The sequence below is a fragment of the Streptomyces sp. NPDC059092 genome, from assembly GCF_042756365.1.
GTDB lineage: Bacteria > Actinomycetota > Actinomycetes > Streptomycetales > Streptomycetaceae > Streptomyces.
This window is the reverse complement of the sequence record NZ_JBHZEJ010000032.1, coordinates 1-57,671: the sequence shown is the minus strand read 5'-3', so window position 1 is coordinate 57,671 and position 57,671 is coordinate 1. Positions and strand designations below refer to the sequence as shown.

Annotated in this window: 51 protein-coding genes and 1 riboswitch (1 of these 52 running past the window's edge); of the genes, 21 read left to right on the top strand and 30 right to left on the bottom strand. The window is 71.6% G+C overall.

The window, feature by feature from the left end; translation table 11 throughout:
* Both ACFXPL_RS19980 and ACFXPL_RS19975 read right to left on the bottom strand, forming a co-directional pair.
* On the bottom strand, positions 1–79 hold the 5' portion of the coding sequence (locus ACFXPL_RS19980; protein WP_384920868.1) for an SRPBCC family protein. The gene continues 368 nt to the left of window position 1, outside the view; only the first 79 of its 447 coding nucleotides appear in the window; the start codon lies at positions 77–79; the stop codon falls past the left edge of the window.
* Between the two features lie 73 nt (positions 80–152).
* A complete protein-coding gene (locus ACFXPL_RS19975) occupies positions 153–920 on the bottom strand; it encodes a metallophosphoesterase (RefSeq protein WP_384920944.1) in 768 nt (255 codons plus the stop codon).
* Positions 921–1,238: 318 nt separating this feature from the next.
* Between ACFXPL_RS19975 and ACFXPL_RS19970 the strand changes: the two genes are divergently transcribed.
* Positions 1,239–3,050, top strand: a complete 1,812-nt coding sequence (locus tag ACFXPL_RS19970) for an AMP-dependent synthetase/ligase (protein WP_384920864.1) — start codon at positions 1,239–1,241, stop codon at positions 3,048–3,050.
* A 46-nt stretch (positions 3,051–3,096) separates the two neighbouring features.
* Here the strand turns inward: ACFXPL_RS19970 and ACFXPL_RS19965 are convergent, their stop codons facing one another.
* The gene (locus tag ACFXPL_RS19965) at positions 3,097–4,251 is read right to left on the bottom strand and encodes a glycosyltransferase family 4 protein (RefSeq protein ID WP_384920861.1); all 1,155 of its coding nucleotides are present in this window, start codon (positions 4,249–4,251) and stop codon (positions 3,097–3,099) included.
* A gap of 145 nt (positions 4,252–4,396) precedes the next feature.
* Between ACFXPL_RS19965 and ACFXPL_RS19960 the strand changes: the two genes are divergently transcribed.
* Positions 4,397–5,644 (top strand): glycosyltransferase 87 family protein, encoded by a 1,248-nt coding sequence (locus ACFXPL_RS19960; RefSeq protein WP_384920858.1) that lies wholly within the window; start codon positions 4,397–4,399, stop codon positions 5,642–5,644.
* Here the strand turns inward: ACFXPL_RS19960 and ACFXPL_RS19955 are convergent.
* The 5 genes from ACFXPL_RS19955 to ACFXPL_RS19935 form a co-directional block, all read right to left on the bottom strand.
* Entirely contained in the window at positions 5,601–6,860 is a 1,260-nt protein-coding gene (locus tag ACFXPL_RS19955; RefSeq protein ID WP_384920855.1) for a hypothetical protein, read from the bottom strand. The two genes, ACFXPL_RS19960 and ACFXPL_RS19955, sit on opposite strands and share 44 nt — an antisense overlap.
* Positions 6,861–6,892: 32 nt before the next feature.
* Positions 6,893–7,945, bottom strand: coding sequence for an NlpC/P60 family protein (locus ACFXPL_RS19950; RefSeq protein WP_384920852.1), 1,053 nt, complete (start codon positions 7,943–7,945; stop codon positions 6,893–6,895).
* A gap of 275 nt (positions 7,946–8,220) precedes the next feature.
* Positions 8,221–9,273 (bottom strand): NlpC/P60 family protein, encoded by a 1,053-nt coding sequence (locus ACFXPL_RS19945; RefSeq protein ID WP_384920849.1) that lies wholly within the window; start codon positions 9,271–9,273, stop codon positions 8,221–8,223.
* A gap of 450 nt (positions 9,274–9,723) precedes the next feature.
* Positions 9,724–11,088 (bottom strand): NYN domain-containing protein, encoded by a 1,365-nt coding sequence (locus tag ACFXPL_RS19940; protein WP_384920846.1) that lies wholly within the window; start codon positions 11,086–11,088, stop codon positions 9,724–9,726.
* 37 nt (positions 11,089–11,125) lie between these two features.
* The gene (locus ACFXPL_RS19935; protein ID WP_384920843.1) at positions 11,126–11,377 is read right to left on the bottom strand and encodes a hypothetical protein; all 252 of its coding nucleotides are present in this window, start codon (positions 11,375–11,377) and stop codon (positions 11,126–11,128) included.
* Positions 11,378–11,564: 187 nt separating this feature from the next.
* Between ACFXPL_RS19935 and ACFXPL_RS19930 the strand changes: the two genes are divergently transcribed.
* Positions 11,565–12,239, top strand: coding sequence for a rhomboid family intramembrane serine protease (locus tag ACFXPL_RS19930; RefSeq protein WP_384920941.1), 675 nt, complete (start codon positions 11,565–11,567; stop codon positions 12,237–12,239).
* Positions 12,236–12,517 carry an Lrp/AsnC family transcriptional regulator gene (locus ACFXPL_RS19925; protein WP_384920840.1) on the top strand — a complete coding sequence of 94 codons (282 nt, stop codon included), beginning with the start codon at positions 12,236–12,238 and terminating at the stop codon, positions 12,515–12,517. Before ACFXPL_RS19930 ends, ACFXPL_RS19925 begins: the two co-directional genes overlap by 4 nt.
* Positions 12,518–12,609: 92 nt before the next feature.
* Here ACFXPL_RS19925 and ACFXPL_RS19920 read toward each other — a convergent pair whose 3' ends face one another.
* The 6 genes from ACFXPL_RS19920 to ACFXPL_RS19895 form a co-directional block, all read right to left on the bottom strand.
* Positions 12,610–14,010: an aminotransferase class V-fold PLP-dependent enzyme gene (locus ACFXPL_RS19920; RefSeq protein ID WP_384920837.1), complete on the bottom strand. Its 1,401-nt coding sequence runs from the start codon at positions 14,008–14,010 to the stop codon at positions 12,610–12,612.
* A 228-nt stretch (positions 14,011–14,238) separates the two neighbouring features.
* Positions 14,239–14,356: riboswitch (SAM riboswitch) on the bottom strand.
* Positions 14,357–14,488: 132 nt separating this feature from the next.
* On the bottom strand, positions 14,489–15,553 hold the full coding sequence (gene trpD / locus ACFXPL_RS19915; protein ID WP_384920834.1) for an anthranilate phosphoribosyltransferase: 1,065 nt from the start codon (positions 15,551–15,553) through the stop codon (positions 14,489–14,491).
* 256 nt (positions 15,554–15,809) lie between these two features.
* Positions 15,810–17,453 (bottom strand): cytochrome bc complex cytochrome b subunit, encoded by a 1,644-nt coding sequence (locus tag ACFXPL_RS19910; protein ID WP_384920831.1) that lies wholly within the window; start codon positions 17,451–17,453, stop codon positions 15,810–15,812.
* Entirely contained in the window at positions 17,450–18,505 is a 1,056-nt protein-coding gene (locus tag ACFXPL_RS19905) for a Rieske 2Fe-2S domain-containing protein (RefSeq protein ID WP_384920828.1), read from the bottom strand. Before ACFXPL_RS19905 ends, ACFXPL_RS19910 begins: the two co-directional genes overlap by 4 nt.
* Complete coding sequence (locus ACFXPL_RS19900; protein ID WP_384920825.1) at positions 18,502–19,311, bottom strand: c-type cytochrome; 810 nt, start codon at positions 19,309–19,311, stop codon at positions 18,502–18,504. The genes ACFXPL_RS19905 and ACFXPL_RS19900 overlap by 4 nt, the downstream gene beginning before the upstream one ends.
* Before the next feature lie 83 nt (positions 19,312–19,394).
* A complete protein-coding gene (locus ACFXPL_RS19895; protein WP_384920822.1) occupies positions 19,395–20,015 on the bottom strand; it encodes a heme-copper oxidase subunit III in 621 nt (206 codons plus the stop codon).
* Between the two features lie 195 nt (positions 20,016–20,210).
* Between ACFXPL_RS19895 and ACFXPL_RS19890 the strand changes: the two genes are divergently transcribed.
* On the top strand, positions 20,211–20,612 hold the full coding sequence (locus tag ACFXPL_RS19890; RefSeq protein ID WP_384920819.1) for a hypothetical protein: 402 nt from the start codon (positions 20,211–20,213) through the stop codon (positions 20,610–20,612).
* A gap of 188 nt (positions 20,613–20,800) precedes the next feature.
* On the opposite strand, the gene ACFXPL_RS19885 is transcribed toward ACFXPL_RS19890, so the two are convergent.
* From ACFXPL_RS19885 to coxB, 4 genes are all read right to left on the bottom strand, one after another.
* Positions 20,801–22,051, bottom strand: coding sequence for an Ig-like domain-containing protein (locus tag ACFXPL_RS19885; protein ID WP_384920816.1), 1,251 nt, complete (start codon positions 22,049–22,051; stop codon positions 20,801–20,803).
* A gap of 108 nt (positions 22,052–22,159) precedes the next feature.
* Complete coding sequence (locus tag ACFXPL_RS19880; RefSeq protein WP_384920814.1) at positions 22,160–22,558, bottom strand: cytochrome c oxidase subunit 4; 399 nt, start codon at positions 22,556–22,558, stop codon at positions 22,160–22,162.
* On the bottom strand, positions 22,555–24,300 hold the full coding sequence (gene ctaD / locus ACFXPL_RS19875; protein ID WP_384920811.1) for a cytochrome c oxidase subunit I: 1,746 nt from the start codon (positions 24,298–24,300) through the stop codon (positions 22,555–22,557). Before ctaD ends, ACFXPL_RS19880 begins: the two co-directional genes overlap by 4 nt.
* On the bottom strand, positions 24,297–25,259 hold the full coding sequence (gene coxB / locus ACFXPL_RS19870; RefSeq protein WP_384920808.1) for a cytochrome c oxidase subunit II: 963 nt from the start codon (positions 25,257–25,259) through the stop codon (positions 24,297–24,299). The genes ctaD and coxB overlap by 4 nt, the downstream gene beginning before the upstream one ends.
* Before the next feature lie 266 nt (positions 25,260–25,525).
* On the opposite strand from coxB, the gene ACFXPL_RS19865 reads away from it, so the two are divergent.
* Positions 25,526–26,986, top strand: a complete 1,461-nt coding sequence (locus ACFXPL_RS19865; RefSeq protein WP_384920805.1) for a cysteine desulfurase/sulfurtransferase TusA family protein — start codon at positions 25,526–25,528, stop codon at positions 26,984–26,986.
* Between the two features lie 43 nt (positions 26,987–27,029).
* On the opposite strand, the gene ACFXPL_RS19860 is transcribed toward ACFXPL_RS19865, so the two are convergent.
* Positions 27,030–28,004, bottom strand: a complete 975-nt coding sequence (locus tag ACFXPL_RS19860; RefSeq protein ID WP_384920802.1) for a carbohydrate kinase family protein — start codon at positions 28,002–28,004, stop codon at positions 27,030–27,032.
* Between the two features lie 258 nt (positions 28,005–28,262).
* Here ACFXPL_RS19860 and ACFXPL_RS19855 point away from each other — a divergent pair, with 258 nt between their 5' ends.
* Positions 28,263–29,855 (top strand): hypothetical protein, encoded by a 1,593-nt coding sequence (locus ACFXPL_RS19855; RefSeq protein ID WP_384920799.1) that lies wholly within the window; start codon positions 28,263–28,265, stop codon positions 29,853–29,855.
* Between the two features lie 131 nt (positions 29,856–29,986).
* Here ACFXPL_RS19855 and ACFXPL_RS19850 read toward each other — a convergent pair whose 3' ends face one another.
* A complete protein-coding gene (locus ACFXPL_RS19850) occupies positions 29,987–30,343 on the bottom strand; it encodes an iron-sulfur cluster assembly accessory protein (protein ID WP_329826308.1) in 357 nt (118 codons plus the stop codon).
* A gap of 225 nt (positions 30,344–30,568) precedes the next feature.
* On the opposite strand from ACFXPL_RS19850, the gene nadA reads away from it, so the two are divergent.
* A complete protein-coding gene (gene nadA, locus ACFXPL_RS19845; protein ID WP_384920796.1) occupies positions 30,569–31,780 on the top strand; it encodes a quinolinate synthase NadA in 1,212 nt (403 codons plus the stop codon).
* A 250-nt stretch (positions 31,781–32,030) separates the two neighbouring features.
* Positions 32,031–33,203, top strand: a complete 1,173-nt coding sequence (locus tag ACFXPL_RS19840; RefSeq protein ID WP_384920793.1) for a Bcr/CflA family efflux MFS transporter — start codon at positions 32,031–32,033, stop codon at positions 33,201–33,203.
* A gap of 8 nt (positions 33,204–33,211) precedes the next feature.
* Here the strand turns inward: ACFXPL_RS19840 and ACFXPL_RS19835 are convergent, their stop codons facing one another.
* The 8 genes from ACFXPL_RS19835 to ACFXPL_RS19800 all read right to left on the bottom strand — a co-directional run bounded on the left by ACFXPL_RS19835 (position 33,212) and on the right by ACFXPL_RS19800 (position 41,460).
* On the bottom strand, positions 33,212–33,721 hold the full coding sequence (locus ACFXPL_RS19835; protein WP_384920790.1) for a hypothetical protein: 510 nt from the start codon (positions 33,719–33,721) through the stop codon (positions 33,212–33,214).
* Positions 33,722–33,953: 232 nt separating this feature from the next.
* A complete protein-coding gene (locus tag ACFXPL_RS19830) occupies positions 33,954–34,262 on the bottom strand; it encodes a GntR family transcriptional regulator (protein ID WP_384920787.1) in 309 nt (102 codons plus the stop codon).
* A gap of 133 nt (positions 34,263–34,395) precedes the next feature.
* A complete protein-coding gene (locus ACFXPL_RS19825) occupies positions 34,396–37,566 on the bottom strand; it encodes an efflux RND transporter permease subunit (RefSeq protein WP_384920784.1) in 3,171 nt (1,056 codons plus the stop codon).
* A gap of 192 nt (positions 37,567–37,758) precedes the next feature.
* Entirely contained in the window at positions 37,759–38,448 is a 690-nt protein-coding gene (locus ACFXPL_RS19820; RefSeq protein WP_384920781.1) for a response regulator, read from the bottom strand.
* The gene (locus ACFXPL_RS19815; RefSeq protein WP_384920778.1) at positions 38,445–39,698 is read right to left on the bottom strand and encodes a sensor histidine kinase; all 1,254 of its coding nucleotides are present in this window, start codon (positions 39,696–39,698) and stop codon (positions 38,445–38,447) included. The genes ACFXPL_RS19820 and ACFXPL_RS19815 overlap by 4 nt, the downstream gene beginning before the upstream one ends.
* 57 nt (positions 39,699–39,755) lie before the next feature.
* Complete coding sequence (locus ACFXPL_RS19810) at positions 39,756–40,004, bottom strand: SCO4226 family nickel-binding protein (protein WP_384920775.1); 249 nt, start codon at positions 40,002–40,004, stop codon at positions 39,756–39,758.
* A gap of 385 nt (positions 40,005–40,389) precedes the next feature.
* On the bottom strand, positions 40,390–40,674 hold the full coding sequence (locus tag ACFXPL_RS19805) for a hypothetical protein (protein ID WP_384920772.1): 285 nt from the start codon (positions 40,672–40,674) through the stop codon (positions 40,390–40,392).
* Positions 40,675–40,683: 9 nt separating this feature from the next.
* The gene (locus tag ACFXPL_RS19800; protein WP_384920769.1) at positions 40,684–41,460 is read right to left on the bottom strand and encodes a PspA/IM30 family protein; all 777 of its coding nucleotides are present in this window, start codon (positions 41,458–41,460) and stop codon (positions 40,684–40,686) included.
* A gap of 283 nt (positions 41,461–41,743) precedes the next feature.
* Between ACFXPL_RS19800 and ACFXPL_RS19795 the strand changes: the two genes are divergently transcribed.
* The 4 genes from ACFXPL_RS19795 (at position 41,744) to ACFXPL_RS19780 (ending at position 46,176) form a co-directional block, all read left to right on the top strand.
* Entirely contained in the window at positions 41,744–42,337 is a 594-nt protein-coding gene (locus ACFXPL_RS19795) for a DUF3043 domain-containing protein (protein ID WP_384920766.1), read from the top strand.
* Between the two features lie 68 nt (positions 42,338–42,405).
* Positions 42,406–43,131 (top strand): class I SAM-dependent methyltransferase, encoded by a 726-nt coding sequence (locus tag ACFXPL_RS19790; RefSeq protein WP_384920763.1) that lies wholly within the window; start codon positions 42,406–42,408, stop codon positions 43,129–43,131.
* Between the two features lie 142 nt (positions 43,132–43,273).
* On the top strand, positions 43,274–45,013 hold the full coding sequence (locus ACFXPL_RS19785) for an ABC transporter ATP-binding protein (protein ID WP_384920936.1): 1,740 nt from the start codon (positions 43,274–43,276) through the stop codon (positions 45,011–45,013).
* Between the two features lie 50 nt (positions 45,014–45,063).
* Entirely contained in the window at positions 45,064–46,176 is a 1,113-nt protein-coding gene (locus tag ACFXPL_RS19780; RefSeq protein WP_384920759.1) for a S1C family serine protease, read from the top strand.
* A gap of 262 nt (positions 46,177–46,438) precedes the next feature.
* On the opposite strand, the gene ACFXPL_RS19775 is transcribed toward ACFXPL_RS19780, so the two are convergent.
* A complete protein-coding gene (locus tag ACFXPL_RS19775; protein ID WP_384920756.1) occupies positions 46,439–46,648 on the bottom strand; it encodes a hypothetical protein in 210 nt (69 codons plus the stop codon).
* 94 nt (positions 46,649–46,742) lie between these two features.
* Here ACFXPL_RS19775 and ACFXPL_RS19770 point away from each other — a divergent pair, with 94 nt between their 5' ends.
* The 4 genes from ACFXPL_RS19770 (at position 46,743) to ACFXPL_RS19755 (ending at position 51,805) form a co-directional block, all read left to right on the top strand.
* Positions 46,743–47,960: a bifunctional adenosylcobinamide kinase/adenosylcobinamide-phosphate guanylyltransferase gene (locus ACFXPL_RS19770; protein ID WP_384920753.1), complete on the top strand. Its 1,218-nt coding sequence runs from the start codon at positions 46,743–46,745 to the stop codon at positions 47,958–47,960.
* 110 nt (positions 47,961–48,070) lie between these two features.
* A complete protein-coding gene (gene cobT / locus ACFXPL_RS19765; RefSeq protein ID WP_384920750.1) occupies positions 48,071–49,189 on the top strand; it encodes a nicotinate-nucleotide--dimethylbenzimidazole phosphoribosyltransferase in 1,119 nt (372 codons plus the stop codon).
* 76 nt (positions 49,190–49,265) lie between these two features.
* A complete protein-coding gene (locus ACFXPL_RS19760) occupies positions 49,266–51,104 on the top strand; it encodes a phosphatidylglycerol lysyltransferase domain-containing protein (protein WP_384920747.1) in 1,839 nt (612 codons plus the stop codon).
* On the top strand, positions 51,101–51,805 hold the full coding sequence (locus tag ACFXPL_RS19755; protein ID WP_384920744.1) for a hypothetical protein: 705 nt from the start codon (positions 51,101–51,103) through the stop codon (positions 51,803–51,805). Before ACFXPL_RS19760 ends, ACFXPL_RS19755 begins: the two co-directional genes overlap by 4 nt.
* 52 nt (positions 51,806–51,857) lie before the next feature.
* Here the strand turns inward: ACFXPL_RS19755 and ACFXPL_RS19750 are convergent, their stop codons facing one another.
* Complete coding sequence (locus ACFXPL_RS19750; RefSeq protein WP_384920933.1) at positions 51,858–52,613, bottom strand: hypothetical protein; 756 nt, start codon at positions 52,611–52,613, stop codon at positions 51,858–51,860.
* 130 nt (positions 52,614–52,743) lie between these two features.
* Between ACFXPL_RS19750 and ACFXPL_RS19745 the strand changes: the two genes are divergently transcribed.
* The 4 genes from ACFXPL_RS19745 to ACFXPL_RS19730 form a co-directional block, all read left to right on the top strand.
* Positions 52,744–53,538 (top strand): adenosylcobinamide-GDP ribazoletransferase, encoded by a 795-nt coding sequence (locus tag ACFXPL_RS19745; RefSeq protein ID WP_384920741.1) that lies wholly within the window; start codon positions 52,744–52,746, stop codon positions 53,536–53,538.
* Positions 53,539–53,777: 239 nt separating this feature from the next.
* Positions 53,778–55,307: a leucyl aminopeptidase gene (locus ACFXPL_RS19740; protein ID WP_384920738.1), complete on the top strand. Its 1,530-nt coding sequence runs from the start codon at positions 53,778–53,780 to the stop codon at positions 55,305–55,307.
* A gap of 213 nt (positions 55,308–55,520) precedes the next feature.
* Positions 55,521–56,909, top strand: coding sequence for a dihydrolipoyl dehydrogenase (lpdA, locus tag ACFXPL_RS19735; RefSeq protein ID WP_384920736.1), 1,389 nt, complete (start codon positions 55,521–55,523; stop codon positions 56,907–56,909).
* A 96-nt stretch (positions 56,910–57,005) separates the two neighbouring features.
* Positions 57,006–57,671, top strand: a 666-nt coding sequence (locus ACFXPL_RS19730) for a biotin/lipoyl-containing protein (protein ID WP_384920733.1), incomplete at its 3' end; no start/stop codon positions are given.

Below are 57,671 nucleotides of genomic sequence, written 5' to 3'. Positions count from 1 at the left end.
GGGCGAAGTCGGCGATCACGCCCATGACGTCGGCCGGTGCCGCCTCGATCGTGATGCTCGAACTGGTGTGTTCCGCCATCGCCGTGTCCTCCGGTGCCGGTGCTGTTCCGGCTTCTGGGTCTGTGGTGTGCAGGCTATCGCGAGTGCGACGGTCACCATTCCATGGTCCACGGCCGCCCGGCCGAGGCGAAGTGCCCGACGTTCACGCACTCCGTGGCCCCCACACGCATCCGCTGTGCGAACGGCTGGTGGACATGGCCGAAGAGCGCGTACCGGGGCCGGGTCCTGCGGATGGCGTCCAGCAGGGCGCGGCTGCCGCGTTCGAAGCGGCGGGCGACGGTGTCGTACGTCAGCTCGGGCACCTCGGGCGGGATGTGCGAGCAGAGCACGTCGACCTCGCCGAGCGCCTCGACCTTGGCGGCGTACTCCTCGTCGGAGATCTCGTACGGCGTGCGCATGGGGGTGCGCAGCCCGCCGCCGACGAAGCCGAAGACCCGGCCGCCCAGTTCGACCCGGTCGCCGTCGAGCACGGTGATGCCCGGCCGTACGTACTCGGGCCAGAGGGACGGGATATCGACATTGCCGTAGGTGGCGTACGTCGGATCGGGCAGAACGGCGAAGAGTTCGGCGTACTGGCGTCGTACGGCCTGCTGGATCGCGGTCTCCTGGTCGAGATCGAGCGAGGCCCACAGCGCGCGGCCGAACTCCCTGGCCTCGTCGAAGCGGCGGGCGGTGCGCAGCTCCACGAGCCGGTCGGCGTTCGCGACGCCGAAGAGGTCGGGGAAGATCCCGCGCGAGTGGTCGGCGTAGTCCAGGAAGAGCACGAGATCGCCGAGCACGACGAGCGCGTCGGCGCCGTCCCCCGCCCGCGCGAGGTCCCTCGCGTTTCCGTGTACGTCGCTCACCACGTTGACCCGCATCCCCATACCCGCCATGGCGATCACCCTAGGGCCTCGCGTCCGCCGTCCCCCACGGCGGTGGAGGGTTCCCCGCGTAGACGGTGCCGGACCTGCGGTTACTTTCGCGGTGCGAAAGGAGTGGACTACTGTGCGCGAAGTACGTCAAAGGCGATGTGACGCAAGGAACATCTGGCCGGAAAACCCTATCGGTGGCAAGTACCGATGGGTAACGTCCGGGCAGTCCGGTCGTGCTCGTTCCCGTCGAGCACCTGCCTGATCTTGGACCGCAGCCGGCACGCACAACGCCGTGGCGCCGGCGCCCGATGAGGAGCAGCAGTCTTGCGCGAGTTCGGCCTTCCGGCCCTGTACGAGGTCCCCTCGGACGGCAATCTGACGGATCTCATCCGCCGCAATGCCGCTCAGCACCCCGATGTCGCGGTCCTGGGCCGCAAGGTGGCCGGGGCGTGGACCGATGTCACCGCCACACAGTTCCTCGCGGAGGTGCGGACCGTCGCGAAGGGGCTGATCGCGGCGGGGATCCGGCCGGGCGACCGGGTCGCGCTGATGTCGCGCACCCGCTTCGAGTGGGTGCAGTTCGACTTCGCGATCTGGAGCGCGGGGGCGGTCACCGTCCCGGTGTACGAGACCAGTTCGGCCGAGCAGGTGCAGTGGATCCTCGGTGACTCGGGCGCGGTCGCGGCGATCGTGGAGAGCGACGAGCACGCCGCGACGGTCGAGTCCGTGCGGGGCGCGCTGCCCGCGCTGCGCGACGTCTGGCAGCTCGACGCGGGCGCGCCCGGCCAGGGCGCGGTGGCGAAGCTGACGGCCGCCGGCGCGGAGGTCCCCGAGGCGACGGTCGACGAGCGGGCCGCGACGGCGAAGGCCGACGACCCGGCGACGATCGTGTACACCTCGGGCACCACCGGACGCCCCAAGGGGTGTGTGCTGACGCACCGCAGCTTCTTCGCGGAGTGCGGCAACGCGGTGGAACGCCTCAAACCCCTCTTCCGTACCGGCGAATGCTCCGTCCTCCTCTTCCTCCCCGCCGCGCATGTCTTCGGGCGGCTGGTCGAGGTGGCGGCCGTGATGGCGCCGATCAAGCTCGGCTGCGTACCGGACATCAAGAACCTGACCGAGGAACTGGCCACCTTCCGGCCGACGCTGATCCTCGGGGTGCCGCGCGTCTTCGAGAAGGTCTACAACGGGGCGCGCGCCAAGGCGCGGGCGGACGGGAAGGGCCGGATCTTCGACAAGGCGGCGCACACGGCGATCGCGTACAGCCGGGCGCTCCCCACCCCGCAGGGCCCGTCCCTGGGGCTCAGGATCCGCCACGCGGTCTTCGACCGGCTCGTCTACCGCAAGCTGCGCGCGGTACTCGGCGGGCGCGGCGAGTACGCGATCTCCGGCGGCGCCCCGCTGGGCGAGCGGCTGGGCCACTTCTACCGGGGCATCGGCTTCACGGTGCTGGAGGGGTACGGCCTGACGGAGTCCTGCGGGGCCAGCTCGTTCAACCCGTGGGACCGGCAGAAGATCGGCACGGTCGGCCAGCCCCTGCCGGGCTCGGTCGTCCGGATCGCCGACGACGGCGAGGTGCTGCTGCACGGCGAGCACCTGTTCACCGGGTACTGGAACAACGAGGCGGCGACGGCGGAGGCGCTGGCCGACGGCTGGTTCCACACCGGCGACATCGGCACGCTCGACGAGGACGGTTACCTCTCGATCACGGGCCGGAAGAAGGAGATCCTGGTCACGGCGGGCGGCAAGAACGTCGCGCCCGCGGTGATCGAGGACCGCATCAGGGCGCACGCCCTGGTGGCCGAGTGCATGGTCGTCGGCGACGGCCGCCCGTTCGTGGGCGCGCTGGTCACCCTGGACGAGGAGTTCCTCGCGCGCTGGGCGAAGGACCACGGCAAACCGGCCGACGCGACCGCGGCGACGCTGCGGCTCGACCCGGAGCTGCTGGCGGAGGTGCAGCGGGCGGTGGACGAGGGCAACGCGGCGGTGTCTAAGGCGGAGTCGGTACGGAAGTTCCGTGTCCTGACGGCGCAGTTCACGGAGGGCGCGGGGCACATCACCCCGTCGATGAAGCTGAAGCGGAACGTGGTGGCGAAGGACTTCGCGGACGAGATCGAGGCGATCTACCAGGGCTGACGGGCGGCCCGCACCACGCGCCCGGGGCCGCCCCGGGCGCGTGCCGTCAGAGCAGCAGGCGCAGCCGTTCCGCCAGGAGGTCCCAGCGCCAGCGTTCCTCCACCCAGGCGCGGCCGCGGTCGCCCATTCTGCGGCGCAGGTCCGGGTCCTGGAGCAGGGTGATGACGCGGTCGGCCGATTCCCGGGCGGCCAGTTCCGGTGGGCCGCCGTGGACCACCCAGCCCGTTTCGCCGTCCAGCACCGCGTCGGGCGCGCCGCCCGAGTCGCCCGCGACCACCGGGAGGCCGGTCGCCGAGGCCTCCAGGTAGACGATGCCCAGGCCCTCCACGTCGAGGCCGCCGCGGCGGGTGCGGCAGGGCATCGCGAAGACGTCGCCCGCGCCGAAGTGGGCGGGCAGCTCCGCCCAGGGGACGGCGCCGGTGAAGCGTACGGAGGCGGCGACGCCCGTGGTGTCGGCCAGCTTCCGCAGGTCGGCCTCGTACGGGCCGCCGCCCACGATCAGCAGGACCGCGTCCGGCACCCGGGCCAGGATCGCCGGCATCGCGCGGATCAGGGTGTCCTGGCCCTTGCGCGGCACCAGCCGGGAGACGCAGACGACGACGGGCCGGTCCGTGAGGCCGAGCGCGGCGCGTACGATCGCGCCGCCCGAGTCAGGGTGGAAGGTCTTCTCGTCGACGCCCGGCGGCAGCTGCCGCATGCGCGCGGCGGCCTCGGGCGTGAGCGCGGGCGCGATCCGCGACCGGGTGTAGTCGCCCAGATAGGTGATCGTGTCCGTGGACTCGCCGATGCGCCGCAGCAGTTGGCGGGAGGCGGGCAGTTGCGCCCAGCCCGCCTCGTGGCCGTGTGTGGTGGCGACCAGGCGCCGCGCGCCCGCCCTGCGCAGCGCGGGCGCCATCAGGCCGAGCGGGGCCGCCGCGCCGAACCAGACCGACTCGCAGCCGTGCTCGCGCAGCAGCCCGACCGCCTTGCGGGTGACGCGCGGGGTCGGCAGCAGCATCGTCGTACGGTCGCGTACGACGGTGAAGGGCTGCTCCGCGTCGAACGCGTCGGTGGCCTCGACGCCCTCGCGCCCCCGCTTCCAGGTGGACGCGTAGACGACGAGCCGTTCGGGGTCCAGGCGCAGCGCCATGTTGTGCAGGAACGCCTGGATGCCGCCCGGCCTGGGCGGAAAGTCATTGGTGACGATCAATGTCTTGTGCATCGCCGCCGACAGTACCGGGCCGCGACGCGGCCCCGCCTCATGGCTCCCGCACAGCCCGGACCGGCATCATGGCGTCCGCGGATTCTCGCAATCCGGACGAACCGGATGGGTGGTCGGCTCCCATCGAAGAGCGGGAAGGTCGGTCATGACGGGCACGCACGGCACCCGGGCCGCGATCATGGTGTGGACCCTCACCAGGGCGGCTCTGCTGCTCTGTGTGTTCAAGGTCGTCACGCTGCCGGGGCCCGACGTCACCAGCGACGTCTCGGTGATCTACCAGGGCTGGTACGAGGTGCTGAGGTCCGGCACGTATCCGCTGTCGGACGTGACCTGGCAGTATCCGCCCGCGGCGGCGCTGGCGGTCCTTTTCCCCGCCGTCCTGCCGTTCCTCGGCTACGCCTCGGCCTTCTTCGTGCTGGCCTTCCTCTGCGACGCGGCCGTCCTCGGGCTGCTGCTGCGCGCGGCCCGGGGCGCGGGCCGGTCGGCGCGGGGCGCGTGGGTGTGGGTGGCGGGCGTCCCGCTGCTGGGGCCGACCGCGTACGCCCGGTACGACGTGATGGTGACGGCGGTGGCGGTGGCCGCGCTGCTCGCCGGGGTGCGGCGGCCGAGGCTCCTGGGGGCGCTCGCGGCGTTCGGCGCGCTGCTGAAGGTGTGGCCGGCGCTGCTGCTGGTGGGGACCCCGCCGGGGCGGGTCACCCGCCGGGCGTGGACGAGCGCGGCGGTGACCGCGGCGCTGCTGACCGCGCTCGCCTGCGCCGCGCTCCCCGGCGCGCTGGCGTTCCTCACCTTCCAGCGCGACCGGGGCACGGAGGTCGAGTCGCTGGGCGCGCTGGTGTTCCAGGTGTGGCGGCACTTCGGCTGGGAGGGGGGCGTGCAGCTCAGCTACGGCTCGGTGGAGTTCGTCGGACCGTACGTCCGGCTGGTCAGCTCCGTGGCGCTGGCGCTGTCGGTGCTCGCCTTCGGCTGGCTGCTGGTGTGGCGGCTGCGGGCCCGTACGTATCCGGCCCGTACGGTGTGCGACGCGGCGTTCGTCGCGGTGCTGCTGTTCACCACCACGAGCCGGGTGATCAGCCCGCAGTACCTGCTCTGGCTGGTCGGGCTCGCCGCGGTCTGCTCCACGGCGCGGGCGAGCCGGATGACCGCGCCCGCGGTGCTGGTGGTGGCGGCGACGGGGGTGACGCTGCTCGAATTCCCGCTCGGGTTCGCCCATGTCGTGTCCGGGGACCCGCTCGGGGTGCTGCTGCTGTTCGTACGCAACGGTCTGCTGGTCGCCGCCACGCTGCTGGCCTGTGGGCGGCTGTGGCGGGAGACGGTCTCCGGGCCCCGGCGCGCCGCCGCCGCGGCGCACGTCAGCCCAGACGCCGCCGCACCCGATCGCGCCACAGCTCCGTGAGCCGTTCCGGCGTGGTGGACAGGACGTCGTGCGCGGCCTTCTCGACGGCGCCCGCGCGGCCCGGATGGGCGCCCACCGCGCGGTAGAAGGCGGTCAGTTTCTCCTCGCCCCACTCGGCGGCGATCAGCTCGCAGGCCAGCCAGCCGCCCTCGTACGCGCGGGCCAGCCGGTCCGCGTCGCCGCCGAACGCGAAGTCCGCGTCGGAGGGCAGCGCGGCGGGCGCCTCGCCGCGGCGTACGGCGCGCTGGAGTTCGGGGGCGATCCGCCCGGCGGTCAGGTCGCTCCGCCGGTACGCGGCCCAGTCGGCGAAGCCCTCGGAGAGCCAGGACGGGGTGGCGGCGGAGGTGGCCGTCCTGGTCGCCACGTGGGTGGTCTCGTGGGTCAGCACGATCCGCCGGCCGTGGACGCCGAGTTCCCCGTACGCCTCCGGGTTGACGACGACCCGGTCGGCCGGCGAGGCGCCGGAGCCGCCGGTCTCGCCCGTGGTGACCGCGGCGATGCCCCGGTAACCGGCGGCGGGCGCCCCCAGGAGCCCTCCCATGGCCGTCAGGTCGCCGGGCACCAGCAGCACCACCCGGCGCGCCCAGCGGCCCGGCCAGGCGGCGTCGACGGCCGGTACGGCGAGGTCGGCGGTGGCCGCGATCTCCCGCAGCCGCGCCCGGTCCTGCCCGACGCCCAGGACGAGGCAGCGGGCGCCCCGCACGGCCCGTACCGCGCCCTGCTCCCAGAGCTGGGCTCCACCGCCCGCACCTGGCCGGTCGGCGGACACGTACCAGCGGCCCGCGCGCTCGGTCAGCTCCAGCGCGCGGGGCGCGGAGAGAGGCGCGCTGTCGTGGCCGGTGAGCCGGTGGCGCAACTCGGCGCGTACGGTCGCCCGCGCGCCGGAGCGCCGTACCTCGGTGAGGTGGTACGTCCACGAGCCGAGGGGCACTTCGGCGAGGTTCCCGAACTCGGCGCGCGCGGTGGCGCGCAGGGCGTGCGCGGCGGGGTCGACGGCGGCCAGGTACGCGGCCTCGTCCCGGTCCAGGACGGCGGCGGCCCGGCGGTCGAGGGCCCGGCGGATCCCGTCCGTGGCCGTCGCTGCGGGGGTCGGGGCGCGCGCCGGGGCCGTACAGCCGGGTGCCAGGAGCAGCCCGGCCAGCAGCGGCAGAACGGCGCGCCGCCGCACCCCGCCGCCACTGGTACCGGCGCTGTCGTCACACTCCTGACCTGCCACGCCGCCGATCGTACGGGCCCTGCGCCCGCGCCTCAGACGCGTGTGACGGAGGAGACCGGCAGCATGCCGACCGGGTCGTAGCGCACGGAGGCGCCGGGGTACGGGGCGTGGATCACCTGGCCGTTGCCCACATACATCCCGATGTGGCTGGCGTCGTCGCGGTACGCCACCAGATCGCCGGGGCGCGCCTGGGAGAGCGGCACCCGCCCTCCCGCGTACCGCTGCGCCTGGGAGGTGCGCGGCAGGCCGACGCCTGCCTGCGCGTACGCCCACTGGGTGAGCCCGGAACAGTCGAAGCCCGAGGGCCCGTTGGCGCCCCACACATAGGGGCGCCCGACCGCGCGCTGGGCGGCCAGGACGGCCGCGGAGGCCCGCCCGGTGGCGGGCACCCCGGGTCCGGAGAGCGCGCCGGGCAGCTCGCCCCGGTCGGAGCGGGAGGCCCGGTCGTAGGAGACACGGTCGGCCTCGGTCAGGGTGTTGAGCAGGCGGCGCGCCTCGGCGAGCCTGCCCTCGACGGTGCGCTTGTGGCGGGCGACGGCGGCGCGGCTGCGCTCCAGCTCGGCGAGGTCGCGGGCGGCCTCGCTCCTTACCTGCCCGAGGCCGCGCTGGGCCAGGCCGAGTTCCTTCAGGGCGCCGGACTGGCGGGCGCCGACCCGGTCGAGGACGGCGGCCTTCTCCAGGTAGCTGTCCGGGTCGGAGGAGAGCAGCAGCGCGAGGGTGGGGTCGACGCCGCCCGCGCGGTACTGGGCGCCGGCGAGCGAACCGAGCGCGCCGCGCATCGCGTTGACGCGCTCCTGGCCGCGCGCCGCGCTGTCCTGCGCCGTGTCCAGCAGTGTCCGCAGCTCCGTGACGCGTTCGCCCGCCTTGTTGTACCGCTCGGTGGCCTTCTCGGCCTGCTCGAAGAGCCGGTCGACCTGGGCCCGGGTCGCGTCGGGCGTCGCCTGCGGGTCGGCGCCCGCCGGGGCGGCGCCGAGCGCGACGGCCGTCGTGGCCGCCGCGAGGGACACGGCGGCGACGGCACTGCCACGGGTGCCGGAACGCAGAGCAGCATGGCCGGACTGTGAGGGACGGCGATGGGACACCACGAGAAGCCGAACTCCCTTCCGCTGTACGCGCAGGCGCAGCCCTGCCGCCCGGTGGGCGGACCGCTGGCCGGTGCTGCGCGGAGCAGACAGTAGCCGGACGATCACGGGGCGGCCAACGACCGCCCCGCGCACACAAAGTGGCGCCCCGCCATAGACCTCAAGGTCATTGGCGGGGCGCGGGTGTCAGCGTGTGCGGCGGGAATTCCCTCGAATGGGCGGGTGTCGAGACGGAGATGACGGTCAGGACGTCAGGCCGGCCGTCGCCCGCCCGGCGGTCAGGCGATGCGCACACCGAACTGGAAGGGCATGTTCCCGATGGCCTCGTAGCGGACGCTGGCGCCCGGCTTGGGCGCGTGCAGCACCTGGCCGTTGCCCGCGTAGAAGCCGACGTGGTGCAGGTCGCCGTAGAAGATGACCAGGTCACCCTTCTGGAGCTGGCCCTGCGAGAGCCGCGAACCGGCGTTGGCCTGGGACTCGGAGGTCCGGGGGATGGAGACACCGGCCTGCGCGTACGCCCAGGAGGTGAGCCCGGAGCAGTCGAAGGAGCTGGGGCCCGAGGCGCCGTAGACGTACGGCGTGCCGATCTTGCCCTGCGCGGCGGCGAACGCGGCGGCGGCGCGGGACGAGGAGGCCGGGGTGTCCCCGAGGTCGGCGCGGGAGGACGTCGAGCCGCCGCCGCTGCCGGTGCTCCGGCTGGCGCGCTCCTCCTCGGCCTTGGCGAGGTCGGCCCGCTCCTTCTCGGTGAGCGAGTTGAGGAGCTTCTGCGCGGCGGTGAGCTTGCCCTGGACTTCCTTCTTCTTCTCGGTCAGCACCTTGCGGGTGTCCGCGAGGTCCTTGACCTTGCCCTGGGCTTCCTGGCGCTGCTGCGCGAGGGTCCGCTGCTTGTCCTGGATCCGCTTGAGCGACTCGGCCTGCTTGCCGCTGACCTGGTCGAGCGTGGACGCCTTCTCCAGGTAGCTGTCCGGGTCGGAGGAGAGGAAGAGCTGGAGCGCGGGGTCGATACCACCGGTGCGGTACTGGCTGCTGGCCATCAGGCCGAGGCCGTCGCGCATCTCGTTGAGCTCGTCCTGGCCGCGGGCGACCTTGTCCTGGAGGGCGCCGACCTGCTTCTCCAGCTTGTCCTGCGCCTCTTCGGCACCGTTGGCCTTCTCGGTGGCCTTCTCCGCGTCCTCGTAGAGCTTGTCGACCTTCTCCTTGACGTCGGCCTTGCTCGGCGTCGGGGCGGCGTTGGCGGCCTGGGAGGACAGCGCGACGGCAGCGGCGGCGGTCGCCGTGAGCACGGTCACCCTGGTGCGACTCGGGGGCTTGGGACGACGGTGGGACGCCACGGAGGCGAGCTCCTTCTTCCTCAGCCGCCTGCCGGTCCTTGGGGACGTCAGTCCCGGCTCCACGCGCACGGCTCCCCCGCGAACTGGGCCGAACTGCGTGAAAACGGCGGTTCCTTCGCCGTCACCCCGGATGGGTGATCAACCGCGCGAAGGTTCGAGGCCTGACCCTAGTGACCTTCTTGTGATCAGTTCAAATCCTTACAAGGAAAATCTCTGTCACGAAGCACATTATTTACAGACGCCGACGGACAGCCGATCGGCAATACACATGCAGTAGCGGACATTTGACGCCACGCCCATACAAGCAGTGGTCAATTCGGTCATTGCCACTGTTATTTGACCAGATGATGGCCAGACCTGAACGAAAGGCCCGAGACGCGCACGAAAGGCTCGGGACCCGCACAGAAGTCCCTGGACACGGGAAAGACCCCGAAACGCGAGGGGAAGACCCTAGACGCGCGAAAGCCGCTTCAGCAGCAGCGCGGACGCGACCGGTCTCGCGCCGGCCTTCGCGACGCCGTCCGCGACCTCGCGGTCGGTGGAGGCCACCACCACGGGACGCCCCGGCGGCTCCGCCCTGACGAGCTGACGGATCAACTCGTCCGCGGTCACCCCGGGCTTGGAGAAGAGCACCCGCACCCCGCGCGGCGGCGCGAGCAGCACCGGCGCGACCAGTTCCGCGCCGTCGAAGACACAGGTCATCTCGGCGCCGGTCTGCGCGGCGAGCATCGCGAGCCCGCCCAGCAGCCGCAGCCGCTGCTTCTCCAGCGGCATCGTCGGATAGCCGGTCTTGGTCACGTTGTAACCGTCGACGATCAGATGTGCCTGCGGAAGCGCCAGAAGCTGATCGAGCAGGGCCGGATCCATGTCGGACAGCGCACGCGCCGCCACATCCTTGGGCGACATCCGGCCGGGCTCCACCGCGTCGACCGTGTCGGCCGGCCGGCTCGCGGCGGGCGGCAGCGCCAGCTCACGCCGCAGCCCCTGGGCCGACTCCAGCACCGTGTCCAGCAGCAGCCGCAGCCGCATGTCCTCGACCGAGCGGCCCTCGCGAGCGGCCCTGCGGCTCGACTCGACCGTCGACTCCGCCTCCGCGAGCCGCGCCCTGATCCGGCGGGTCTCGCTCTCCGCCGCCGACACCTGGGCCGCGCTCTCCGCCCGGAGCGCCTCGGACTCCGTGCGCGTACGGCGCAGGGCGGCCTCTCCGCGCTTCACATCGCTCTGGGCGCTGCGCAGCTTGCGGTGGAGCGCCTCGGACTCCCTGCGCGCGGCGTCCAGCTCCGTACGCAGCCGCTCCGTCTCGCTCTTCGTCATCGACCGGGCGACGGCCAGCTCCTCGCGCAGCCGCTCCAGCTCACGCCGGGTCTCCTCGTCGGCACGCTCGGCGTCGGCACGCTGCGCCTCCTCACCGGCGGCGGCGACCAGCTTCACCCATCCGGGGGGCCTGAGCACGTAGGCGGCGGCGGCCACATCGACGGGGTCGGCGGCCGCGGGCGGGGATCCTGACTCCAGGGCGGCGGCCAGCTCCGGCTGGGCCTGGCCGATCCGCTCTCCGATCCGCTGCCGGAAGACCGGGTCGCTCTCCAGCGCGGCGGCCATCGCGTTGCCCGCGAATTTCGCACGCCTGTTCGGGGCGAAGCGCGCGTACTGCCGGAGCTGGGTGGGCAGCTCCGTAACGGTCAGCCCGCCGAAGGCGTCCGAGACGAGCGCGACGACCCTGCGCCGTACCCCGTCGGGGAGCGGTCGGTCGAGCGTCTCCGCGGCGTCACCGCCGGCCGCACCGGCCGGCTCAGCGCCACTCGCGGGCTGCTCCACGATCCGTCACCCCATCCAACCCTTACGGGCGGCTCCCTCAGGAACCGGCACCCGGCCTGTCCACCAGCTCGATCTGATCCACAGCGTTGCACCAACGGCACCGCACCGACTCGATGGTCTCACTGACCACCTCACGCTCCTCGGCCTTCGGCTCCCCGGCGAGGTCCAGATGGACGTACTCGACGACCTTCGACGAACGCGTCACATCGAACCGGGTCAGATTGCCGCACAAGGTGCAGCGCCAGCGGGTGGAGGCCGTGGGCTGCGGAACCGTCGGAGTTGCTGCCATCGTGCCGTCCTCTTTTCGTCGTCCCTATGCGGTGCCCCACGGTGCGGCGTCGAACCGCGGATGGCACCCGGCAACCCTACGGCCTCACGGCTCCCCCGCGATGCGGCGAGGCACTCTGCGCCATTAGGCACCGGTACGCCATGCTCTGTCCGTGAGCAAAAGGCGTACGGCGTACGGAGCGCCCCTGGTGACCTACGGGCTGATCGGCCTCTGCTGTCTGGTCTTCCTCCTCGGTCCGCTCTCGGGATTCACTCCCGCGTACGGAAAGGGCGACGCGCTGCTGGCCGCGCAGAGCGCCTATTTCGAACGGTGGGGCGTCATCCCGAGCGAGCTGACACGCGGCGATCCGCGCGCCCTGCTCACCCCGTTCACCGCCCTCTTCGTGCACGGAAGCTGGCTCCACCTGCTGGGGAACATGCTCTTCCTGCACGTCTTCGGCGCGATGACCGAGGAGCGGATGGGCCGCGCGACGTTCCTGCTCTTCTACCTCGCCACCGGCGCCCTCGCACTCCTCGTGTACGCGCTCGCGAACGCCTCCTCCTCCCAGACCCTGGTCGGGGCGTCGGGCGCGATCTCCGGGGTGCTCGGCGCGTTCCTGCACCTCTTTCCCCGGGCGCGGGTCACCAGCCTCTTCCCGTTCCTCTTCTTCCTGCCGCTACGTTTTCCCGCCTGGATCGTGCTGCTCTTCTGGTTCGCGCTCCAGTGGCTCGCCGCGCACGGCGCCGGAGCCGGCCCCGGCATCGCCTATCTGGCACACCTCGTGGGCTTCGGCGCGGGCTTCCTCCACGCCTGGGGACGGTACCGGCGTACCGCTAGAGTGAAGGCCCAGCCGGCGGCCACCGAGGGAGAACGCCAACCGTGATCACCGCGATCGTGCTCATCAAGACCAGCGTGGACAGGATCCCCGAGATCGCGGAGTCGGTCGCGGCGCTCGACAGCGTCAGCGAGGTCTTCTCGGTGACCGGTACGTACGATCTGATCGCCATGGTCCGGGTCGCCAAGCACGACGATCTGGCGGAGGTGATCCCCGGCCGGATCAGCAAGATCGCCGGTGTCGAGGGCACCGACACGCACGTCGCGTTCCGTACGTACTCCCAGCACGACCTGGAGGCGGCCTTCGCGATCGGACTCGACGCGTAGGACTCCTGGGACTCGACGCGCAGGCCCCGCCTCCGGCGGCTTCGTGACCTCGCGCGCCGGGGCCGGGGTACGCCGACCGGCGACCGTACCGGCTACGCGGCGGCGCCGTCCCGGTCCGGGACGCAGCGGCCGTCCTCCGTACGGTAGTTCCACCGCGCGCCGTCGCTCACCAGTTCCCGCACCGCCCGCACGAAGCGCTCCACGTGCTCGTCCGGCGTCCCCGCGCCGAAACTGACCCGGATCGCGTTGAGTGAGCGCTCACCCGGCTCGGCCTCCGGGGCACCGCACTCCCCCGGGTCCTGCGGCTCGCTGCCCAGCAGGGTCCTGACCAGCGGGTGGGCGCAGAACAGACCGTCCCGTACGCCGATGCCGTACTCGGCGGAGAGCGCGGCGGCGAAGTGCGAGCTGTTCCACCCCTCGACCACGAACGACAGGACGCCGACCCGCGCCGCGTCGTCGCCGAAGAGCGAGAGCACCTCGACCTCGGGCACCGCCGCGAGACCGGCGCGCACCTCGGCGACCAGCCGCTGTTCCCGGGCGGCCAGCGCGTCGAACCCGGCCTCGGTGAGCGCCTTGCACGCGGCGGCGATCGCGTAGACACCGATGACGTTGGGCGAGCCGGCCTCGTGCCGGGCGGCCGTGGTGTGCCAGTCGACGTCCACCCCGCCGTCGGCGCGGCGCGCCACCTTGCGGCTGGCACCGCCGCCCGCGAGGTACGGCTCCGCGGCCTGGAGCCAGTCGGCGCGGCCCGCGAGCACCCCGGAGCCGAACGGCGCGTACAGCTTGTGGCCGGAGAAGGCGATCCAGTCGACGTCGAGGTCCGCGATGTCCACGGCGTGGTGCGGTACGAGCTGCGCGGCGTCGAGGACGATCCGGGCGCCGTGGGCGTGCGCGGCGGCGGCCAGCTCCCGTACGGGCCACAGCTCACCGGTCACGTTGGACGCGCCCGTCACGCAGACCAGCGCCGGGCCCTGGGGATCGCGCGAGGCGAGCGCGCGCTCCAGGGTGGCGACCGCCTGGTCCGTGGTGCGCGGGGCGTTGAGGTAGGTGACGCGGGCGTCGCGCCAGGGCAGCAGGGAGGCGTGGTGCTCGGTCTCGAAGACGAAGACCTGGCAGTCGGCGGGCAGCGCGGCGGCCAGCAGGTTGAGCGAGTCGGTGGTGGAGCGGGTGAAGACGACCTGGTCGCCGGCGCGGCAGCCGAGGAACTCCGCGACCGTGCGGCGGCTGTTCTCGAAGAGGTCCGTGGAGAGCTGCGAGAGGTAGCCGGCGCCGCGGTGGACGCTGCCGTAGTACGGGGCGTACGCGGCGACGTCGTCCCACACCCGCTGGAGGGCCGGGGCGCTGGCCGCGTAGTCGAGCGCCGCGTACGTCACCTCGCCGCCGGTGACGAGCGGGACGGTCACGTCCGCGCCGAGCACCGGGAGGGGCGCTCCACAGGCGGGGTCGTCGGCGACAGCGGTGATGGTGGCGGAGGCGTTCGGGCGTGCGGACATGGCATTGTCTCCCGGCGAGAAAGGTCGGAACGGCTTCAAGACCCGCACGGCTCCACGACGGCATGGCGAAGCGGCGCCGGATACGGGGATGCCTCGACGCACGGGAACGGGCCGTGCGGAGGTGTGTTGAAGAAGGGCGTGAGAGTCCGGAAGGACTCAGCAGCCCTAACGCATTCGCTTGCTCACGAGACTGCTCCCTTGAGGACCAGGACCCCAAAGGTGGCAAGGGGTCCGCGCTTGCCGCAGACCTCGCTGCCTACGGCCTGGTCTTCACCCGGGGCACCCCGCCACGGACGGAGGGTTGCCGGACAGCGAGCCGGGGCCTTAATCGCTGTCACTCATGACCTTGGCCGAAAGTATGGCACAGGGGCGTGGACCGCCCAAGTCGCTGTCCGGGATGCGGGACAGGCGCGCGGAGCCGCCGCACACGGGAAGGGGCCGGGACGCGTGTTCCGCGTCCCGGCCCCTCTCCGTTCGGTCAGGCGTTGCTGGCCGCCACCCAGCGGGCCAGCGCGTCCCGCGCCGCCCCCGAGTCGATCGCCTCCGCGGCCCGCGCGATCCCCGCCACGATCTGCGTCTCCAGCGCGTCCGCCGTCGGGTCCAGCGCCACCAGCGCCGCCGCCGCGTTGAGCAGCACGGCCTCCCGTACGGGGCCGGCCTCACCCGCCAGCAGCCGGCGCGCGACATCGGCGTTGTACGAGGCGTCCGCGCCGCGCAGCGCCTCCACCGGGACCAGCTCCAGGCCGACGTCCCGCGGGTCGAAGGGCTGCTCGGTCACCCCGCCCTCCCGTACGGTCCAGACCCGCGAGGTCGCGGTGGTGGTCAGCTCGTCGAGCCCGTCGTCGCCGCGGAAGACCAGCGCCGAGTTGCCGCGGTCGGCGAGCACCCCGGCGACGATGGGCGCCATCCGCGCGTCCGCCACGCCCACGGCCTGGGACCTGACCCTGGCCGGGTTGGTGAGCGGGCCGAGGATGTTGAAGGTGGTCTGCGCGCCCAGCTCCTTGCGGGCCCTGGCCGCGTACCGCAGCGCCGGGTGGAACTTGACCGCGAAGCAGAACGTGATGCCCGCCTCCTCCGCGACCTCCACGACCCGCTGCGGCGTCAGCTCCAGATTGACGCCGAGCTTCTCCAGTACGTCGGAGGCGCCGCTCGCGGAGGACGAGGCGCGGTTGCCGTGCTTGACGACCTTGGCGCCCGTGCCCGCCACGACGATCGCGGACATCGTGGAGATGTTGACGGTCTTGGCGAGGTCGCCGCCGGTGCCGACGATGTCGACCGTACGACCGGGCACCTCGATGGTGTTGGCGTGCGCGTACATCGCGCGGACCAGCCCCGAGACCTCGTCGACGGTCTCGCCCTTCGCCCGCAGCGCGACCGCGAAGCCGGCGATCTGCGCGTCGGAGGCCTCCCCGCTCATGATGCGGTCCATGGCCCACGCCGTGTCCTCGGTGCCCAGGTCCTCGCCGCGCAGCAGGGGGTTCAGTACGCCGGGCCAGGTGCGGGCCGCCACGGTGTCGCCTCCGACGGGGGTAACAGCGCTCATGCTCGCTCCTGGGTGTCTGGGACGGCTGCGTGGGCCTGCGTACGGCGTGACGGCGTACGGCCCGGCCGCAAGCCTATCGGCGTCCGCCGCGCCGGGAGGAGAGGTGCCCGTACTGCGGACGCGGGGAGCCTCACGCCGCGGTACGCCGGACGGGTACGCCGGCGGTGGGCCGGTGGTACGCCGAAGGCCCCGGCCGGCTCCCTGGGGAGACCGGGCCGGGGCCCTCGGTGGTGGCGACCTGTGTCAGGCCGGGCGATCAGTGGTGGCCGTGGCCGCTGGTGATCTCCTCGTACTCCTCCGCGGTGGGCTTGGGAAGCTGGTTGTTCTCGCCGTAGTAGCCCTTGCTGAGCTTGACCCGGAGCTTCTCGACGGGCGACACCTTTCGGCGTACCCCGTTCTCGTCGACCTCGGGGCCGAGCTCGGCGGGCGCGTACTGCTCGTGCGCGGTCAGCTTGTGCAGGTCGCCCTGGTTCAGCGGGGTGTGGACCTCGACGAACTCACCGTGCGGCAGCCGCTTGATGACGCCGGACTCGCGTCCGTGCAGCACCTTCTCGGCGTCGCGTCGCTGGAGACCGATGCAGATCCGCTTGGTGACGATGAAGGCGATGACCGGTCCGGCGAAGAAGGCGATCCGGACGAACCAGGTGATCGCGTTGATCGACAGGTGGAAGTGCGTCGCCCACAGGTCGTTCCCGCCACCGACCAGCAGCACGAAGTACCAGGTCAGCCAGGCCACACCGAACGCCGTACGGGTCGGTACGTTGCGCGGCCGGTCCAGGATGTGGTGCTCGCGCTTGTCACCGGTGACCCAGGACTCGACGAACGGGTAGACCGCGATCGCGACCAGCACCAGCGGGAAGATGATCAGCGGGATGAAGACACCCAGGGCGAGGGTGTGTCCCCACGCGTTGATCTCCCAGCCCGGCATCACACGGATGAGGCCTTCGGAGAAGCCCATGTACCAGTCGGGCTGGGCTCCGGTGGAGACCTGGTCGGGCCGGTACGGGCCGAGGGCCCAGATCGGGTTGATCGTGGCGATGGCCGAGACGATCGCGATGACACCGAAGACCAGGAAGAAGAAGCCTCCGGCCTTGGCCATGTAGACCGGCAGCAGCGGCATGCCGACGACGTTGGTGTTCGTCTTGCCGGGGCCCGCGAACTGCGTGTGCTTGTGGTAGAAGACCAGGATCAGGTGGGCCACGACCAGGCCCAGCATGATGCCGGGCAGCAGCAGGATGTGGACCGAGTAGAACCGGGCCACGAAGTCGCCGCCGGGGAACTCGCCGCCGAACAGGAACATCGACAGGTACGTTCCGACGATCGGCACCGACAGGACCGCGCCCTGCATGAACCGCACACCGGTACCGGAGAGCAGGTCGTCCGGGAGCGAGTAGCCGGTGAACCCGGTGAACATGCCCAGGACGAAGAGCAGGAAGCCGAACAGCCAGTTGACCTCGCGCGGCTTGCGGAAGGCGCCCGTGAAGAAGACGCGCATCATGTGCACCATCATGGCCGCGAGGAAGATCAGCGCCGCCCAGTGGTGGATCTGCCGGATGAGCAGACCGCCGCGGACGTCGAAGCTGATGTCCAGCGTGGAGGCGAACGCCTCCGACATCATCACGCCCTGGAGCGGGACGTAACCGCCGTGGTACTCCACCTCGTTCATCGACGGGTGGAAGAACAGCGTCAGATACACACCCGTGAGGATGATGATGATGAAGCTGTAGAGGCAGATCTCCCCGAGCATGAAGGACCAGTGGTCCGGGAAGATCTTCCGCATGTTGGCCTTGGCCAGGCTGTAGATGCCCAGCCGGCCGTCCGCCCAGTCCGCCACCCGCTCGCCCGGGGGCGCTTTGCGGGCCTTGTCGTCCGTCGTGGCAGTGGTCGTCGTGGTACTCATCCGCGCTCCCAGAAGGCAGGGCCGACGGGCTCGGCGAAGTCGCCGAGTGCCTCAAGGTTGCCCTCCGCGTTCACACCGATCCGCAACTGCGGCAGGGCGTGACCGGCGGGGCCGAAGATGACGCGCGCGCCGTCGGAGAGGTCGAAGGTGGACTGGTGGCACGGGCAGAGCACGTGGTGTGTCTGCTGCTCGTACAGGCTGATCGGGCAACCGACGTGGGTGCAGATCTTCGAGAACGCCACGATCCCCTGGTGGGACCAGTCCAGCTCCTGCTTGTCCTTGATCTCGTCCGGCTGAATCCGGACGATCATCAGGGCGGCCTTGGCGATCTCCTTCTGGAACTCCTCGCTGTGCTGGTCCAGGCCCTCGGGCATGGCGAACGTCAGCGAGCCCGTGACGACGTCCTCGGGACGCAGCGGCTCCATCGTGTTCATGTTGATGAGCTGCTTGCCCCTGGCCCACAGCGTCGAACGGAGCTTCTTCTCGGGCAGCGGACCGAGGTCGCGCAGCAGCACGACGCCGGAGAGCGGTACGAGCGCCAGCGCGCCGAACATCGTGTTGCGGATCAGCTTGCGCCGGCCGAAGCCCGACTCGGCCGCACCCGCGGCGAAGTCCTGAAGGACCTTCGCCTTGACCTCGGGCGGCGCCTCGATCGGGTGCCGGTCGTCGGCGACCTCCACGTCCGACATCAGCGTGCGGGCCCAGTGGACCGCGCCGGCGCCGATGGCGAACAGGGCGACACCGAGGGTCACACCCAGCGAGAAGTGCAGGATGCTGACGTGCCCGAACGGGAAGATGAAGGCGCTCTTGTCGACCGGGAAGGCGACGAAGGAGGCGATGAACGCCACCGTCGCCACCATCGACAGCAGGAACAGGCCCGCGACGGTGCGCTCGGACCGCTTGGCCGCCCGCTCGTCGATGTCCTGGATCCGCGGTTTGTGGGCCGGCAGCCCCGGATCCGCGAAGGGATCGCCGGCGCGCTCCACCTCGCCGTGCGTGGCGTCGTGCCCGCTCGGCAGGTTCTCGTCTACTGAATTCTCTTGGCTACTCATGACTTCTTGGCCTTAGCGGTGTGGGCCGCGACCCAGACGGCAACGGCGATCAATGCGCCCAGTCCGAAGATCCAGGCGAACAGGCCCTCACTGACGGGGCCGAGGCCGCCGAGGGAGAGGCCGCCGGGGCTGACGGTCTCATCCCCGTTCACCGCCTTGACGTACGCGATGATGTCCTTCTTCTGCTGCTCCGGCATCGTGGAGTCGGGGAAGGAAGGCATGTTCTGCGGGCCGGTCTGCATGGCCTCGTAGATGTGCTTCGGATCCACGCCCTCAAGGCTCGGTGCGGTCTTGCCGTGTGTCAGCGCACCACCCTCACCGGTGAAGTTGTGGCACTGGGTGCAGTTGGTACGGAACAGATCGCCGCCCTTGGCGATGTCGGCACCGTCAGGGCTGTACTGCTTCTCGGTCGGCGTGATCGGACCGGCGCCGAGGGACGCGACGTACGCGGCGAGCTGGTCGATCTGCTTCTGGTCGTAGATGACCTTCTTCTTCGGTACCTGCGCGCCGGGCTGCTGGGCCGGCATCCGGCCGGTGCCGACCTGGAAGTCCACGGCGGCGGAGCCGACGCCGACCAGGCTCGGACCGTCGGAGGAACCCTGACCGCCGGTCCCGTGGCAGCTTGCGCAGCCGACCGAGTAGAGCTTCTTGCCCTCCTCGATGGCCAGGGACTGGGCGGTATCGTCAGCCTGCGCCTCGCTCGCGGGCGCGAACGCGGCGTACAGCCCCCCGGTGACCGCCAGCGCGAAGAGTAGGACGACGACCGCCGCCAGCGGATGGCGTCGTCGTGCGGAGAGCTTTTTCACGGATTACCCCGGTGTCAGGATCTTCTGCGTCGGTGCTTCTGGACTGTGTGCGTAGGGCGGCGCGCGTCGGGCGCGGCGCCCCGCTACTTGATCAAGTAGATCGTGGCGAAAAGGCCGATCCAGACGACATCGACGAAGTGCCAGTAATAGGACACGACGATGGCGGCGGTTGCCTGCTCGTGGGTGAACCTCTTGGCCGCGTAGGTCCTGCCCAGGACGAACAGGAACGCGATCAGACCCCCCGTCACGTGCAGACCGTGGAAGCCGGTGGTCAGATAGAACACCGAGCCGTACGGGTCGGAGGAGAGCGAGATGCCGTCCTTCTTGACCAGCTCGGTGTACTCGAGGACCTGGCCGCCGATGAAGATCGCGCCCATCACGAACGTGACCACGAACCACGCTCGGAGCTTCTTCACGTCACCGCGCTCGGCGGCGAAGACGCCGAGCTGACAGGTGAGCGAGGAGAGCACGAGGATCGTCGTGTTCGCCGTCGAGAACGGCACGTTCAGGGCATGGGCCATTTCCTTCCAGTACTCAGCCCCCATCACCGATCGCAGGGTGAAGTACATCGCGAAGAGGGCCGCGAAGAACATCAGCTCGGAACTCAGCCAAATGATGGTTCCGACACTGGTGAGGTTCGGCCGATTGACCGACGGGTGCGCGTGCCCGGTTTCTACTGTCGTTGCTGTCGCCACGACCGACATTATGTCGGTCGCTTATCCCGCGCTGACTCCCGGGGTGCCGTTCGGTGTGTCCATGGGCTGTGTCCAGCTCGAACAGCCCAGCGAAGGCCTGTCCTTACCCGTGCTGACACGGTGTCCGACGGAGTACGATCCGCGCATCGGTTCAGGGCCGTGGAGCCCTGGAGCCCCCGCAGACACCGATGTCACGGAGGAACAATGCAGCCGACCGCCACCGTGCTGGTCTACAGCGACGACGCGAACACCCGCGAGCAGGTCAGGCTGGCGGCGGGCCGGCGGCCGGCCGCCGATGTCCCACCGGTCACGTTCGTGGAGTGCGCGACCCTTCCCGCCGTCATCGAGCACCTGGACCGCGGCGGGATCGACGTCTGCGTGCTGGACGGCGAGACGGCCCCCGCGGGCGGGATGGGCGTCTCCCGGCAGATCAAGGACGAGATCTTCCACTGCCCGCCCGTGCTGCTGCTGATCGGCCGCCCGCAGGACGCCTGGCTGGCCACCTGGAGCCGCGCGGACGCCGCGGTGACCCTCCCGGTCGAACCGGTCGGCTTCGCGGACGCCCTGGCCTCCCTGCTGCGCTCCAGGCTCTCCGTGGAGGCCTGAGCCCGGCCCGCACGCACCGGACGGCGGACCCGGGGCTCAAAGGCCCCGGCGACCGCCGTCCGTGGGGCGCCAGGGCCTCTCCGGCACCAGGACCTCTCGGAGCCTAGTGCCTCTCGTTTGGATCTTGCCGGGCTCACGCGCCCGCAGCGACATCAGCCGCTGACGCGGCCAGATCCAAACGAAAGACCCTAGATCGCGGGGCGCAGCCGCGCCTGGTCGGCGGGTGAGCTGCCTTCCCTGGTGCCGGCCTGGAGGATGCTGCCCTTGCGCCAGTCGTCCCAGCTCACGTTCCAGTCGCCGTAGCCGTTGCCGAAGTCCTCCATGTAGTCACCGGCGCTGTTGATGACCTGGACGATGTCGCCCTCCTTGATGGTCTCGAAGAACCACGCGGCGTTGCCGGTGGACATGCCGGTGCAGCCGTGGCTGACGTTGGCCGCGCCCTGGGAGCCCACGGACCACGGGGCCGCGTGCACGTACTCGCCGCTCCAGGTGACCCGGGTCGCCCAGTAGACCGGCAGGTCGTACCCCTCGCCGCCGCCGATGCCGACGGTGGAGCCGCGCATCCGTACGAAGTACTCCTTGCCGAGCACGACCTTGATGCCGTTGCGGGTGGAGAAGCCCGGCTTCCCGGTGGTCACCGGGATGCTGTTGATCTCCTCGCCGTTGCGGTAGATCGTCATGGAGTGCGCCGAGGCGTCGGTGATCGCCTCGACCCTGTCGCCGATGGTGAGCTTCAGCGGCTTGGTGGCGCTGCCGTACAGCTTGTCCCCGATCTTCACCCCTTCGAGGTTGCTGACGGCGGTGATCTTGCTGTTCGCGGGCCAGTACTCCTTGGGGCGGAAGTGCATCGTCTCGTCGTCCACCCAGTGCCAGGTGCCGTCCTCGGCCGCGGGCGTGGAGCGCACCTTCAGGGAGCGTTCGATGACTTCCCTGGCCGCCTTGGACTTGACGGGCTCGCTGAGGGTGGCGGTGACCGGCTGGCCGACGCCGTACGTGCCCGCGTCGGGGCCGAACTCGACCTCCAGGGTCTTCTTCGCCTTCGCGGTGTCGAAGGTGAGCCGCCGGGAGCCGGGCTTGCCCTCCGCGTTCTCCGTGGCGACCCTGACGGTGTAGCGGGCACCGGCGGCCAGCGGGGCCGTGGAGTGCCAGCGCATCCCGTCGGCGGTGAGTTCACCCGCCAGGTAGTGGCCGCTCGCGTCGACGGCCGTGACGTCCGTGATGTGGCCGTCCCGGTTCTTGGAGATCACTTCGAGCGGCTTGTCGGGGTTCACCTTCTTGCCGCCCGGGGTGACGCTGAACACGATCTGGCCGTCGGCGTCGTACGGCTTGTCGGAGAGCGGGTGGGAGTCGGGGCCACCGCACGCGGTCGCACTCGCTCCGAGGGACACGACCAGTACGGTGCAGCTCAGGATGGCGCGCAGGCGTGGCGTGTGGTTCATGTGCTCACGTTAAGGAGATTCTCCGTCCGCAGCGCGACGGGTGACGCAAACGGGGGGCCCGGCCTCTCCTGGTCGGAGAGGCCGGGCCCCCTGAGTACGCCGTACGTGTTACTGGTTCTGGTTCTCACCGCGGTAGAACTCGAAGACCCAGCCCCACAGGCCGACCAGGATCAGCGGCAGGGAGAAGTACAGCAGCCACCAGCCGATGGCGATGGCCAGGAAGGCCAGCGCGCCACCGATGGCGAGCGAGAACGGCTGCCAGCTGTGCGGGGCGAAGAACCCGACCTCGCCGGACTCGTCCGCGACGTCGGCTTCCTTGTTGTCCTGTGCCAGCGCGTCCATCCGCCGGGCCGTGAAGGCCAGGTAGAAGCCGATCATCACGCTCAGGCCGAAGGCCAGGAACAGCGCCGTCGTACCGACCGGCTCCTTCGACCAGACGCCGTACACGATGGCCACGGCCAGGATGAAGACGCTCAGCCAGATGAACATCCTGCCTTGGATCTTCACTTGCCGGCCTCCTTGCCACCGGCGAGGGCGCCGGCCGCGGCCCCGTGGCCGGCGTTCTCAAGCTGGTCGAGTGCGGCGATCTCGGGGTGGTGCAGATCGAACGCGGGGGATTCCGAGCGGATGCGCGGCAGCGTGAGGAAGTTGTGCCGCGGCGGCGGGCAGGAAGTCGCCCATTCGAGTGAACGACCGTAGCCCCACGGGTCGTCGACCTCGATCTTCTTGCCGTACTTGGCGGTCTTCCAGACGTTGTAGAAGAACGGCAGTACCGACAGACCGAGCACGAACGAGCTGATCGTGGAGATGGTGTTCAGCGCGGTGAAACCGTCCGAGGCGAGGTAGTCCGCGTAGCGGCGCGGCATACCTTCGGCGCCCAGCCAGTGCTGGACGAGGAAGGTGCCGTGGAAGCCGATGAACAGTGTCCAGAAAGTGATCTTCCCGAGCCGCTCGTCGAGCATCTTGCCGGTGAACTTGGGCCACCAGAAGTGGAAGCCCGCGAACATCGCGAACACGACCGTCCCGAACACCACGTAGTGGAAGTGCGCCACCACGAAGTACGAGTCCGACACGTGGAAGTCCATGGGCGGGGAGGCGAGGATCACTCCGGTGAGTCCACCGAAGAGGAACGTCACCAGGAAGCCGACCGTCCAGAGCATCGGTGTCTCGAAGGACAGCGAGCCCTTCCACATCGTGCCGATCCAGTTGAAGAACTTCACGCCGGTCGGCACCGCGATGAGGAACGTCATGAACGAGAAGAACGGCAGCAGTACCCCGCCCGTCACGTACATGTGGTGCGCCCACACCGTCACCGACAGACCCGCGATGGAGATCGTCGCCGCCACCAGACCGATGTAACCGAACATCGGCTTCCGCGAGAAGACCGGAATCACTTCCGAGACGATCCCGAAGAACGGCAAGGCGATGATGTACACCTCCGGATGCCCGAAGAACCAGAACAGGTGTTGCCAGAGCAACGCCCCGCCGTTGGCCGCGTCGAACACATGCGCACCGAACTTGCGGTCCGCCTCCAGCGCGAAGAGCGCCGCCGCCAGCACCGGGAACGCCAGCAGGACCAGGACACCGGTCAGCAGCACGTTCCACGTGAAGATCGGCATGCGGAACATCGTCATGCCCGGCGCCCGCATGCAGATGATCGTGGTGATGAAGTTGACCGACCCCAGGATCGTCCCGAACCCGGAGAACGCCAGACCCATGATCCACAGATCGGCACCGATCCCCGGCGAACGCACGGCGTCCGACAGCGGGGAGTAGGCGAACCACCCGAAGTCAGCCGCACCCTGCGGGGTGATGAAACCGCTCACCGCGATCAGCGAACCGAAGAGGTACAGCCAGTACGCGAACATGTTCAGCCGCGGGAACGCCACGTCGGGCGCACCGATCTGGAGCGGCATGATCCAGTTCGCGAAACCCGCGAACAAAGGCGTCGCGAACATCAGCAGCATGATCGTGCCGTGCATCGTGAACGCCTGGTTGAACTGCTCGTTCGACATGATCTGCGTACCCGGGCGGGCCAGCTCGGCGCGCATGAAGAGCGCCATCACCCCGCCGATGCAGAAGAACGCGAACGACGTGATCAGATACATCGTGCCGATCGTCTTGTGGTCGGTGGTGGTCAACCACCGCACGACCACATTGCCCGGCTGTTTGCGCCGTACCGGCAGCTCGTTCTCGTACGAGTCCTCTGCTGCTGCGGCGGCACCCTGAGGTTCGTTGAGGATGCTCACAGTTTGTTCGTCTCCGCATTCCTGGCCGGATCCGTCTGCGCGATGCCCGACGGGATGTAGCCGTTCTGGCCCTTCTTGGCCAGCTCTTCCAGGTGCTTCTGGTAGCGCTCCGGAGAGACCACCTTGACGTTGAAGAGCATCCGCGAGTGGTCGACACCGCAGAGCTCGGCGCACTTACCGAGGAAGGTGCCCTCCTGGTTCGGGGTGACCTCGAAGGAGTTGGTGTGCCCCGGGATGACGTCCTGCTTCATCAGGAACGGCACCACCCAGAAGGAGTGGATGACGTCACGCGAGGTCAGGATGAACCGGACCTTCTCGCCCTTGGGCAGCCACAGCGTCGGACCCGGGTTGTTGGTCTGCGGGTTCCGCGTGCCGGGGACGCCGTAGTCGTAGACGCCCTCCGCACCCTTGGGGAAGTCCTTCGTGAACCGGTTGGGGATGGCGTCGAGCTCCTTGGGGACCTCGTTGCCCGTGGCGGGGTTGCCGTCCACGTTCTCGATGTAGTTGAAGCCCCAGCTCCACTGGTAGCCGACCACGTTGACCGTGTGGGCCGGCTTCGCGGAAAGGCTGAGGAGCTTCGACTCGTCCCGTGCGGTGAAGTAGAAGAGCACCGACACGATGATGAGCGGGACCACGGTGTACAGCGCCTCGATGGGCATGTTGTACCGGGTCTGCGGAGGTACCTCCACCTTGGTACGGCTGCGCCGGTGGAAGATGACGCTCCACACGATCAGTCCCCATACCAGTACGCCCGTGATGAGCGCTGCCGCCCACGAGCCCTGCCAGAGGGAGAGGATCCGGGGAGCCTCCTCCGTCACCGGGGTGGGCATTCCAAGGCGGGGGAAGTCCTTGTATGTGCAACCCGTGGAGGTCGCGAGGATCAGGCCCGCAGTCAGCACCTGTGGCAGCTTCCGCCGCATCGGGCGCCGCGACGAGCGGTCGGAGCCGTTGGGACTCACGTAGCGCCTTCCCGAGAGTCTCGCCCGCGCGACCGGCTGCGGCCGTCTCGTGGTCGGTCGCCGACCCTGACGCGGGCGGGGGTGTGGATGTTTATGCGGACCAAACCCTACTGGACGCGTTTTCAGGGTGTGCGGGGAGGGTGCCCAACGCGCCGCCCGACTCCTCGAAGGGGTGGACTGTGCTATTCCGAGGCGCCCGCGCGCCTCGAACGGCCGCCCCGGCTCCGCTTCTGACGCCCCCTCCGGCGGCGCGTTAGCGTGGCGGCGTGCCCTACTTCGACGCCGCATCCTCCGCCCCGCTGCACCCCGTGGCCCGGCAGGCCCTTCAGGCTTCCCTGGACGAGGGGTGGGCGGACCCCGCCCGGCTCCACCGCGAGGGGCGACGAGCCGGACTGCTGCTGGACGCGGCCCGGGAGGCCGCGGCGGAGGCCGTCGGCTGCCGCCCCGACGAACTCGTCTTCACTCCTTCGGGGACACATGCGGTGCACGCCGGGATGTCGGGCGTGTTGGCGGGCCGGCGGCGGGTCGGGCTCGGGGTGACGGTCTCCGCCGTCGAGCACTCCTCGGTGCTCCACGCCGCCGCCGCCCACGAGGCCGCGACCGGCGGCGCGGTGACCGAGGTGCCGGTGGACCGGTTCGGGGCGGTGATGCCCGACACGTACGCCGACGCCCTGCGCGAGGACACGGCGCTGGCCTGCCTCCAGTCCGCCAACCACGAGGTGGGTACGGAGCAGCCGGTGGCCGAGGTCGCCGAGGTGTGCCGCAGCCGGGGCGTCCCGCTGCTGGTGGACGCGGCGCAGTCGCTGGGCTGGGGCCCGGTGGAGGGCGCCTGGTCGCTGCTGACGGCGAGCGCCCACAAGTGGGGCGGTCCGGCCGGCGTGGGGCTGCTGGCCGTGCGCAAGGGGGTCAGGTTCGCGCCGCGCGGCCCGGCCGACGAGCGGGAGTCGGGGCGCTCCCCCGGCTTCCAGAACATTCCGGCGATCGTGGCGGCGGCGGCCTCGCTGCGCGCGGTGCGGGCGGAGGCGGCGGCCGAGGCGGTCAGGCTGCGGGCGCTGGTGGACCGGATCAGGGCGCGGGTGCCTGAGCTGGTGCCCGATGTGGAGGTGGTGGGGCATCCGGAGCGCCGGCTTCCGCACCTCGTGACGTTCTCCTGTCTCTATGTCGACGGGGAGGCGCTGCTCCACGAGCTGGACCGGGCGGACTTCTCGGTCTCCTCGGGGTCGTCCTGTACGAGCAGCACGCTGACGCCGTCCCATGTGCTGCGCGCGATGGGCGTGTTGTCGGAGGGAAACGTCCGGATCTCGCTGCCCTCGGGAACGCCGGAGGCGGAGGTGGACCGGTTCCTGGAGGTGCTGCCGGGGGTGGTCTCCGGCGTACGGGAGAAGCTGGGGGCTCCGGCCGGGTCCGGCGGGGGTGGGGCCGTGGAGCCGGACGCCGCGGCGGGTGAGACGGCGGGTCCGGTGGCGGATCCGGCTCGTACAGCGGGTCCGGCCGACGTGCGGGCCTCGCTGGTGGTGGACGCGCTCGGGCGGCGCTGTCCGATCCCGGTCATCGAGCTGGCCAAGGTGTTCGGCGAGGTGCCCGTGGGCGGGACGGTGACCGTGCTCTCGGACGACGAGGCGGCGCGGCTGGACATCCCGGCGTGGTGCGGGATGCGCGGGCAGGAGTACGTGGGTGAGCAGCCGGCGGACCACGGTGTCGCGTATGTGGTCCGCCGGGTGTCGTGAGGCCCGGGGGTGCTTGGGCCAAGTGCGCCCGGGCCAGGTGCGCCTACGCCAGGTGTGCCTGGACCTCTGCCGCCGCGTCGTGGCCGTACGCCTTGGTGAAGCGCTCCATGAAGCGCGTCCTGGCCAGGGTGTACTCCTGGGTGCCGACCGTCTCGATGACGAGGGTGGCGAGCATGCAGCCGACCTGCGCCGCGCGCTCCAGGCCGACACCCCAGACGAGACCGGAGAGGAACCCGGCGCGGAACGCGTCGCCGACGCCGGTCGGGTCGGCCTTCGCCTCCTCCTCCGGGCAGCCGACGAGGATCGGCTCCTCGCCGACGCGGTCGATCCGGACGCCGTTCTTGCCGAGCGTCGTGACGCGGTGGCCGACGCGGGAGAGGATCTCGGCGTCGGTCCAGCCCGTCTTGGCCTCGATGAGCCCCTTCTCGTACTCGTTGGAGAAGAGGTACGTGGCGCCGTCGAGGAGGGTGCGGATCTCCTCGCCCTCCATGCGCGCGATCTGCTGCGAGAAGTCCGCGCCGAACGGGATGGAGCGCGTACGGCACTCCTCGGTGTGCCGGAGCATGGCCTCCGGGTCGTCGGCGCCGATCACGACGAGGTCGAGACCGCCGACGCGGTCGGCGACCTTCTTCAGCTCGATCTGGCGGGCCTCGCTCATGGCGCCCGCGTAGAAGGAGCCGAGCTGATTGTGGTCGGCGTCCGTCGTACAGACGAAGCGCGCGGTGTGCAGGACCTCGGAGATCCGTACGGAGGCGGTGTCGACGCCGTGCCGGTCGAGCCAGGCGCGGTACTCGTCGAAGTCCTGGCCGGCCGCGCCGACCAGGATGGGGCCGGTGCCGAGCTGACCCATGCCGAAGGCGATGTTCGCGCCGACACCGCCCCTGCGCACCTCTAGGTTGTCGACCAGGAAGGAGAGGGAGACCGTGTGGAGCTGATCCGCGACGAGCTGGTCCGCGAAACGGCCGGAGAAGGTCATCAGATGGTCGGTGGCGATGGAGCCGGTGACTGCGATTCGCACGGCGTGAACGCTCCTGATGAGGGAGAACGGTGGACAGTTCACGCTACCGGTTCGCGGCACTCTCCCCTAAGCCGCAGTTCGGACCGCCCGGAACAATGTCGGCCACCCGGAAGAAGGCCCGATGGAATGTCCGGATAGGGCGTTCGCACCCGAACGGGGTAACTCCTGCCCCGGACGGCTCCACCGGGGAACCACACGCCGCCCTCTTCCGTCCCACCGGTGCCGGAGCACGGCACACGGAGACGAAGGAGCGCAGTGGTGACCAGCACGGAGCGGCCCGACGAGAACACAGCCGACGGCGCTGACCGCCCGCGCGGAAGGCGTTCACCGTTCGCCGTCGCCGCGGTGGCGACGGCGGTCCTGATCGCGGGAGGCGGGGGCGCGTATTTCGCCACGAGCGCCTTCGGCAACTCCGGCGGTGGAAGCGGCGCGAGCGGCGAGGGCGGTGGCGGTACGGGCGACGGGAACCCGCCGCCGCTCGCGCTGGACGCCACCGCGGCGGACCCGGGCCCGGGCCCTGGTACGGGCTCCGCGGACGCCCCTCCGCCCGCCATCGCGCCCGGTGAGCCGGATCCGCGCGGGGTGGTCTACCGCGCCACGGGCGAGCTGCCCGCGGGACCGGACACCGCCCGCGTCTACCGTACGAGCGGCACGGTCCCCGCGGCGGACGTGGCCCGGCTGGCGAAGGCGTTCGGGATGACGGGCGCGCCCCGGTCGGACGGCGCGTCCTGGAAGGTCGGCACGGACAAGGACGGCTCGGGCCCGCTGCTGCGGGTCGCCAAGCAGGCGCCGGGTGCGTGGACGTTCGCGGAGTTCGGCGCGGCGCCGGGCGGCGACAACTGCGTCAAGGGCAGGAGCTGCCCGAGCGGCGGCGGCGCGGGAACGGGCGCGTCGGGCAGCGGCTCCTTCGCGCCGGGCAGCGAGGACGGCGCGGTCGGCGAGGCGGCGGCGAAGAAGGCCGCGGCACCGGTGCTGAAGGCGCTGCGCCAGGACGACGCGGACATCGACGCGAGCCGGCTCATGGGCGCGGTCCGGGTGGTCAACGCGGACCCGGTGATCGGCGGGCTGCCCACGTACGGCTGGTCGACGGCTATCCAGGTGGACCCCGACGGCCGGGTGACCGGCGGTTACGGGCAGCTCACCACCCCGGAGCGGAGTGACGCGTATCCGGTGATCAGCGCGGCGGAGGCGCTGAAGGCGCTGAACAGGCCGGCGCGGGGCGCGGGTTCGGGCGCCGGTTCCGGCTCCGGCGCCGGCCGGATCGGCGGCTGCGCGACGCCGGTACCGCTGGACGAGAGCAGGGCGGCGACGGGAGCCGACGTACCGCCGGCGCTCCCGTGCGCGACGAAGAGCGGCGCGGCGGCAGAGAAGGCCCCGGAGTCCGTGGAGATCACGAAGGCGGTCTTCGGACTCGCGATGCGGTCGGTGGACGGACGCGGGGCGCTCGTACCGTCCTGGCTGTTCGAGGTGGCGCCGGGTGACGGCTCCGCGCCGTACACGGTCACACACCCCGCCGTCGCGCCGAAGTTCCTGAAGAAGGCGGCACCGAAGCCCCCGCCCGCGCACGAGGAGGCGCCCGGCACGTCCCCGGCGCCGCGCGCCACGTCGTACGAGGCCGACGGGCGGACCCTGACGGTGCACTTCACGGGCGGCGTGTGCAGCACGTACGCGGCGACGGCGGACGAGAGCGGCACGGCCGTGAAGGTGCGGCTGACCGTCACCGACCCCGACCCCGAGCGGGTCTGCATCGCCCTGGCCAAGGAGCAGTCCGTCAAGGTGACGCTGGACAAGCCGCTGGGCGACCGGCAGGTGGTGGAGACCACGACGGGCGAGAAGATCGCGCGCCACTGAGGCCACGCGGAGCCGGTGAGGGCCACCGCGTACATCGGTAAGGGCCGCGTACGTACACGCAAGGCGGCGGGGCTCCCCTGGAGGGGAGCGCCGCCGCCTTTCGTGTACGTGACCGCTGCCGCGGGTGAGTCCTAGCTGAAGGAGTCACCGCAGGCGCAGGAGCCCGTCGCGTTCGGGTTGTCGATCGTGAAGCCCTGCTTCTCGATCGTGTCGACGAAGTCGATCGAGGCGCCGCCCAGGTAGGGGGCGCTCATCCGGTCGGTGACGACCTTGACGCCGTCGAAGTCCTTGACGACATCGCCGTCGAGGGAGCGCTCGTCGAAGAACAGCTGGTAGCGGAGGCCGGAGCAGCCGCCGGGCTGGACCGCGACGCGCAGGGCGAGGTCGTCCCGGCCTTCCTGGTCCAGCAGTGCCTTCACCTTGCCCGCGGCGGCGTCGGACAGGAGGATGCCGTCGCTCACGGTGGTGGTCTCGTCCGATACGGACATCTGCTTCTCTCCCGGGTTGTACGGACTGCTTGCCGACAGTGCAACCTGCTCGGCCACGGATTCATTCCGGGCGCCGGCGCGTGTCTTTCCCTCCTTCATGCTCGCACACCGGGCGCCGGGCCGGAATGCGTCACATCGACGCTATGGCCATCGTCAACGTGACATGAAGCGGCTATGATAGATAGCGTCAATGAGACGAAAAGGCTCGTCTGCTGAGAAGAAAGGGTGCGTGACGTGACCACGGCCCAGCCCGTTCAGGATCTCGCCGTCCAGGATCTCGGCGTCCAGCCGACCCCCCTCGCCCTGCTGCTGCTCGGCAGGGAGGCCGACCCGCGCAGCGAGCGCGGCGTGGAGTGCCCCGGCGACCTGCCCTCCCCGTCCGACCCGGACCTGGTGGCGCGCGCCCGTGCGGCGAAGGAGAAGCTCGGGGAGAAGGTGTTCGTCCTCGGCCACCACTACCAGCGCGACGAGGTCATCCAGTTCGCCGATGTCACCGGCGACTCCTTCAAGCTCGCCAAGGACGCGGCGGCGCGGCCGGCCGCCGAGTACATCGTCTTCTGCGGTGTGCACTTCATGGCCGAGTCCGCGGACATCCTGACGACCGACGACCAGAAGGTCGTCCTGCCGGACCTCGCGGCGGGCTGCTCCATGGCGGACATGGCGACGGCGGAGCAGGTCGCCGAGTGCTGGGACGTGCTGACCGACGCGGGCACAGCCGAGCGGGTCGTCCCCGTCTCGTACATGAACTCCTCGGCGGACATCAAGGCGTTCACCGGCCGGCACGGCGGCACGATCTGCACCTCCTCGAACGCCGAGCGCGCGCTGAACTGGGCCTTCGAACAGGGCGAGCAGGTGCTCTTCCTGCCCGACCAGCACCTGGGGCGCAACACGGCGGTGCGTGACCTGGGGCTGTCGCTCGACGACTGCGTCCTCTACAACCCGCACAAACCGAACGGCGGCCTCACGCGGCAGGAGCTGCGGGACGCCAAGATGATCCTGTGGCGCGGCCACTGCTCGGTGCACGGGCGCTTCTCGCTGGACTCCGTACGTGACGTACGGGAGCGGATCCCCGGCGTGAACGTGCTGGTGCACCCGGAGTGCAAGCACGAGGTCGTGGCGGCGGCGGACCACGTCGGCTCGACCGAGTACATCATCAAGGCGCTGGAGGCGGCCCCGGCCGGCTCGAAGTGGGCGATCGGTACGGAGCTGAACCTCGTACAGCGCCTGGCGAATCGTTTCGCCCCGGAGGGCAAGGAGATCGTCTTCCTCGACCGTACGGTCTGCTTCTGCTCCACGATGAACCGGATCGACCTGCCGCACCTGGTGTGGACGCTGGAGTCGCTGGCCGAGGGCAACGAGGTCAACCGCATCCAGGTCGACAAGGAGACGGCGGAGTTCGCGCAGCTCGCGCTGGAGCGGATGCTGGCGCTGCCGTAGGCGGTGCGGTAGCCGTAAACGGAGCCGCTGCCGTGGGCGGGCGGCGTACGGAGACGGGGAGGACCCCCTCCCCGTACGCCGCCCGTCCCGTTCTCCGCTCCAGAGTGGCGATCACACCGGCCAGGTGTTCCGAGCCCCGGGGGTCATCCCCGCCCGCTCCGCCATGGCAGCCGGTTGGCCACACCAATCCCCCTGTTCGTCCCGGTTCTCTTCTCCCTTTTCCGTTCCGGACATCAGAGGTCGTCGTACCGTGCCCCGAAACCGGCTCACCGCCGCACTCGTCCTGCTCTGTTTCGTCGGTCCGCTCTCCACCGACATGTATCTGCCGGCCTTTCCCCGGATGGCCGCCGAGCTGCGCACGGACGCCTCGGGCGTACAGCTCACGCTCACCGCGTTCCTGGTCGGCATGGCGCTCGGCCATCTCGTGCTCGGCCCGCTCTCCGACCGTTACGGACGGCGGACCCCGCTGCTCGCGGGCGCGGCGGTCTGCACCGTGGCCACCGCGCTCTGCGCCCTCGCCCCCGGGCTCGGCGCGCTGATCGCGCTCCGGCTGGCCGCCGGGTTCAGCGGGGCCGCGGGGGTCGTCGTCGGGCGTGCCGTGGTCGCGGACGTCGCTTCGGGCGCGGCGGCGGCGCGGCTGCTGGGCGTGCTGATGACCCTGGCGGGCCTCGCGCCGGTCCTCGCCCCGCTCGCGGGCGGCGCGGTGATCGGCGCGGCCGGCTGGCGCGGGGTGTTCGGGGTACTGGCCGGGGTGTCGCTGCTGGCCCTGGCCGCCGTGGCCGTCGCCGTACCGGAGACCCTGCCGCGGGAGCGGCGCCGGGCGGGCGGGCGCGGCGCGTTGCTCCGTACGGTACGCACGGTGGCGGGCGACCGCGCGTACACCGGCTACGCGCTGACGTTCTCCTTCGCCTTCGGCGCGCTGTTCTGCTACGTCGCGGGGTCACCGTTCCTGCTCCAGGACGTGCTGGGGCTGGGTGTCGGCGTCTCGTCCGTGGTCTTCTCGGGCGGCGCGGTGGTCATGGCGCTCTCCGGCGCCGCGTCGGCGCGGCTGGTGGGCCGGGTCGCGCCGGAACGGCTGGTGCGGCGTGGTCTGCAGGCGCTGTGGGCGGCGGCGCTGGCGCTGCTCGCGGCGGCCGGATCGGGGGCGCCGGCGCTCGCCACGTATCTGCCGCTGGTGACGGTGTTCTGCGGCGGCCTGGGGCTGGTGCTGGCCAACGCGGCGTCGCTGGCGGTCGCGCGCGTCCCGGACGCGGCGGGCACCGGGTCGGCCCTGCTGGGTACGGCGCAGAGCGCGGTGGGCGCGGCGGTGGCGCCGCTGGCGGGTGTGGGCGGGGCGGGGTCGGCGGTGCCGGCGTTCGCGGGGATGGCGGTGTGCGGCGGGGTGGCACTCCTGGCGGCACGGAGTGCGGAGCGCGGCGGGTGACGGGCCTCTTACGGAGCGGTGTCGCCGTCGCCCTTGCCGCCGTCGCCCGCCGTGGACATACCACTCGCACGAGCGATGCCCTCGACCGTCCGTTCGTCGCTGCGACGCCTGCCCTGCTGGGCCTCCAACTTGTCCCGCATGGCCCGCAGTTTGGCCGGATCGGCGGCCACCTCAGGGGGGACCAGCGACATGGCGCCCTTGGTGTGCTCGCCGTCACCGAGATGAGCGACGACGTGGTCGGCCCGGTCCTCGTGACCGGGCTGTGTCGCGCCGATCAGACCCATCAGGCTGAGGAACTCCTGCTGGAGCTCCGGCGTGAACAACTCCCGCTCGGGGCCGTCCATGTGCAGCCGTACGGTGCCACCCCCGGCTTCGGCCCACATGCGGATGATCTCCATGAGCAGGTCGAACTGCTCGCCGGGCATCCGGGCCCGAAGGGTCTCCACGTAGAGCGCGTAGCGGGCGCGTGCGATGTCGGCGGGGTTCTCCTCGGCCGGGTTCTCGTACGCGTCGGGCATGGCCCCTCCTCGGTGAGGCTCCGTCAGTTCCGCGAGCTCCGCCCGCACCGGTGGCGGCGGGCTCCTTCGACGGTACCGCAACGAGTAGGGCACACCGTGCGGCGTGATGACGGATCAGGCCCCGGCCGGCCGCGCCGCGGACGGGCCCCGCGGTTCGCCGCCGCGTCCGTGGCGTTCACCGCGTCCTTCTGTCGGGCGAGCGTCCCGGACGGGTGTGCGACCACGTCGTGCGTCATGGCCCGGGCGCTGCCGAGGTAGCGGGCGGGGGCGCAGAGCTCCTTGCTGCGGGCGGCGCCGAGGGTACGTACCCAAACGCGGCCACCGGCCGGGTCCGTTCCACCCGCGTGCCCGTCCCCGGGTGGCGCGAGACGGGACCGCCCGTCTCCAGTTGCCGCAGGGCCCGGCGCGGGGTCTCCCGCGGCACCTTGCACGAGGAGGCCAGTTCGGGTTCGGCCGGGAGCAGGGAGCCGACGGCCCGCTCTCCGCCCGCGAGCCGGGACATGAGGTCGCTCGCGATGACCGCATACCGTGGCTCACCCACGACAGGCCCCCAGGGAAATCAGCAGGACAACAGGGGCGGAGTCCAGATCAGCCCGCCGACCGTCCGCTCAGCACAGTGCCCCGGAGCGGACCGCTGTGCGCGGCCGCTCCGGGGCACTCCCACCCGATCGGGGTCAGGCGTTCGCCGGCTCCGGGGTGTGCTCCGCGTCCGCGTCCTCAGAGGCGGGCGGGTTCTCGTTCGGGGCCCGCTTCGCGGCCTTCTTCTTCGCGCGGCGCTCCTTGCGGAGTTCCACCATCGCGTACAGCGTCGGCACCAGCAGCAGCGTCAGCAGCGTCGACGACAGCAGGCCGCCGATCACGACCACCGCGAGCGGCTGGCCGATGAAGCCGCCCTCGCCCGTGACACCGAGGGCCATCGGGATCAGCGCGAAGATCGTGGCCAGGGCCGTCATCAGGATCGGGCGGAGCCGGTGACGGCCGCCCTCGATGACCGCTTCCACGACACCCAGGCCCTGGTCGCGGTACTGGTTGATCAGGTCGATCAGGACGATCGCGTTGGTCACCACGATGCCGATCAGCATCAGCATGCCGATCATCGCCGGGATGCCCAGCGGCGTACCCGTCACGATCAGCAGCCCGATCGCGCCCGTCGCCGCGAACGGGACGGAGACCAGCAGGATCAGCGGCTGGATCAGCGACCGGAAGGTCGCCACCAGGAGCATGAACACGATCGCGATGGCCGCGAGCATGGCCAGGCCAAGCTTCAGGAACGCGTCGTCCTGGTCCGCCGAGACGCCGCCGATGGTGGCGGTGGCGCCCTCGGGCAGGTCCAGGGCGTTGATCTTCGTCTGGAGTTCGGTGCTGACCGCTCCCGTGTTGTCACCGACCGGCCGCGCGGTGATCGTCGCGGCGCGCGCGCCGTCGATCCGGGTCATCGAGACCGGCCCGGGGACCAGCTCGACATCGGCGATCTGACCGAGCTTCACCGGGCCGAGCGGCAGGTTCTTCAGCTCGGCGATCGTCGTGGCGGGCTTGTCGGAGGTGACGACGACATCGCGCTCACTGTCGTCCAGCATCGCCGTGCCGGACGGGGTGCCGCGTACGGCCTGGCCGACGGCCGCACCGAGCGTGGTGTCGCTGAAACCGGCTTCGGCCGCCTTCGAGTTGGCCTTGACCGAGATACGGGGGATGCTCTGCGCCAGGTCGCTCTCGACGTCGGTGACGTCGTCGAGACCGGCGACCGCGTCCCGTACCCGCTCCGCCGCCTTGTTGAGGGTGTCCGCCTCGGACGCCTTGACCACGACGCTCAGGTTCTGGTCGCCGAAGCCACCGCCCGCGCCGATCGTCGTGGTGCCGATGGAGTCGAGCTGGGCCAGCTCCTTCTCCAGGTGCTCCGTGGTCCGCTCGGACGTCGCCGCGTCCTTCAGGGTCACCTGGTACGACGCCTGGTTGGCGCCCGTACCGCCGCCGAAGGCCGCCATGAAGCCGGACGAACCGACGGTGACCTGGTAGTCCTTGACCTCGTCCGAGCCGGCGAGAACCTTCTCGACCTTCTTCGCCGCGGCGTCGGCCGTCTCCAGGCTGGTGCCCGGCGCCAACTCCTGCTTGATGGAGAGGACTTCCTGCTCGCCCTGGTCGAAGAAGTTGGTCTTGAGCAGCGGCGCCATGCCGAACGTGGCGAGCAGGACGACGACCGCGATGCCCAGGCTGGCGATCCGGCGCCGGGTCGCGAACCGGAGGACCGGGACGTACAGCCGCTGGAGCCTGCTGCTGGTCTCCTTCTCCTCCGCCAGGCGGCGCGCCTCGTCGGGGCCGACCCCGACGATCTCCTTCGGCGGCTTGAGGAACCAGTACGAGAGCACCGGGACCACGGTGAGCGAGACGATCAGCGAGGCGATCAGGGCCGCGGACACGGTGAGCGAGAACGAGCTGAACAACTCACCGACCATGCCGCCCACGAGGCCGATCGGCAGGAACACCGCGACGGTGGTGAGCGTGGAGGCGGTGACCGCGCCCGCGACCTCGCGGACCGCGGTGAGGATCGCCTTCTCGCGCTCCTCGCCGTAGCCGAGGTGGCGCTTGATGTTCTCCAGGACGACGATCGAGTCGTCGACGACGCGGCCGATCGCGATGGTCAGCGCGCCGAGGGTGAGCATGTTGAGCGACAGGTCACGCGTCCACAGCACGATCAGCGCGAGGACGATCGACAGCGGGATGGAGACCGCGGTGACGATGGTGGAGCGCAGCGACGCGAGGAAGACCAGGATCACGAGGACCGCGAAGAGCAGGCCGAGCGCGCCCTCGGTGGTCAGGCCCGAGATGGACTTGGAGACCTCGGGGCCCTGGTCGGTGACGACGGTGAGGGTGGCGCCGGCGCCGAGGTCCTTGCGGAGGTCGGGCAGCTTCTCCTTGACCGCGTCCGAGATGGCGACGGCGCTGCCGTCCTTGTCCATCGTGACGGCTACCGCGAGGCTGGGCTTGCCGTTCGTACGGGTCAGCGCGGTCGCGGCGGACTGGGTCTGCTCGACCTCGGCGATGTCACCGAGGCGTACCGGGGACGGTGCCGTACCCGCGCCGCCGGAGCCGCCGGCCGCGCCCGCGGCGGGTGCGATCCGCAGGTCCTCGATCTGCTTGAGGGAGGTGTAGCCGCCGCCGACCTGCACCGTACGGCTCTTGCCGTCCTCGGTGAAGGAGCCCGCGGGCATCGTCGCGCCGCCCGCCTTGAGGGCCTCGGAGAGCGACATGGCGTTGAGGCCCGCCGCGGCGAGCTTCCTGTCGTCGGGCGTGACGGAGACCTGGAGGTCCCTGACGCCGTCGACGGTGACCTGGCCGGTGCCCTCGATGTCCTGGAGGGCCGGGACGACGGAGCGGTCGAGCTGGTCGGCCAGCGCCTGCTGGTCCTTGTCGGAGGTGACGGCGAGGACGACGGTCGGGATGTCGTCCGTCGAGCCGGCGATGACCTGCGGGTCGACCGTGGCCGGGAGCTGCGACCTGGCGCGGTTCACGGCCTGCTGGACGTCGGCGACGAGCTGCTTCGTACCGCTGTCGCCGAAGTCGAAGCTCGCCATGACGAGGGCGTTGCCCTCGCTGGCGGTGGAGGTGACGGTCTGGATCCCGTCGACGGTCTTGATGGAGTTCTCAAGCGGTTCGACGACCTGCTTCTCGACCACATCGGGGGAGGCGCCCTGGTAGGGAGCGAGCACCGAGACCATCGGGAGTTCGATGGAGGGCAGCAACTGCTGCTTGAGCTGCGGTATCGCGATCGCTCCGAAGAGCAGCGCGATGATAGACATCAGCCCTATCAGGGCCCTTTGCGCGAGGCTGAATTTTGCCAGCCAGGACATGGGGTCTCTCTTCTGTGGTGTACGCGGCAGGCGGGCGGTGCGGCCCGGCCGTGGAGGCACGGCCTACGCCTCCGACGGAGGACGGCAACGGCCCTCTCCATACGATCAACCATTCGAGAGCCGGATCCGTCGCCCCAAGGTGCCTTTCCTTACGCCCCGCATACCGCGCCTGGAGTAGTCGGACCCGGTGTCCTACTCCACCCTTGGACGTACAAGGCCCGATTCGTAGGCGATGACGACAAGTTGGGCACGGTCCCGGGCGCCGAGTTTCGCCATCGCCCGGTTCACATGGGTCTTGACCGTCAGCGGACTGACTTCGAGGCGCTCCCCGATCTCGTCGTTGGAGTGGCCGCCCGCGACGAGGACGAGCACCTCGCGCTCCCGCACCGTGAGGGCCGCCAGCCGCTCGCTGTGGCGGGCCGCCGTCTCCTGGTCCTCCGGGCGTCCGGCGCTCTGCGCGAGGAAGGTGGCGATCAGGCCCTTGGTCGCGGCGGGCGACAGCAGGGCGTCGCCCGCGGCGGCGATCCGGATGGCGTTGAGCAGTTCGTCGGGCTCGGCGCCCTTGCCGAGGAAGCCGGAGGCTCCGGCGCGCAGCGACTGCACCACGTACTCGTCGACCTCGAAGGTGGTCAGCATGACGACATGCACGCCGGCCAGCTCCAGGTCGGCGCTGATCGTACGGGTGGCGGCGAGGCCGTCCGTACCGGGCATCCGGATGTCCATGAGGACGACGTCGGGTCGGGTGGCGCGGGCGAGCGCGACGGCCTGCGCGCCGTCGGCGGCCTCACCGACGACCTCCATGTCGGGCTCGGAGTCGACCAGCACGCGGAACGCGCTGCGCAGCAGTGCCTGGTCGTCGGCGAGCAGTACCCGGATCGTCACGCGTTCTCTCCCGTACGGTTCATGACCGGCAGTATCGCCTGGGTACGGAAGCCGCCGCCGTAGCGGGGTCCCGCGGTGAGGGTGCCTCCGAGGGCGGTGACGCGCTCGCGCATGCCGATGAGGCCGTGCCCGCCGCTGTCGCCGTCCGCCGCCGTCGCGTCCCCGGCGGCGGCGTTGCCCGTACCGTCGTCCAGGACGGTGATCTCCACGGTGGGGCCCACCCGTACGACGCTGACCTCGGCCTTCGCTCCCCCGCCCGCGTGCTTGCGCACATTGGTCAGGGCCTCCTGGATGATCCGGTACGCGGCGAGGTCGACGGCGGCGGGCAGTTCCCGCCCGGGGTCCGACGCGCCGTTCGCCGCGAACTGCACGGGCAGGCCCGCGTGGCGGAACGTGTCGAGCAGCCCGTCGAGCTGAGCGAGCCCCGGGGCCGGTTCCGTGGGGGCCGCCGGGTCACCGGACTGCCGGAGCAGGCCGACCGTGGCGCGCAGTTCGTTGAGCGCGGAACGGCTGGCCTGCCGTACGTGGGCGAGGGCTTCCTTGGCCTGGTCTGGCCGCTTGTCCATGACGTGGGAGGCGACGCCCGCCTGCACATTGACCAGCGCGATGTGGTGGGCGACGACATCGTGCAGATCCCGGGCGATCCGCAGCCGCTCCTCGGCGACCCGCCGACGGGCCTCCTCCTCCCGGGTGCGTTCCGCGCGCTCGGCGCGCTCCCGGATGGCGTCGACGAAGGCACGCCGGCTGCGTACGGCGTCTCCCGCGGCGCCCGCCATCCCCGTCCAGGCGAGGATCCCCAGGTTCTCCTGCGAGTACCAGGGCCCGGGGCCGAGCCCCATCGCCACCGCCGCGAGCACGCTCATGGTGGCGAACCCGACGCGCCAGGTGGTGGGGCGGTCGGTGCGGGCGGCGACGGTGTAGAGCGCGAGGACGGCGCACATGAACACCGGGGCGGGCGGCTGGGTCGTGATCAGTTCGATCAGGGTCAGCAGACCGGCGCCCACGAGGACGAGCATGGGCGCACGGCGCCGGAAGACCAGCGCGGCGGCACCGAGCACCACGAGCACGAGGCCGAGCGTGGTGGGGGTGCGGGCCTCGAAGGAGGGCACGCCGTCACCCCGGTGCGGCTCGGCGAACGAGCCGATGACCATGCAGACCAGGGCCCCTGCGGCGAGCACACCGTCGGCGGCGAGAGGATGGGCGCGGGCCCAGCGCCGCACACGCGCGAACACACTACCGAGAGAGGTCACGCCGCCCAACGGTACGGTGCGCGCCGGGCCCCCGGTGCCCGCCGGGGAAGACCGGTCTCACACGGCGAACGGTATGGGGTGGACCTCGTCCGCCCGGTGGCCGGCGCGCTCATGGACGCGCTGCACGGCCTCGGCCGAGGGCGCCTCGGAGAGGCAGAAGACATCGCCGGAGGCCGGGTCGGCCCAGGCGTGCTGGAAGTGGACGTTCTCCTGGCTCTCGACGGCGAGGTCGGCGTTGTGGGCCTCCCGGAGCTGGTCACCGGTGATGTCGCGCATGCCGTGGTGGATGTCCATGAACGTGGCCATCGGACTCGTACCTCCAACTGACTGGGCCCCCCTTATCGGGTCCTCTGCCCCCTTCTGAGCCCCCCCTGCCCTTCCATGGTGCGCCGGAGAGCACCCTGCCGCAGAACGGCCCCGGACCACGGGGTCCCGTCCCATCGCCGGGCAGTACGGCAACCTCACCGCAGCCGAGCCAGGCCACCCCTCACCTCACCGGCGCCGGGCAGCAGGGCAGCCTCACCGCCGCCGGCGAGTGAGCCGAAGGGGCGCGCCGCTGTCGAAAGGGAGAGCGCGCGCAGGTTCGTGAGGAACGAACGAACCGAGCACGGTCGACCGTCGGCAGTGGCATGAGGCGCCCCGGAGGCGAACCGAGCCCCAAAAAAAGGGAGCCCCGGAGGCGAACCGAGCCTTAAAAAGAGGCAGGGATCAGGCCGTCGTCGTTCAGGAGGGCCCTGACCTCCTCCAGCGTGGCGTCCGGGGACGGCAGGATCAGCTCCGACGGTTCCAGCGCGTCGGCGGGCAGTGGTTCGCCCAGTTCGCGCACCTTGGCCAGGAGCGCGTGGAAGGTGCGGCGGAAGCCGTCCTCGTCGCTGTTCCTGACCTCGGCCAGCAGTTCGTCGTCCAGTTTGTCGAGCGCGGTGAAGTGGCTGTCCGCCAGCTTCACCTGGCCCTCCCCCATGATCCGTACGATCATGACGATTCCCTACTGCTTGTCGAATTTGTGCTGGCTGGGGGGCGCGTCCTGAGGGTCGGCCGCGCCGCCCTCGATCGCCTGCTTCTGGGTCGAGCCGCCGGCCAGCTCGGCCTTCATGCGCTGCAGCTCCAGCTCCACGTCGGAGCCGCCGGAGATGCGGTCCAGCTCCGTCGCGATGTCGTCCTTGGCGAGCCCGGAGTGGTCGTCGAGGGCTCCGGAGGCCAGCAGTTCGTCGATGGCGCCGGCGCGCGCCTGGAGCTGGGCGGTCTTGTCCTCGGCGCGCTGGATCGCCATGCCGACGTCGCCCATCTCCTCGGAGATGCCGGAGAAGGCCTCACCGATCCGGGTCTGTGCCTGGGCGGCGGTGTAGGTGGCCTTGATCGTCTCCTTCTTCGTGCGGAAGGCGTCGACCTTGGCCTGGAGGCGCTGGGCGGCGAGGGTCAGCTTCTCCTCCTCGCCCTGGAGGGTCTGGTGCTGCGTCTCCAGGTCCGTGACCTGCTGCTGGAGCGAGGCGCGGCGGGACAGCGCTTCGCGGGCGAGGTCCTCCCGGCCGAGCGCCAGTGCCTTGCGGCCCTGGTCCTCCAGCTTGCTCGACTGGCCCTGCAACTGGTTGAGCTGCAACTCCAGGCGCTTGCGGGACGTCGCGACGTCGGCGACGCCGCGGCGTACCTTCTGCAGCAGTTCGAGCTGCTTCTGATACGAGTAGTCAAGGGTCTCGCGCGGATCCTCGGCCCGGTCAAGGGCCTTGTTGGCTTTCGCGCGGAAGATCATCCCCATACGCTTCATGACACCGCTCATGGGCTTCGCGCGCCCCCTTCTGACGGACTACAGCTCCAGCACTCCAACAGAACCCACAGTACGGGCCCTGCCTCTATTACCGCACTGTTCCAGCTCGGATGCGCTCATCCCCAAGGACGACTGCTCCGCCTCGTTCTCAGGCGCAGGGAGTAGATGACCATCAGGGAAAGTGGCGCAAAGTCGGGTCTGTCCCAGTACAGACGTACGCCGTTGCGGGATCGTTCCCCACCGGGGTGGGGTCGAACCACGACACCCCGTACCCTTGGGCTTTGTGTTCCGAAGCCGCTCGAAGGAAGAGAAGGCCACCGCCACCAAGGTGACGGCGGACCTCTCCACGCCCCGCGACCCGCAGGCCCCGAAGGGCCGCCCGACCCCCAAGCGCAGTGAGGCACAGTCGCAGCGACGGCGTGCCAGCACCACGCCGACCGACCGCAAGTCGGCCATGAAGCAGCAGCGCGAGGCGCGCCGTGTGGATCTGGCCCGGCAGCGCGAGGCACTGGCCAACGGTGACGAGCGCTATCTGCCTGTCCGTGACAAGGGGCCGGTGCGCCGCTTCGTCCGTGACTACGTCGACTCGCGTTTCTGCGTCGCCGAGTTCTTCCTGCCGCTCGCGGTGGTGATCCTCGTGCTGAGCATGGTGCGGGTCGGCTCGCTCCAGAACATCGCGCTGCTGCTGTGGCTCGGTGTGATCGTGATGATCGTCGTCGACTCGATCGGTATCTGGCTGCGGCTGAAGAAGCAGCTCGCCGAGCGCTTCCCCGACACCCCCAAGCGCGGCGCGGTGGCCTACGGCCTGATGCGTACGCTCCAGATGCGCCGGCTGCGGCTGCCCAAGCCGCAGGTCAAGCGTGGAGAGCGGCCCTGAGCGCTGAGGTCTCCGGCTTCGCGGGTGGCTCGGCGAGCTGGCTCGCCGGGCTGGGTGGGCTACGGAACGTGGTCCGCCAGGAGCTGGTCGCGCGCCAGCTCGACGAGCAGATAGCAGGTCGCTTCCCGGTCGGACGGCGGCTGCGGGTCCTCGACGTCGGTATGGGCCAGGGCACACAGGCCCTGCGGCTGGCGCGCGCGGGACACGCCGTGACGGGTCTGGAGTCGGACGCCGGGATGCTGGCGACGGCGCGCGAGGCGCTGGCCACGGAGCCCGCGGGGATACGTGAGCGGGTCAGGCTGATCGAGGGTGACGGCCTGGAGACCGGGGTGCACTTCCTGCCCGGCAGTTTCGACATCGTCCTCTGCCACGGCGTGCTGATGTACGTGAACGAGCCGGACGCGCTGCTCGCGGGGCTGGCCAGGATGCTGGCCCCGGGCGGTCTGCTGTCGCTGCTGGTACGGAACGGGAACAGCCTGGCGATGCGGCCCGGCGTGGCCGGCGACTGGGCGGGGGCGCTGGACGCCTTCGACGCGGACACGTACACGAACCGGCTGGGCCTGCACGTACGGGCGGACCGGCTGGAGGCGCTGACGGCGACCCTGGCGGGGATCGCCGCGCCGCTGCACGTCTGGTACGGCGTACGGGTCCTCACGGACGGGGCGGCCGACGAAGCGCGGCCGCCCGCCGGTGAGGCGCTGGAGCGGCTGCTGGCGGCGGAGGACCGGGCGGGGCGTACGGATCCGTACCGCGGGGTGGCGGCCCTGCTGCATCTGTGCGGCGTGCGCGGCTGAGAGCGTCCCGGGTGAGCGGGGGCGCGGCCCGCTCAGGTGACCGGGCCGTCACCGCGTCCTCACCGGAGTGACCACAGTGAGCCCCGCGAGCGGCGCCGAGAAGGACAAGAAGATCAAGAACGACGGACCCGGGACGCCCCCACTGGCCGCCCGGGAGACCTGGCAGGCCCTCTACCGGCACTTCCGGCCGCACCGCAGGACCGTCGCCCTCGGCGCGTTCCTCGCACTGCTGGGGGCGGCGAGCGGGCTGGCCCAGCCGCTCGCCGCGCGGGAGCTGGTGGACCGCCTCGGCGGCGACTCCTCGATCACGGGCATCCTGCTGGTCCTGACGGCGCTGGTGGTGTTCGGTACGGCGATCGAGGCGGTGGGCTCGTACCTCCTGGAGCGGACCGCCGAGTCCGTCGTCCTGGCCGCCCGCCGCACCCTGATAGGACGGCTGCTGCGGCTGCGGCTCCCGGAGGTGGAGCGGACCCAGCCGGGCGATCTGATGTCCCGGATCACCTCCGACACCACGCTGCTGCGCGCCGTGACCACCCAGTCGATCGTCTCGGCCGTCACCGGCGGGCTGGCGTTCGTGGCGACGATCGCGCTGATGGGCTGGCTGGACCCGGTGCTGCTCGGGGTCACGCTGGGGGTGATCGTGGTGATCGGCGGCGCCGTCGCGCTGGTGATGCCGCGGATCTCGCGGGCGACGAAGCGCTCGCAGGAGGCCGTCGGCCACATCTCGGCGGTGCTGGAGCGGGCCTTCGGGGCGTTCCGCACGGTCAAGGCGTCGGGCGCCGAGGAGCGGGAGACCGCCGTGGTGGGGGCGGCGGCCCAGGAGGCGTGGCTGCACGGGGTCAGGGCGGCGAAGTGGCAGTCGGTGGCCGGGTCCTCGGTCGGTCTGGCCGTGCAGGTGTCGTTCCTGGCGGTACTGGGGATCGGCGGGGCGCGGGTGGCCTCGGGGGCCATCTCCGTATCGACGCTGGTGGCGTTCCTGCTGTTCCTGTTCTATCTGATCGACCCGGTGTCGAAGCTGGTGGGAGCGGTCACGCAGTACCAGGTGGGGTCGGCGGCGGTGGCGCGGATCGTGGAGGCGGAGCGGCTGGGCACGGAGACACTGGAGCCTTCGGCGCCGTCGGGGCCCACGGAGGCCGCCGGGCCCGCGTCGGTGGCCTTCGAGGACGTCACCTTCCGGTACCGCGAGGACCTTCCTTACGTCCATCACGGTGTCTCCTTCGAGGTGCCGGGACCGGGGATGACCGCGTTCGTCGGCCCGTCCGGCGCGGGCAAGACCACCGTGTTCGGGATGCTGGAGCGGTTCTACGAGGCGACCGGCGGCCGGGTGCTGGTGGACGGCAGGGACGTACGGGAGTGGCCGCTCTCCGAGCTGCGGGCGGCGATCGGCTATGTCGAGCAGGACGCGCCCGTGCTGGCGGGGACGCTCCGCGAGAATCTGGTCTTCGCGGCGCCGGACGCCTCCGAGGAGAGCATCCGGGAGGTTCTCGTACGGTCCAGGCTGGACGGGCTCGTCGACCGGCTGCCGGACGGTCTGGAGACGCTGGTCGGCCACCGCGGTTCGAAGCTGTCGGGCGGTGAGCGGCAGCGCGTGGCGATCGCGCGGGCGCTGCTGCGCCGGCCGCGGCTGCTGCTCCTGGACGAGGCGACGTCGCAGCTCGACGCGGTCAACGAGCTGGCGCTGCGCGATGTGGTGGCGGAGGCCGCGCGGGAGGTGACGGTGCTGGTGGTGGCGCACCGGCTGTCGACGGTGACGCTCGCCGACCGGATCGTGGTGATGGACGCGGGCAAGGTGCGCGCGGTGGGCACGCACGAGGAGCTGGTGGCGAACGATCCGCTGTACGGGGAGCTGGCGGCGACGCAGTTCCTGGCGGCGGCGCGCTGACCGCCGGCGCACCGCGAGCCGGAAAGGCGGACAAACGGGATAATCCCGCCATGGATGCTTCCCTCCCCTCCCGCCGCCGTCGCCGCCCCGCGTACCGGGTGCCGCCGCCCCTGACCGCCGCGCTCTGCGCGGTCGCCCTGGCCGCCGGCTGCTCCCCCGCCGGTACGGCGCAGGTCGCCGCCCAGCGGCCGGCGCGGGCCGCGCACTCCGCACAGCCCGCGCCGCTCACCCAGCGCTCCGGGAACGACCTCCAGACCGCCTACGAGACCGTGATCAGGAACGTCCTGCCGTCGGTCGTGCAGATCGAGGCCGGGAACAGCCTGGGCTCGGGCGTCGTCTACGACGGGCAGGGCCACATCGTCACCAACGCCCATGTGATCGGCAGCGGCCGGACCTTCACGGTGACCGTCGCCAACAGCGAGCAGCCGCTGCGCGCCGAGCTGGTCTCCAGCTTTCCCGAGCAGGACCTCGCCGTCATCAAGCTCGACACGATCCCGCGCGGGCTGAAGGCGGCGGCGTTCGGTGACACCGCGAAGGTGGCGGTCGGTCAGATCGTGCTCGCGATGGGCTCGCCGCTCGGGCTGTCGAGCAGCGTCACGCAGGGCATCGTCTCGGCGGTCGGGAGGACCGTCAGCGAGGGCGCGGCGGGGGGCGGTACGGGGGCCACCATCGCCAACATGGTGCAGACCTCGGCGGCGATCAACCCGGGCAACAGCGGGGGCGCGCTGGTCAATCTGGACAGCGAGGTGATCGGCATCCCGACCCTGGCGGCGACCGATCCGGAGCTGGGCAACGGCACCGCGCCGGGGATCGGCTTCGCGATCCCCGTGTCGATGGTCAGGACGGTCGCCGACCAGATCATCAAGCACGGCCGGGTCGTCGACTCGGGCCGGGCCGCGCTGGGCATCACGGGGCGTACGGTCGTCGGCCCCGACTTCCAGCCGGCGGGCGTCGCGGTCGTCACCGCGCGGAAGGGCGGCGCGGCGGCGGACGCGGGGATCAGGGCCGGGGACATCATCACCGCGGTCGGCGGCACGCGGGTGACGACGATCGCCTCGCTCTCCGAGGTCCTCGCGGCGGACAAGCCGGGGCAGCGGGTGAAGGTGACCTTCACGCGGGGCGGCGGGACCAGGACGGCGGAGGCCACGCTGGGCGAGATGTGACCGAGCGGGCGGTCCGGGCTGGCCCGCGTCGGGCCGTACGGGCCTTCCCGGTCAGGCCCGGACGGGTCGGCCGTACCGGGCCGTACGGGTCCGGCGGCACAGGGCCGTCCGGGCCCGCAAGGCGTCGAACGCACGAACTTGCCTGGTCAGGCCGTACAGACTGCCCGTGACAGGCCCGTACGCGCTCGCCCGCGCCGGGCCGTACGCGCGCGAGGATCACGTGCGTACGGCCCGACGGTTCAGGGGCTCACCGGTGTCCGGGTCAGGTCGGCTCGGCCTGGAGGCTCATCGGGCCGTAGATCTTGGCGCCGTCCTCGAACAGCGACACCTGGGCCGCGCCTCCGTCCAGGAGTTCTCTCCAGACCTCACCGACCCATGACTCGGCGTCCCCCTGCGTCGTGAACTCCTCCGGCTCCACCGCCGGCGGGACCTCCGTCCCGTCGGCCTTCTCGAACCGCCACATCCACGCCATGTGCGCCTCCCGGCTCCCGCGGAACTGATCGATCTACCTGCCCGCAGCGTAGCCGGGCGCGCACCGTACGCGCTGACGCGGCAGGATCATCCCTGTGGAACTGACTCTGCTCGGCACCGGTGCCCCCACCGGTCTCCCCCGCCCCCACTGCCCCTGTGCCGCCTGCGCGACCGCCCGCGGCCCGTGGGCCCGGGCCGCCACGTCCCTCCTCGTGGACGGTGTGCTGCTGCTCGACCTGACCCCGGGGGCCGCGCTCGCCGCGGCGCGCGCGGGCCACTCCCTGGCGGGGGTACGGCAGGTCCTGCTCACCCATCCGCACGACGGCCCCGCGGTGGAGCTGCCCGCGGGGCTGCCGTCGGCGGGGCGCGTCGCGGACGGCCGGGTGCTGACGATGCTCAGCGGCCACCGGGTACGGGCGGTGGCGATGGACGCGCCGGGCACCGGGTACGAGGTGACGGGCCCCGGCGGCGAGCGGCTGCTGCATCTCCCGCCGGGCGGCGCACCGGCCGGGGTGAGCGGCGGCAACGGCCGTACGCCGGCCGCCCCGGCCCCGTACGACATGGTCGCCGCCGATGTCGTCGGACGCCCCGACGCGGTGGCCCGGCTGCGCGCGGCGGGCGCTGTCGGCCCCGACACGGATGTCGTCGCCGTCCATCTCGACCACGACGTGCCGCCGGGGCCGGAGCTGGTGCGGCGGCTGGCGGCGGCGGGCGCGCGGGCGGTCCCCGACGGGACGACGCTGACGGTGGGCGCGTACCACCCGGTCCCCGAGGTGCCGCGGCGCACGCTGGTGACGGGCGGGGCGCGCTCGGGGAAGTCCTGGGAGGCGGAGCGGCGGCTGGCGGCGTTCCCCGGGGTGCTGTACGTGGCGACGGGCGGCGCCCGGGGCGGCGACACGGAGTGGGAGGAGCGCGTCCGTACCCATCGCGAGCGCCGCCCCGGCTCCTGGCGCACGGCGGAGACCTGCGACCTGGTCCCGCTGCTGGAGGCGGCGGGCCCGCCGCTGCTGATCGACTGCCTGTCGCTGTGGCTGACGGACGCGATGGACCAGGTGAACGCGTGGGACGACGCGGCATGGTCGTCGGGCGGCGAGAAGGCGCTGCGCGAACGAACGGCCGGACTGGTCGCGGCGGTCAGGGCCACGCGGCGCACGGTGGTGGCGGTGACGAACGAGGTGGGCTCGGGCGTGGTCCCGGCCACCCGCTCGGGCCGCCGCTTCCGCGACGAACTGGGCCGGCTGAACGCGGCGGTGGCGGACGAGTGCGAGCAGGTGCTCCTGGTGGTCGCCGGGCAGGCGCTCACTCTCCGATGACAGAGGACGGCCGACCGTCGGCGGTGCCCGCGGCCGGAGGCCGCTGATGAGTACGGCAAGCGCCCCGGAGGCGAACCGAGCCCTCAAAAAGAGCGCGGTACTGTCGCCGGATGAGTTCGCTTAATCTCGATGACTTCTCCGATCTGATCGAGCGCCCCGACAGCGGTACCCGGCGCGACGCCGAGGAACGCCGGGAGCGGCTGGTCGTGGCACCGGGGGCGCTGGGGCGCCTCGACGAGTTGGGTGAGTGGCTCTCGGCCGCGCAGGGTTCCGTACCGGTGCGGGCGGTCGAGCGGCCACGTGTGGTGCTGTTCGCCGGGGATCACGGTGTCGCCGGTCTCGGCGTGTCGGGCCGGCCCGCGGGCAGTGCGCATGTCCTGGTGCGGGCGGTGCTGGACGGTGCGAGCCCGGTCGCCGTGCTGGCCCGGCGGGCCGGGGTGTCCGTGCGGGTCGTGGACGCGGGGCTGGACTGTGATCCGGCCCTGCTGCCCGAGGAGGTCGTGCGCCACCGGGTGCGGCGCGGCAGCGGGCGGATCGATGTCGAGGACGCCCTGACGGCGGACGAGGCGGAGCGTGCCGTACGGCTCGGGATGGCGATCGCGGACGAGGAGGCGGATTCGGGGACGGATCTGGTGGTCCTCGGCGATCTCAGTGTGGGCGGTACGACGGCCGCGGCCACGTTGATCGCGGCGCTGTGCGGCACGGACGCCTCCGTGGTGACGGGGCGGGGCGGGGCGGGGATCGACGATCTGGCGTGGATGCGCAAGTGCGCCGCGGTGCGGGACGCGCTGCGCCGGGCGCGGCCGGTGCTCGGGGACCAGGTGGAGTTGCTGGCGGCGGTGGGCGGCGCGGATCTGGCGGCGATGACGGGGTTCCTGCTCCAGAGCGCGGTGCGCCGGATGCCGGTGATCCTGGACGGTGTGGTGTCGGCGGCGTGTGCGCTCGTGGGGCAGCGGGCGGCGTTCCGGGCTCCGGACTGGTGGCTGGCCGGCCAGGTGAGCGGGGAGCCGGCGCAGGCGAAGGCGCTGGACAGGATGGCGCTCAACCCGCTGCTCGATCAGGGCGTCACTGTGGGGGAGGGTTCCGGGGCGCTGCTCGCGCTTCCCCTTGTCCAGGCCGCCGCCGCCCTCGCGGCGGAGCTGCCGGAGAGGCCAGGACCTGAGGCCTCGGAGGAGGCCGGGGACGCCGTCGGCGTCGCCGGGTCCGACGGGGTGACCACGACGGAGTAGGGCATCGGATGCGGCGGCCTGGACGGGCCGCCGCATCACCCGGCATGGAGCGCGATGCCCCATATGATCGCGTTTCATGGGAGAAGTCCACGTGCTTGCCGACCGATCGACCCGGGCGGGCGCCCCGGGCCCGCGGGAGACTCCGGGCCGGGGTACGGCCCGTTCGCTGCGGGCCGCCGCGTACGCCGTCTGGTACCTGCGGACCGTCACCTTCATCAATTTCCTGAGCGCGGTGTGGGTCTCGCTCGGGCAGGATCTGCGTCGGCACAACGTCGACGACCACTTCACGCCGTACCTGCTGACGGCGGGGTTCGCCTCCGGGGTCTTCACCCTCTTCCTGGCGATCACGATGCGCCGCCGCAAGCGTGCCGCGTGGATCCTCAATCTGGTGATCTCCGGGCTCTTCCTGCTGCTGTTCTCGTTCGCGATGACGTTCGCGGAGATCCGGCACTACGCGCAGAACTGGGTCTCGCTGGGGCTGACGGCCTCGTTCGTCGCGGCGCTGCTGCTGGGGCGCCGCGAGTTCTACGCCAAGGGTGACCGGTCCAATCCGCGGCTGGCCGCGGTGGTCGCGGTGGGCGGGCTGCTGGTGGCCTCGCTGCTGGCGGCGCTGCTGGTGACGGTCACGAACACGGCGCACGGCGGTTCTTCGTTCGCCGAGCGGTGGCGGTACGGCACGATGCGGCTGGTCTCGCTGGCGGCGGACGAGGCGCGGTTCCCGGGGATCTCCACGCCCGGCTGGGTCGATGTGGTCGTCAACGTCCTCTCGACGCTGCTGCTGCTCGCGGTGGTGTACGCGGCGTTCCGCGCGCGGCGCGCGGTGGATCCGCTGACGGTGGACGACGAGGCGCGGCTGCGGGTGCTGCTCGACCGGTACGGCGAGCGGGACTCGCTGGGCTATTTCGCGCTGCGCCGCGAGAAGAGCGTGATGTGGTCCCCGACGGGGAAGGCCGCCGTCGCCTACCGCGTGGTGGGCGGGGTGTCGCTGGCGTCCGGGGATCCGATCGGGGATCCGGAGGCGTGGCCGGGGGCGATCACGCCGTGGCTGGCGCAGGCGCGGCAACACGGCTGGATCCCGGCGGTGATGGGGGCGAGCGAGGAGGCCGGGACGATCTACGCCCGGCATGGCCTGGACGCGCTGGAGCTGGGGGACGAGGCGCTGGTGGAGACCGCCGACTGGTCGGTCACGGGGCGTCCGGGGCGCCCGCGGGGGAAGTCCGCCGCGCTGGAGGGGCGGGCGATGCGGACGGTGCGGCAGGCGTACAACCGGGTCGCGCGGGCCGGTTACCGGGTCCGGATCCGGCGTCACGAGGACATCCCCGCCGAGGAGATGGCCGGGTTGCTGCGGCGCGCGGACGACTGGCGCGACGGTGCCACCGAGCGGGGTTTCTCGATGGCGCTGGGCCGGCTGGGCGATCCGGACGACGGGCGGTGCGTGATGCTCGAATGCCTCGACGGGAAGGGTGAGTTGCGGGCGGTGCTGAGTTTCGTGCCGTGGGGCCCGCACGGCCTCTCGCTCGATCTGATGCGCCGTGACCGGGACGGTGAGAACGGCCTGATGGAGTTCATGGTGATCGAACTCCTCCAGCGGTCCGACGAGATCGGGATCGCTCAGGTCTCGCTGAACTTCGCGATGTTCCGGTCCGTCTTCGAGCGTGGCGCGAAGCTGGGCGCGGGGCCGGTGCTGCGGCTGTGGCGTTCGCTGCTCAGCTTCTTCTCCCGGTGGTGGCAGATCGAGTCGCTGTACCGCGCCAACGCCAAGTACCGGCCGGTCTGGGAGCCACGTTTCCTGCTCTTCGAGAAGAGTGCGGACCTGCTGCGCATCGGGCTCGCGGCGGGCCGCGCCGAGGGTTTCCTGGAGGCTCCGGGGCTGCCGGCGTGGCTGCGTCGCAGACGGCTGGAGAGCCGCCGGTGACAGAGGGGGCGAGGGGGGCGGCGCTCCGTACGCGGCTGCGCCGGTTCGCCCGGCGGGAGTGGGGGCCGCTGCTGACGACCCTGTGGATCACCCTGTCCAAGCGGCGGGCGCGGGCCGTCCCGATGACGCTGACGGCCGTGTGTCTGACGGCGCTCCTCCAGATCGTGCAGAACCGGTCGTGGGGGTACCGGCCGGTGATGGACCTCGGCGCGGTACGGGCCGAGGATCCGCTCTGGGCGGCCCTGCTCCGTACGCCGCTGTCGCTGTTCGTCCCGGCGCTCGACCTGCCGGTGTGGGGCGCGCTGGCGCAGATCCTGCTGGTCTTCGGGGTCGCGGAGATCTGTCTGGGCCGGTGGCGGACGCTGCTGATCGCGTACGTGGCGACGCTGGCCGGGACGCTGTACGCGCGGATCGGCGTCGCGCTCGGGCCGCAGGTCTTCCCGGGGCTGCCCGCGTCGGACGCGGAGATCGTCGACACGGGCCCTTCGGCGGCGGTCGTGGGGCTCGCGCTGTTCGTGTGCCGGCGGTACCGGGCGTGGTGGACGGCGGGGCTGCTGCTCGTGGCGCTGATCGGGGAGTGCCTGTTCAAGGACAATCTGGCGGGCCGGGAGCATCTGGCGGCGTCGGCGGCGGTGCTGGCGCTGATCGCCGTACTGGAGTGGCGGCTCCACTGCGGGTCACGGTCCCGGCTCCGCCGCTGACCGGACCGGAGGCCGGCCCGGGGGCCGCGACCTCGGCCGAGGCGACGGGACGTCAGCGGGGCAGCCGCTCCGGGCCGTCCGGGGTGCCGCCGATCCAGTCCTGGACGCGGCGGCGCGGGCCCGCCCAGCGCCGGTCGCGGCGGTAGGCGCGCAGTTCCGCCCTCGCCCGCGCCCTGGGGCGGCCCCGGTAGAGGCGGCGGGCGTACGGCGATCCTGGCCTGGCCAGCCGCATCGCGCCGATGAGCGCGACGAAGGGCACGAGCGTGCCGATGAGGGCCATGCGGAGCTTGCCCTTGAGGAGCGCGACGAGCACGAAGACGAAGTTGACGAGGATGGTGAGGATCGCGGAGCCACGGTTCTGCTGCTGGTCGGGGGTGAGCGCGTTGACGTCGAGCGGCGAGAACCCGCTGAGGACGAGCAGGGCGAGCGCGGCGGCGAGGATGACGGCCTCCACGCTCCGCCGGCCCTGTTCGCTCCAGTAGACGTCGTTGAGGTGGAGGATCAGCGCGAACTCGTCGAGTACGAGCCCCGCGCCGACGCCGAAGACCACGGCGCAGACGCAGGCGGTGACGCCGTGGCGTCCGCTGTCGACGGCGCCGAAGCCGCCGGCCACGGTGAGGACCACTCCGGGCACCACGTGGTGGATGTGCACCCCACCCGGCGCGATGTTACGGAACGGGCCCTTCCCGGCCCGGATGAGCCGGGTGACCGTACGCGTGAGCAGGAAGGTGAGGACGAAGGAGGCGAGGGCGAGCAGGGTGGGGAGCTTGCCGGGATCGGTGATGTTCCGCTGGAACCAGTCCCCCACTGCCGCCCACTCCCGCATCGCCGATTTACGCCGGTTTATCACGTATGCGCAATTTAGCGCCTTTCGCTTCCCCGGCCCGCCGTCCGCCCTGCTCCGGGGTCGCCGCCGGCGCCCGGCTACCCTTCCCGCGATGACCTCCACGAACGACCGCGCCTCGCTCGCCGACGGCCTGCGCTTCGCGTTCGGCACGCTCACCGTGTTCCCCGTCCGCGTGGCGCGCTGGGACCGTACGGCCGCCCGTGCCGGAATGCTGAGCGCCCCGGCAGCCGGGCTCGCCGTGGGCGGCTGCGCGGCGGCGGCCGGGGCGGGGCTGCTGCTCGCGGGCGCCTCGCCGCTGCTGGCCGGGGTCGCGGCCGTCGCGGTGCCCGCCGTCCTCACCCGGGGGCTGCACCTCGACGGTCTCGCGGACACGGCGGACGGTCTGGGCAGCGCCAAGCCCGCCGAGGACGCGCTGCGGATCATGAAGCGGTCGGACATCGGCCCGTTCGGCGTGATCACCCTGCTGCTGGTGCTGTTCGCGCAGGTCGCGGCGGTGGCGGAGCTGTTCGGCGCGAGCCCGGCCCGGGGCGCGGTGGCGGTCGTCCTGGCCGGGCTCGTCTCCCGGCTCGCGCTCACCCTCGGCTGCCGTACGGGCGTGGCTCCGGCCAGGCCGGAGGGGCTGGGCGCGGCGGTGGCTGGCACGGTCCCGCTCCGGGCCGCCTGGGGCGCGGCGGTCCTGGTCGTCGGCGCGGGAGCGGCGGCGGGCGGGCTCTTCGGGGCGGCGGGAGCGGTCCATCACGCGCTGGCGGTGGTGGCCGGGCTCGGTGCGGCGGGGCTGCTGCTGGCGCACTGCGTACGGCGCTTCGGCGGGGTCACCGGCGATGTGTTCGGCGCGCTCGCGGAGACGACCGCGACGGTGGTCCTCGTCGCGCTGACACCGGGCTGACACCGGGCTGAGACAGGGCCGGCACCGCGCTGCCGCCCTGCCGTGACGTCGCCGTACGGCTCCGTGCCAAAACGTGGGGAACACCCCCACAGACGCGTGAACCGCCGCCGCTGTGAGGCCCGTCCATCACTGAGCGTAGGCTCGTCCACGCCGCGCGCGGCCGTACGGGCGACGCGGCGGGCACGGCCGGTGCGACCCCCCGGCCGTCAGGAACTCAACGGAAGCGAGATTTCACCACCGTGACTGCTCTCACTCTTAAGCCTGCCGGCGCGGCGACCCTGCGCGTCGACGCGATCGTCGTCGGCGTCGCGAAGGGCCCCAAGGGGCCGGTGGCGGCTCCGGGCGCCGAGGACGTGGACAAGGCGTTCGGCGGGAAGCTCGCCGCCGTTCTGGAGACCCTCGGCGCCTCCGGCGGCGAGAGCGAGGTGACCAAGCTGCCCGCGCAGGGCGGCCTGAAGGCCCCGGTCGTCCTCGTCGTCGGCCTCGGTCCCGTACCGGAGAAGGACGAGACGTACGGCACCGAGACGCTGCGCCGGGCCGCCGGTAACGCGGCGCGCGCCCTCTCCGGCGTCAAGAAGGCGGCCTTCGCGCTGCCGATCGAGGCGGTCGAGGACATCGAGGCGATCGCCGAGGGCGCGCTGCTCGGCGCGTACGCCTTCACCGCCTACCAGGGCGGCGAGAAGAACGCGAAGAAGGGCGAAGGCCCCAAGCAGCCGCTCGGCGAGGTCGCGCTGGTCGGCGCGAAGCCGCGTGACAAGGCCCACAAGGCCGCGGCCGAGCGCGCGATCGCGCTGGCCGAGGAGGTCAACCGCGCCCGTGACCTGGTGAACACCCCGCCGAACGACCTCACGCCCGAGTCCTTCGCCGCCGTGGCCACCGCCGCGGGCAAGGAGCACGGCGTCAAGGTCCAGGTCCTCGACGAGAAGGCCCTCGCCAAGGGCGGCTACGGCGGCATCCTCGGCGTCGGCCAGGGCTCGGTGAACCCGCCGCGCCTGGTGAAGCTCGCGTACACGCACCCCGGCGCGGAGAAGACGCTCGCGCTCGTCGGCAAGGGCATCACGTACGACTCGGGCGGCATCTCGCTGAAGCCGGCCGGGCACAACGAGACGATGAAGTGCGACATGAGCGGCGCCGCCGCCGTGTTCGCCACGGTCGTCACCGCCGCGCGGCTGGGTCTGCCGGTCAACATCACCGGGTGGCTGGCGCTGGCCGAGAACATGCCGTCGGGGTCGGCGATCCGCCCCGGTGACGTGCTGCGCATGTACAGCGGCAAGACCGTCGAGGTCCTCAACACCGACGCCGAGGGCCGGCTCGTGCTGGCGGACGCGCTGACCCGCGCCTCGGAGGAGAACCCGGACGCGATCGTGGACGTGGCGACCCTGACCGGCGCGATGATGGTGGCGCTGGGCAACCGCACCTTCGGGATCATGTCGAACGACGACGCGTTCCGTACGTCCCTGCACGAGATCGCCGAGGAGGCGGGCGAGGCGTCCTGGCCGATGCCGCTCCCGTCCGACCTGCGCAAGGGCATGGACTCCCCCACCGCCGACATGGCGAACATCGGTGAGCGGATGGGCGGCGGGCTCGTCGCCGGCCTCTTCCTGAAGGAGTTCGTCGGCGAGGGCATCAGCTGGGCGCACCTGGACATCGCGGGCCCGGCGTTCCACGAGGGCGCACCGTACGGCTACACCCCCAAGGGCGGCACGGGCTCCTCGGTCCGCACCCTGGTGCGGCTGGCGGAACGTACCGCCGCGGGCGACGTGGTCTGACCCGGAGCGGGTGGTGGGTACGGGGGTCATGGTGCGGGCGGGGAGTGCCGCTCGCACCATGACCCCCGACCCCGTCGGGCGGCGCACCGTGCGAAGATGGGTAATCGGCAGGACAGGGCCCCCACCACAGGGCCGAAGACATAGCGGCCGAAGACCAGCCGCCGCCCGGTCGATGTGAGACCGCGCCCGGCGCACATGCATGGAGGACGTGACGTGGCGAACGACGCCAGCACCGTTTTCGACCTAGTGATCCTCGGCGGCGGTAGCGGCGGTTACGCCGCGGCGCTGCGCGGAGCGCAGCTTGGTCTGGACGTCGCACTGATCGAGAAGAACAAGCTGGGCGGCACCTGCCTGCACAACGGCTGCATCCCCACGAAGGCCCTGCTGCACGCCGGCGAGATCGCCGACCAGGCGCGCGAGAGCGAGCAGTTCGGTGTCAAGGCCACCTTCGAGGGCATCGACATCGCCGGGGTCCACAAGTACAAGGACGACGTGATCGCGGGCCTGTACAAGGGGCTCCAGGGGCTGGTCGCCTCCCGCAAGGTGACGTTCATCGAGGGTGAGGGCCGGCTCTCCTCCCCCACCAGCGTCGACGTGAACGGTCAGCGCGTCCAGGGCCGCCACGTCCTTCTCGCGACCGGTTCCGTACCGAAGTCGCTGCCGGGCCTGGAGATCGACGGCGACCGGATCATCTCCTCGGACCACGCGCTGACGCTGAACCGCGTCCCGCAGTCCGCGATCGTCCTGGGCGGCGGCGTCATCGGCGTCGAGTTCGCCTCGGTGTGGAAGTCCTTCGGTACGGACGTCACCGTCGTCGAGGGTCTGAAGCACCTGGTCCCGGTCGAGGACGAGAACAGCTCCAAGCTGCTGGAGCGCGCGTTCCGCAAGCGCGGGATCAAGTTCAACCTCGGTACGTTCTTCGAGAAGGCCGAGTACACGGAGACGGGCGTCCGCGTCACGCTCGCCGACGGCAAGACCTTCGAGGCGGAGGTGCTGCTGGTCGCGATCGGCCGCGGCCCGGTCTCGCAGGGCCTCGGGTACGAGGAGCAGGGCGTCGCCATCGACCGCGGCTATGTCGTCGTCGACGAGTACATGCGCACGAACGTGGAGACGATCTCGGCGGTCGGTGACCTCGCCCCGACCCTCCAGCTCGCGCACGTGGGCTTCGCCGAGGGCATCCTCGTCGCCGAGCGGCTGGCCGGTCTGAAGACCGTCCCGATCGACTACGACGGCGTGCCGCGGGTGACGTACTGCCACCCCGAGGTCGCCTCCGTCGGCATCACCGAGGCCAAGGCCAAGGAGATCTACGGCGCGGACAAGGTCGTCGCCCTCAAGTACAGCCTCGCGGGCAACGGGAAGAGCAAGATCCTCAAGACCGCCGGTGAGATCAAGCTCGTCCAGGTCAAGGACGGTGCCGTGGTCGGTGTCCACATGGTCGGTGACCGTATGGGCGAGCAGGTCGGCGAGGCTCAGCTCATCTACAACTGGGAAGCTCTGCCGGCCGAGGTCGCGCAGCTCATCCACGCGCACCCCACCCAGAGCGAGGCGCTCGGCGAGGCCCACCTGGCCCTGGCCGGCAAGCCGCTGCACTCCCACGACTGATGGATCAGTCCGGGCGCGACGACCACTTCCGTACTTCCCCTCGCTCGGCGCTCCGCGCGAGCTGGGGAGACACCACCGTGAGGAGCAACTGAAACCATGTCGGTTTCCGTAACCCTGCCGGCGCTCGGCGAGAGCGTCACCGAGGGCACTGTCACCCGCTGGCTGAAGGCCGAGGGCGAGCGCGTCGAGGCCGACGAGCCGCTGCTGGAGGTGTCGACCGACAAGGTCGACACCGAGATCCCGGCGCCCGTCGCCGGTGTGCTGGCGTCCATCAAGGTCGCCGAGGACGAGACCGTCGAGGTCGGCGCCGAGCTGGCCGTCATCGACGACGGTACGGGCGGCCACGCGGCGGCCCAGCCGACGGAGGCCGCTCCGGCCCCCGTGGCCGAGCCGGCCCCCGCCGCCGAGCCCGCCCCGGCTCCGGCTGCCGAGGCCCCGGCCGCTCCGGCGCCCGCCGCCGAGTCCGCTCCCGCCGCCCCGGCCGGTGGCGCCTCCGGTACCGATGTCACGCTGCCCGCGCTGGGCGAGTCGGTCACCGAGGGCACCGTCACCCGCTGGCTGAAGGAGGTCGGCGAGGAGGTCGCGGAGGACGAGCCGCTGCTGGAGGTCTCCACCGACAAGGTCGACACCGAGATCCCCGCCCCGGTCGCCGGTGTGCTGCTGGAGATCGTGGTCGGCGAGGACGAGACCGCCGAGGTCGGCGCGAAGCTGGCCGTCATCGGCGCCCCGGGCTCGGCTCAGGCCGCGCCCGCCGCCCCGGCC

Bases quoted from the DNA above. Each gene is read 5' to 3' on its own strand.
- ACFXPL_RS19890 (WP_384920819.1), top strand. From the start codon at position 20,211: ATGCAGCCGACCGCCACCGTGCTGGTCTACAGCGACGACGCGAACACC.
- trpD (WP_384920834.1), bottom strand. From the start codon at position 15,553: ATGAGCGCTGTTACCCCCGTCGGAGGCGACACCGTGGCGGCCCGCACC.
- ACFXPL_RS19960 (WP_384920858.1), top strand. From the start codon at position 4,397: ATGACGGGCACGCACGGCACCCGGGCCGCGATCATGGTGTGGACCCTC.
- ACFXPL_RS19805 (WP_384920772.1), bottom strand. From the start codon at position 40,674: ATGATCGTACGGATCATGGGGGAGGGCCAGGTGAAGCTGGCGGACAGC.
- ACFXPL_RS19835 (WP_384920790.1), bottom strand. From the start codon at position 33,721: ATGCCCGACGCGTACGAGAACCCGGCCGAGGAGAACCCCGCCGACATC.
- ACFXPL_RS19745 (WP_384920741.1), top strand. From the start codon at position 52,744: ATGACCTCCACGAACGACCGCGCCTCGCTCGCCGACGGCCTGCGCTTC.
- ACFXPL_RS19935 (WP_384920843.1), bottom strand. From the start codon at position 11,377: ATGGCAGCAACTCCGACGGTTCCGCAGCCCACGGCCTCCACCCGCTGG.
- ACFXPL_RS19965 (WP_384920861.1), bottom strand. From the start codon at position 4,251: ATGCACAAGACATTGATCGTCACCAATGACTTTCCGCCCAGGCCGGGC.
- ACFXPL_RS19760 (WP_384920747.1), top strand. From the start codon at position 49,266: ATGGGAGAAGTCCACGTGCTTGCCGACCGATCGACCCGGGCGGGCGCC.
- ACFXPL_RS19825 (WP_384920784.1), bottom strand. From the start codon at position 37,566: ATGTCCTGGCTGGCAAAATTCAGCCTCGCGCAAAGGGCCCTGATAGGG.
- ACFXPL_RS19885 (WP_384920816.1), bottom strand. From the start codon at position 22,051: ATGAACCACACGCCACGCCTGCGCGCCATCCTGAGCTGCACCGTACTG.
- ACFXPL_RS19775 (WP_384920756.1), bottom strand. From the start codon at position 46,648: ATGGCGTGGATGTGGCGGTTCGAGAAGGCCGACGGGACGGAGGTCCCG.
- ACFXPL_RS19850 (WP_329826308.1), bottom strand. From the start codon at position 30,343: ATGTCCGTATCGGACGAGACCACCACCGTGAGCGACGGCATCCTCCTG.
- ACFXPL_RS19895 (WP_384920822.1), bottom strand. From the start codon at position 20,015: ATGTCGGTCGTGGCGACAGCAACGACAGTAGAAACCGGGCACGCGCAC.
- ACFXPL_RS19800 (WP_384920769.1), bottom strand. From the start codon at position 41,460: ATGAAGCGTATGGGGATGATCTTCCGCGCGAAAGCCAACAAGGCCCTT.
- ACFXPL_RS19975 (WP_384920944.1), bottom strand. From the start codon at position 920: ATGCGGGTCAACGTGGTGAGCGACGTACACGGAAACGCGAGGGACCTC.
- ACFXPL_RS19905 (WP_384920828.1), bottom strand. From the start codon at position 18,505: ATGAGTAGCCAAGAGAATTCAGTAGACGAGAACCTGCCGAGCGGGCAC.
- ACFXPL_RS19920 (WP_384920837.1), bottom strand. From the start codon at position 14,010: ATGTCCGCACGCCCGAACGCCTCCGCCACCATCACCGCTGTCGCCGAC.
- cobT (WP_384920750.1), top strand. From the start codon at position 48,071: ATGAGTTCGCTTAATCTCGATGACTTCTCCGATCTGATCGAGCGCCCC.
- ACFXPL_RS19780 (WP_384920759.1), top strand. From the start codon at position 45,064: ATGGATGCTTCCCTCCCCTCCCGCCGCCGTCGCCGCCCCGCGTACCGG.
- ACFXPL_RS19810 (WP_384920775.1), bottom strand. From the start codon at position 40,004: ATGGCCACGTTCATGGACATCCACCACGGCATGCGCGACATCACCGGT.
- ACFXPL_RS19910 (WP_384920831.1), bottom strand. From the start codon at position 17,453: ATGAGTACCACGACGACCACTGCCACGACGGACGACAAGGCCCGCAAA.